General features: G+C 62.9%; 52 protein-coding genes and 1 pseudogene (1 of these 53 cut by a window edge). 26 read left to right on the plus strand and 27 right to left on the minus strand.

What is annotated here, in order from left to right; translation table 11 throughout:
* A protein-coding gene (locus tag METAC_RS24095) for a CDP-diacylglycerol diphosphatase (protein ID WP_156898253.1) crosses the window boundary here: on the plus strand, positions 1–333 show its 3' portion. 507 nt of this gene lie to the left of the window's left edge; 333 of the gene's 840 nt are visible here — the last part of the coding sequence; the start codon falls outside the window, past its left edge; the stop codon is at positions 331–333.
* Between the two features lie 44 nt (positions 334–377).
* Complete coding sequence (hglS, locus tag METAC_RS0116545; RefSeq protein ID WP_026607897.1) at positions 378–1,784, plus strand: 2-oxoadipate dioxygenase/decarboxylase HglS; 1,407 nt, start codon at positions 378–380, stop codon at positions 1,782–1,784.
* Between the two features lie 10 nt (positions 1,785–1,794).
* On the opposite strand, the gene METAC_RS24100 is transcribed toward hglS, so the two are convergent.
* Positions 1,795–2,949: a glycosyltransferase family 2 protein gene (locus METAC_RS24100; protein ID WP_051335638.1), complete on the minus strand. Its 1,155-nt coding sequence runs from the start codon at positions 2,947–2,949 to the stop codon at positions 1,795–1,797.
* Between the two features lie 211 nt (positions 2,950–3,160).
* Between METAC_RS24100 and METAC_RS24105 the strand changes: the two genes are divergently transcribed.
* Positions 3,161–4,675, plus strand: coding sequence for a class I SAM-dependent methyltransferase (locus tag METAC_RS24105; RefSeq protein ID WP_156898254.1), 1,515 nt, complete (start codon positions 3,161–3,163; stop codon positions 4,673–4,675).
* Positions 4,676–4,687: 12 nt separating this feature from the next.
* Here METAC_RS24105 and METAC_RS0116565 read toward each other — a convergent pair whose 3' ends face one another.
* From METAC_RS0116565 to METAC_RS24110, 3 genes are all read right to left on the minus strand, one after another.
* Positions 4,688–5,677, minus strand: coding sequence for an NAD(P)-dependent oxidoreductase (locus tag METAC_RS0116565; RefSeq protein ID WP_051335867.1), 990 nt, complete (start codon positions 5,675–5,677; stop codon positions 4,688–4,690).
* A 111-nt stretch (positions 5,678–5,788) separates the two neighbouring features.
* On the minus strand, positions 5,789–6,262 hold the full coding sequence (locus METAC_RS0116570; protein ID WP_198017239.1) for an Lrp/AsnC family transcriptional regulator: 474 nt from the start codon (positions 6,260–6,262) through the stop codon (positions 5,789–5,791).
* A 163-nt stretch (positions 6,263–6,425) separates the two neighbouring features.
* Complete coding sequence (locus METAC_RS24110) at positions 6,426–7,025, minus strand: YcgN family cysteine cluster protein (RefSeq protein WP_084144038.1); 600 nt, start codon at positions 7,023–7,025, stop codon at positions 6,426–6,428.
* A 199-nt stretch (positions 7,026–7,224) separates the two neighbouring features.
* Between METAC_RS24110 and METAC_RS24115 the strand changes: the two genes are divergently transcribed.
* The 3 genes from METAC_RS24115 (at position 7,225) to METAC_RS0116590 (ending at position 10,684) form a co-directional block, all read left to right on the plus strand.
* A complete protein-coding gene (locus METAC_RS24115; RefSeq protein ID WP_084143712.1) occupies positions 7,225–9,432 on the plus strand; it encodes a transglycosylase domain-containing protein in 2,208 nt (735 codons plus the stop codon).
* Positions 9,433–9,512: 80 nt separating this feature from the next.
* The gene (locus tag METAC_RS0116585) at positions 9,513–10,103 is read left to right on the plus strand and encodes a DUF1214 domain-containing protein (RefSeq protein ID WP_245257507.1); all 591 of its coding nucleotides are present in this window, start codon (positions 9,513–9,515) and stop codon (positions 10,101–10,103) included.
* Entirely contained in the window at positions 10,100–10,684 is a 585-nt protein-coding gene (locus METAC_RS0116590; RefSeq protein ID WP_051335640.1) for a DUF1254 domain-containing protein, read from the plus strand. Before METAC_RS0116585 ends, METAC_RS0116590 begins: the two co-directional genes overlap by 4 nt.
* Positions 10,685–10,723: 39 nt before the next feature.
* Here the strand turns inward: METAC_RS0116590 and METAC_RS0116595 are convergent, their stop codons facing one another.
* A complete protein-coding gene (locus METAC_RS0116595; RefSeq protein WP_026607902.1) occupies positions 10,724–10,927 on the minus strand; it encodes a hypothetical protein in 204 nt (67 codons plus the stop codon).
* 224 nt (positions 10,928–11,151) lie between these two features.
* Positions 11,152–11,508 carry a hypothetical protein gene (locus METAC_RS0116605; RefSeq protein WP_026607903.1) on the minus strand — a complete coding sequence of 119 codons (357 nt, stop codon included), beginning with the start codon at positions 11,506–11,508 and terminating at the stop codon, positions 11,152–11,154.
* A gap of 362 nt (positions 11,509–11,870) precedes the next feature.
* On the opposite strand from METAC_RS0116605, the gene METAC_RS0116610 reads away from it, so the two are divergent.
* Positions 11,871–13,490, plus strand: coding sequence for an inorganic phosphate transporter (locus METAC_RS0116610; protein WP_026607904.1), 1,620 nt, complete (start codon positions 11,871–11,873; stop codon positions 13,488–13,490).
* A gap of 271 nt (positions 13,491–13,761) precedes the next feature.
* Here METAC_RS0116610 and METAC_RS0116615 read toward each other — a convergent pair whose 3' ends face one another.
* The 3 genes from METAC_RS0116615 to METAC_RS24125 all read right to left on the minus strand — a co-directional run bounded on the left by METAC_RS0116615 (position 13,762) and on the right by METAC_RS24125 (position 17,877).
* Positions 13,762–15,195 carry an IS1182 family transposase gene (locus METAC_RS0116615; protein ID WP_026607209.1) on the minus strand — a complete coding sequence of 478 codons (1,434 nt, stop codon included), beginning with the start codon at positions 15,193–15,195 and terminating at the stop codon, positions 13,762–13,764.
* Between the two features lie 140 nt (positions 15,196–15,335).
* The gene (locus tag METAC_RS25320; RefSeq protein WP_026607905.1) at positions 15,336–16,037 is read right to left on the minus strand and encodes a peptidoglycan-binding domain-containing protein; all 702 of its coding nucleotides are present in this window, start codon (positions 16,035–16,037) and stop codon (positions 15,336–15,338) included.
* Positions 16,030–17,877, minus strand: coding sequence for a PAS domain-containing sensor histidine kinase (locus METAC_RS24125; RefSeq protein ID WP_051335641.1), 1,848 nt, complete (start codon positions 17,875–17,877; stop codon positions 16,030–16,032). The genes METAC_RS25320 and METAC_RS24125 overlap by 8 nt, the downstream gene beginning before the upstream one ends.
* 252 nt (positions 17,878–18,129) lie before the next feature.
* On the opposite strand from METAC_RS24125, the gene METAC_RS0116630 reads away from it, so the two are divergent.
* Together METAC_RS0116630 and METAC_RS0116635 are read left to right on the plus strand one after the other, a co-directional pair.
* Positions 18,130–18,405: a hypothetical protein gene (locus METAC_RS0116630; RefSeq protein ID WP_026607906.1), complete on the plus strand. Its 276-nt coding sequence runs from the start codon at positions 18,130–18,132 to the stop codon at positions 18,403–18,405.
* Positions 18,406–18,568: 163 nt separating this feature from the next.
* On the plus strand, positions 18,569–18,994 hold the full coding sequence (locus tag METAC_RS0116635; RefSeq protein WP_026607907.1) for a SufE family protein: 426 nt from the start codon (positions 18,569–18,571) through the stop codon (positions 18,992–18,994).
* 278 nt (positions 18,995–19,272) lie between these two features.
* Here METAC_RS0116635 and METAC_RS0116645 read toward each other — a convergent pair whose 3' ends face one another.
* Positions 19,273–19,689, minus strand: a complete 417-nt coding sequence (locus tag METAC_RS0116645; RefSeq protein ID WP_026607909.1) for a Ros/MucR family transcriptional regulator — start codon at positions 19,687–19,689, stop codon at positions 19,273–19,275.
* Positions 19,690–20,352: 663 nt separating this feature from the next.
* Between METAC_RS0116645 and METAC_RS24130 the strand changes: the two genes are divergently transcribed.
* Positions 20,353–22,488, plus strand: a complete 2,136-nt coding sequence (locus tag METAC_RS24130; RefSeq protein WP_036255683.1) for a S9 family peptidase — start codon at positions 20,353–20,355, stop codon at positions 22,486–22,488.
* Between the two features lie 80 nt (positions 22,489–22,568).
* On the plus strand, positions 22,569–23,624 hold the full coding sequence (locus METAC_RS0116660) for an NAD(P)-dependent alcohol dehydrogenase (protein WP_026607910.1): 1,056 nt from the start codon (positions 22,569–22,571) through the stop codon (positions 23,622–23,624).
* Positions 23,625–23,695: 71 nt separating this feature from the next.
* On the opposite strand, the gene METAC_RS0116665 is transcribed toward METAC_RS0116660, so the two are convergent.
* From METAC_RS0116665 to pyrH, 4 genes are all read right to left on the minus strand, one after another.
* Positions 23,696–24,568, minus strand: a complete 873-nt coding sequence (locus tag METAC_RS0116665; protein ID WP_026607911.1) for a phosphatidate cytidylyltransferase — start codon at positions 24,566–24,568, stop codon at positions 23,696–23,698.
* A 41-nt stretch (positions 24,569–24,609) separates the two neighbouring features.
* Complete coding sequence (locus METAC_RS24135) at positions 24,610–25,383, minus strand: isoprenyl transferase (protein WP_051335869.1); 774 nt, start codon at positions 25,381–25,383, stop codon at positions 24,610–24,612.
* A gap of 360 nt (positions 25,384–25,743) precedes the next feature.
* Positions 25,744–26,304 (minus strand): ribosome recycling factor, encoded by a 561-nt coding sequence (gene frr / locus METAC_RS0116680; protein ID WP_026607912.1) that lies wholly within the window; start codon positions 26,302–26,304, stop codon positions 25,744–25,746.
* Between the two features lie 338 nt (positions 26,305–26,642).
* A complete protein-coding gene (pyrH, locus tag METAC_RS0116690; protein ID WP_026607913.1) occupies positions 26,643–27,377 on the minus strand; it encodes a UMP kinase in 735 nt (244 codons plus the stop codon).
* 637 nt (positions 27,378–28,014) lie between these two features.
* Here pyrH and METAC_RS0116700 point away from each other — a divergent pair.
* A complete protein-coding gene (locus METAC_RS0116700) occupies positions 28,015–28,650 on the plus strand; it encodes a response regulator transcription factor (protein ID WP_026607915.1) in 636 nt (211 codons plus the stop codon).
* 82 nt (positions 28,651–28,732) lie between these two features.
* On the plus strand, positions 28,733–29,860 hold the full coding sequence (locus METAC_RS0116705) for a hypothetical protein (RefSeq protein ID WP_026607916.1): 1,128 nt from the start codon (positions 28,733–28,735) through the stop codon (positions 29,858–29,860).
* Positions 29,861–29,969: 109 nt separating this feature from the next.
* On the opposite strand, the gene METAC_RS0116710 is transcribed toward METAC_RS0116705, so the two are convergent.
* A complete protein-coding gene (locus METAC_RS0116710; protein ID WP_026607917.1) occupies positions 29,970–30,737 on the minus strand; it encodes an invasion associated locus B family protein in 768 nt (255 codons plus the stop codon).
* Positions 30,738–31,139: 402 nt separating this feature from the next.
* Between METAC_RS0116710 and METAC_RS0116720 the strand changes: the two genes are divergently transcribed.
* The 4 genes and pseudogenes from METAC_RS0116720 to METAC_RS26835 all read left to right on the plus strand — a co-directional run bounded on the left by METAC_RS0116720 (position 31,140) and on the right by METAC_RS26835 (position 35,361).
* Positions 31,140–32,960, plus strand: coding sequence for an extracellular solute-binding protein (locus METAC_RS0116720; RefSeq protein WP_036256705.1), 1,821 nt, complete (start codon positions 31,140–31,142; stop codon positions 32,958–32,960).
* On the plus strand, positions 32,939–34,417 hold the full coding sequence (locus METAC_RS0116725; RefSeq protein ID WP_084143714.1) for a short-chain fatty acid transporter: 1,479 nt from the start codon (positions 32,939–32,941) through the stop codon (positions 34,415–34,417). The genes METAC_RS0116720 and METAC_RS0116725 overlap by 22 nt, the downstream gene beginning before the upstream one ends.
* A 33-nt stretch (positions 34,418–34,450) precedes the next feature.
* Complete coding sequence (locus METAC_RS0116730; protein ID WP_026607920.1) at positions 34,451–34,756, plus strand: SPFH domain-containing protein; 306 nt, start codon at positions 34,451–34,453, stop codon at positions 34,754–34,756.
* A 180-nt stretch (positions 34,757–34,936) separates the two neighbouring features.
* Positions 34,937–35,361, plus strand: a pseudogene (locus METAC_RS26835) (IS6 family transposase).
* A 208-nt stretch (positions 35,362–35,569) separates the two neighbouring features.
* Here METAC_RS26835 and METAC_RS24145 read toward each other — a convergent pair.
* The 3 genes from METAC_RS24145 to METAC_RS0116755 form a co-directional block, all read right to left on the minus strand.
* A complete protein-coding gene (locus tag METAC_RS24145; protein ID WP_051335642.1) occupies positions 35,570–36,031 on the minus strand; it encodes a YybH family protein in 462 nt (153 codons plus the stop codon).
* A gap of 570 nt (positions 36,032–36,601) precedes the next feature.
* Positions 36,602–37,819 carry a serine hydrolase domain-containing protein gene (locus METAC_RS0116750; protein ID WP_026607921.1) on the minus strand — a complete coding sequence of 406 codons (1,218 nt, stop codon included), beginning with the start codon at positions 37,817–37,819 and terminating at the stop codon, positions 36,602–36,604.
* A gap of 655 nt (positions 37,820–38,474) precedes the next feature.
* Positions 38,475–39,401: an SHOCT domain-containing protein gene (locus METAC_RS0116755; RefSeq protein ID WP_342446952.1), complete on the minus strand. Its 927-nt coding sequence runs from the start codon at positions 39,399–39,401 to the stop codon at positions 38,475–38,477.
* Between the two features lie 20 nt (positions 39,402–39,421).
* Between METAC_RS0116755 and METAC_RS24150 the strand changes: the two genes are divergently transcribed.
* The 5 genes from METAC_RS24150 to METAC_RS0116785 all read left to right on the plus strand — a co-directional run bounded on the left by METAC_RS24150 (position 39,422) and on the right by METAC_RS0116785 (position 44,320).
* A complete protein-coding gene (locus METAC_RS24150) occupies positions 39,422–40,084 on the plus strand; it encodes a DsbA family oxidoreductase (protein ID WP_036255685.1) in 663 nt (220 codons plus the stop codon).
* 33 nt (positions 40,085–40,117) lie between these two features.
* On the plus strand, positions 40,118–40,768 hold the full coding sequence (locus tag METAC_RS0116765) for a DsbA family oxidoreductase (RefSeq protein WP_026607923.1): 651 nt from the start codon (positions 40,118–40,120) through the stop codon (positions 40,766–40,768).
* A 251-nt stretch (positions 40,769–41,019) separates the two neighbouring features.
* Complete coding sequence (locus tag METAC_RS0116775; RefSeq protein ID WP_026607924.1) at positions 41,020–41,739, plus strand: DUF1013 domain-containing protein; 720 nt, start codon at positions 41,020–41,022, stop codon at positions 41,737–41,739.
* A 109-nt stretch (positions 41,740–41,848) separates the two neighbouring features.
* Positions 41,849–42,160, plus strand: coding sequence for a hypothetical protein (locus METAC_RS0116780; protein ID WP_156898255.1), 312 nt, complete (start codon positions 41,849–41,851; stop codon positions 42,158–42,160).
* Between the two features lie 240 nt (positions 42,161–42,400).
* Positions 42,401–44,320, plus strand: a complete 1,920-nt coding sequence (locus tag METAC_RS0116785; protein ID WP_425338935.1) for a potassium transporter Kup — start codon at positions 42,401–42,403, stop codon at positions 44,318–44,320.
* A 34-nt stretch (positions 44,321–44,354) separates the two neighbouring features.
* Here the strand turns inward: METAC_RS0116785 and METAC_RS0116790 are convergent, their stop codons facing one another.
* Positions 44,355–45,110, minus strand: coding sequence for a cytochrome b/b6 domain-containing protein (locus METAC_RS0116790; protein WP_026607927.1), 756 nt, complete (start codon positions 45,108–45,110; stop codon positions 44,355–44,357).
* Between the two features lie 230 nt (positions 45,111–45,340).
* Between METAC_RS0116790 and mutS the strand changes: the two genes are divergently transcribed.
* Entirely contained in the window at positions 45,341–48,109 is a 2,769-nt protein-coding gene (mutS, locus tag METAC_RS0116800; RefSeq protein ID WP_425338918.1) for a DNA mismatch repair protein MutS, read from the plus strand.
* A 13-nt stretch (positions 48,110–48,122) separates the two neighbouring features.
* On the opposite strand, the gene epsC is transcribed toward mutS, so the two are convergent.
* Positions 48,123–49,079, minus strand: coding sequence for a serine O-acetyltransferase EpsC (gene epsC, locus METAC_RS0116805; RefSeq protein WP_026607929.1), 957 nt, complete (start codon positions 49,077–49,079; stop codon positions 48,123–48,125).
* Positions 49,080–49,626: 547 nt separating this feature from the next.
* Here epsC and METAC_RS0116815 point away from each other — a divergent pair.
* Positions 49,627–49,899, plus strand: coding sequence for a septal ring lytic transglycosylase RlpA family protein (locus METAC_RS0116815; RefSeq protein WP_245257508.1), 273 nt, complete (start codon positions 49,627–49,629; stop codon positions 49,897–49,899).
* Positions 49,900–50,043: 144 nt separating this feature from the next.
* Complete coding sequence (locus tag METAC_RS0116820) at positions 50,044–50,733, plus strand: Crp/Fnr family transcriptional regulator (RefSeq protein ID WP_026607932.1); 690 nt, start codon at positions 50,044–50,046, stop codon at positions 50,731–50,733.
* Positions 50,734–50,745: 12 nt separating this feature from the next.
* Here METAC_RS0116820 and METAC_RS0116825 read toward each other — a convergent pair whose 3' ends face one another.
* On the minus strand, positions 50,746–51,042 hold the full coding sequence (locus tag METAC_RS0116825; protein ID WP_026607933.1) for a hypothetical protein: 297 nt from the start codon (positions 51,040–51,042) through the stop codon (positions 50,746–50,748).
* 225 nt (positions 51,043–51,267) lie between these two features.
* Here METAC_RS0116825 and irrA point away from each other — a divergent pair, with 225 nt between their 5' ends.
* Positions 51,268–51,726 carry an iron response transcriptional regulator IrrA gene (gene irrA / locus METAC_RS0116830; RefSeq protein WP_051335643.1) on the plus strand — a complete coding sequence of 153 codons (459 nt, stop codon included), beginning with the start codon at positions 51,268–51,270 and terminating at the stop codon, positions 51,724–51,726.
* Between the two features lie 167 nt (positions 51,727–51,893).
* Here the strand turns inward: irrA and METAC_RS0116835 are convergent, their stop codons facing one another.
* The 6 genes from METAC_RS0116835 to rph all read right to left on the minus strand — a co-directional run bounded on the left by METAC_RS0116835 (position 51,894) and on the right by rph (position 55,553).
* Positions 51,894–52,403, minus strand: coding sequence for a hypothetical protein (locus tag METAC_RS0116835; RefSeq protein ID WP_026607935.1), 510 nt, complete (start codon positions 52,401–52,403; stop codon positions 51,894–51,896).
* 36 nt (positions 52,404–52,439) lie between these two features.
* Positions 52,440–52,604 (minus strand): hypothetical protein, encoded by a 165-nt coding sequence (locus METAC_RS26540; RefSeq protein ID WP_156898256.1) that lies wholly within the window; start codon positions 52,602–52,604, stop codon positions 52,440–52,442.
* Between the two features lie 279 nt (positions 52,605–52,883).
* Positions 52,884–53,768: an SDR family oxidoreductase gene (locus tag METAC_RS0116845; RefSeq protein WP_036255687.1), complete on the minus strand. Its 885-nt coding sequence runs from the start codon at positions 53,766–53,768 to the stop codon at positions 52,884–52,886.
* 45 nt (positions 53,769–53,813) lie between these two features.
* Positions 53,814–54,119, minus strand: a complete 306-nt coding sequence (locus METAC_RS0116850) for a hypothetical protein (protein WP_026607938.1) — start codon at positions 54,117–54,119, stop codon at positions 53,814–53,816.
* Between the two features lie 86 nt (positions 54,120–54,205).
* Positions 54,206–54,838, minus strand: coding sequence for an RdgB/HAM1 family non-canonical purine NTP pyrophosphatase (gene rdgB / locus METAC_RS0116855; RefSeq protein WP_026607939.1), 633 nt, complete (start codon positions 54,836–54,838; stop codon positions 54,206–54,208).
* Between the two features lies 1 nt (position 54,839).
* The gene (rph, locus tag METAC_RS0116860; RefSeq protein ID WP_026607940.1) at positions 54,840–55,553 is read right to left on the minus strand and encodes a ribonuclease PH; all 714 of its coding nucleotides are present in this window, start codon (positions 55,551–55,553) and stop codon (positions 54,840–54,842) included.
* Between the last annotated feature and the right edge of the window lie 89 nt (positions 55,554–55,642).

Below are 55,642 nucleotides of genomic sequence, written 5' to 3' on the forward strand. Positions count from 1 at the left end.
GATTGCGTTCGCGCCGACGTTCGCAACGCGCTCTGGGCTCGGCTGCCCGAAATCGGCGCAAGCTGGACCGATCTTCCGGTTGCTTTGGCGGGCCATGCGTATCGAGCGCGATGGATCGACGGCGCGTCGCCGGAGCCCGATCCGTTCATCCTACTTGCCGAGGACGCGCGCGCCTCGGGCGTCGCGATGGGCGAGGAAACTCTTGCTGTCGTCGGCGCTGAGCGGCAAGATGGCAAAGAAGGTTTTATTCTCCTCGCCCGCCACGCGAGAGAGGGCGGGCGCGCGCACGCCGAGGATCTGCTGGACCACGGTTGCGCGCTCGCCGCGAAATAGGCGCGGCTCGCCTCGCCGTCCAAAGGGAGACCAGGAGGGGAGACATGGCGGCATCCCGTCTCTTCGTTTCGGCCGACGCAGTCCGGGCGCGTTTTTCGGCCGTTTTGTCTCAGATCTATCGGCGGGAAGCGCCGCGCTATGCGGATTTGCGGGAGCTCGTCGAGTCCGTGAACGCCAACGCCCTCGCCCAAGGCGAGGCCCTCGCGGTGCGCTTGGGCGGAGCAGGCGAGCTCAACGGACTGAGCCTTGAACGCCACGGCGCCATAAGACTTGGAACGTCCGAGGAATTATCGATCATCCGCCGGCTCTTCGCCACCATGGGGCTGCATCCGGTCGGCTATTATGACCTTTCGGCCGCCGGCCTGCCGGTGCATTCGACTGCTTTCCGTCCGATAGGCGCCGAAGCGCTTCGCGCAAATCCGTTCCGGATGTTTGTTTCGCTGCTGCGGCTCGACCTGATCGAGGACGAGGAGGCGCGGCGCGAGGCGAGCGCATTGATCGCGCGACGCCGGATCTTCACGCCACGTCTGCTCGCCTTGCTCGACCGGTTCGAGACGAACAAAGAAATTGACGAGTCGGAAGTCGGTGAATTTGTCTTGCAGGCCGCTGAAATCTTCCGCTGGCGGAACGAGGCGACGGCGTCCGCGGAGCTCTACGATCGGCTCCGTCAGGTTCATCCGCTTCTCGCCGACATCGCTTGCTTTCAGGGGCCTCATGTCAACCATCTCACCTTGCGGACGCTCGACATAGACGCGGCGCAGGCGGCGATGCGCGCGCGCGGCATGAATCCGAAGGACGAGATCGAGGGGCCGCCGCGCCGAAAGCGCGACATTCTCTTGCGTCAGACGAGCTATAAGGCGATCGCGGAGCCGATCTTCTTCCCAAAGGCGAATGGCGCAGGGGCGGCCGGGACGCATGCCGCGCGATTCGGGGAGATCGAGCAGCGCGGCGTCGCGCTGACCGCAAAGGGGCGCGCGCTTTATGATCGCCTCCTTGCCGACGCCAGGGCGGCCGACCCCGCGGGAGGCGACGCCTATATGGACGCGCTTTTGCAGCGCTTCGAGGCCTTTCCCGATAATGACCAGGCGCTTTGCGCGGAGGGGCTCGCTTTCTATCATTATGCCCCGACCGAGGAGGGCTTGCGCCAAGCGGGCGATCTCCCGGCGTCACGCGAGGCCGCGGCGCTGCTGCGGGCCGGCTATTTGCGGATCGATCCAATCCTTTACGAAGATTTCCTGCCGGTGAGCGCGGCGGGGATTTTCCAATCGAATCTCGGCGAGTCGGGGCGACGGGTTCTTGCTGGAGAAGCGAATCGAAGGGCTTTTGAAGAGTCGCTTGGCGCGACCGTTCTCGACGAGCTCGCGCTTTATGCCGAGGAAGAGGCGCGTTCGCTCGCCGCGAGCCTCGCCGCCCTGGGACTCGCCCCGGAAGAGACCTTCGCGCGCGCTTGAAACAAAGTGCTCACCTCGGTCTCCGGAACTCGGCCAAAGGAACGCGCGCGAGCAGCATCAGGGCCTTGGCGTGCAAAGGCCCCATAACCCGCGCGAAAATCTTGAAATAGGCCACTAAGGCGGCGGCGAGACGCGACCGGCGCGCCCAGGGCGGGGCGTCGGCGTCAGGGTTTTCGCAGTCGAGCCGCAACAAAAGCTTAGCGTAGTCGAATTTGGTCCAGCCGAGGCCAACAAAACGCTCGGCGCGCTCGATCAGATGATCGATCAAAAAGGCCTTCGCCAGAGCGTTGCTATCGCCGGCGCCGCCGGGCTCGTAGCAAAGCACGTGATTCAACTGCGGCCGGCGTGAGTAAATATTGCCGCCATGAAGGCGATAGACGGCGACCGGCCGGTCGATCAGGACGCTGCCGCTGACCGCGTTGATCCCGAGGCAGAAATAAATATCGGTTCCGGTCCGCAGGTTCCGCAGGGACGGATGGTCGGCGAAAAGGGCGAGCGCGTCGCGCCGAAAGCAATTGGCCGAGGTCGGGGCCCAGACCCATTGATTTGCGGCCATCGGGACAAAGCGGATCGTGTCGAGAACCGTGCAGTCGAAGCTGGCCTCCGGCCAAGGCGCGCCGAGGACATGACGATAGGGCCGCGCCGTGTCGCGCTTAACGAAGCGCCGCTCTAGAATCGTGCGGTTGAAGGCGTGCTCGGTGCCGAGGACGACCTGATCGTCGACGGTCTGCAGCATGTCGCCGGAGGTGAAGCCGACATGGACGCGAAGCGAGAGATGCACGAACACATGGGTCTCGACGCAATGCGGCAACAACAGATCGTCGGCGTCGACAAAAATGACGTAATGCCCCTCGGAGGCCGCCAGCCCGTCGAGCGCGGCCGGCGTCTGGCCGTCGTTGGTCGCGCGGCGAATGATTCTTACATTCGGCCGCGTTTGCTCGATCTGGCGCAAGACTTCGCCGCTCTCATCGGTCGAGGCGTTGTCGACAATGATGCATTCGACGTTTGGATAGGTTTGCGCGAGGATCGACTCGGCGGCCGCCGCGACAAAGCGGCCATAGTTGAAATTGATGACGATGACGCTGACCAGCGGCAAGCGGAGGCGGCTCTTGTCCTCATCCGGTCCGGATGCGGAAAGACTCGTCGCGGCGCGCGAAGCCTCCATGTCTTGTCCTCGTCTCGAAAGCGGCGCCAGCGCCCGCCGCGCCCGCTCTAGGATAGAAATCCACCGCTGACAATGATCGCCACGGCGAGGACGCCGATCGAGGCCGCTTTCCAGCCCGCCGCCAGCTTGATCGCGCAGAAAGGGCGTCGCGCGGATCGCGCCGTCTCGATCATCGGCCTCGGCCGCATCTCTCGCTTTGGAAAATGCGCGCATGTCCGATTGGAGCGCCGGCTATGTCACCGAGGTCGGCTACGCCCATGGTTATTATCGCGAGCTCGCGCCGCAAAATCTCGCCTTGGCGGCTTCGGCGAAAGGGGTCCTCGCGCCCGGCCTCGACGGCGCACCGCTGCGCGTGCTGGAGCTCGGATGCGGGCAAGGCTACTCAGCTAATCTCATCGCGGCCGCCAATCCGCATGTCGATTACACGGCTATCGACTTTAATCCCGGCCATGTCGCCAGCGCGCGGGCGCTCGCGGAGGAAGCGCGCACGTCGAACGTTCATTTCAGCGAGGCCTCGTTCGCGGAATTCGCCGAGGATTGCGGCCGGGGTGAGTTCGACCTCGTCACGCTTCATGGCGTCTGGACCTGGGTTTCGGCGGAGAACCGCGCTCAAATCATTCGCATCGCGCGGGAAAAGTTGCGGCCGGGCGGATTGTTCTATCTGTCTTACAATTGCCATCCGGGCTGGGCGGCCTCCGTTCCCATCCATCGCCTCTTCACCGATGTCGCCGCCGGCGCGCCGCAAGAGCCCGTTGATTTCCGCATCGATCAATTCTTTAAAGTCTTCAAGCTCTTGCGTGACATTGGCGCGCGGGGTCTCGAGGCTAATCCGGGAGTCGTGGAGCGCTTCCTGCAAATGGAGGATCTCCCGCGCAATTGTCTGGCGCATGAATTTTTGAATGCGAATTGGACGATTTTTCATTCCGCCGACGTCGCCCGAGATCTCGCCGAAGCCAAGCTCAATTTCGTCGCCTCGGCCCATATCGCCGATCAGCTCGATCCGCTGAACCTTACTGACCGGCAGCAACATCTTTTGAATCAGGTGCGCGATCCGGTGCGCAAGGAATTGTTTCGCGACCTCATCACCAATCAGAGCTTCAGGCGTGATATTTTCATCAAGGGCGACGTGAGGCCCTGCCCGCGCTCGGAGGAACGCTGGCTCGACCTGCGTTTCGCGCTGACCGCGCGCGCCGCGGATATTCCCTTGCAGGTCAAGGGGATGCTCGCCGAGGCGGCGCTGACGCCCGAGACCTATGGAGTCTTGCTGGAGCGGCTCGACCGCGGCCCCGAGACCGTGCGCGAGCTTATCGCCGAGCCGAAGCTCCAAGCTCTCGGCCTCGCGAATTTGCGGCAGCATCTCTTGGTGCTGGTCGCGCAGAAGAACTGCCAGATCGCGCTTCCCGCGGGAGACGAGGAGACGCGCAAGAGCCGGACGGACGCCTTCAACCACGCCGTCATGGCGCGGGCGCGGGACGGATCGGATTACGGTTTTCTGGCCTCGCCGACGACGGGCGGCGGGATCGCCGTCGATCGGATCGGCCAACTCGCCCTGACAGCCTTGCGCGACGGCTCGCCCGACCCCTTTGGCTTCGTATGGAATGTCCTCAAGGACGAAGCTTCGTCGAGGCCGGAGGGGCCTGCCGGCACGCTTGAGGCTTCAAAGGGCAAGCTAGCGAATTTCATGACGAAAACCTTGCCGGTCCTGCAAAAACTCAAAGTCTCCTGAAATTCGCGTTTCTCAATAGCCGAGCGCCGGCTCGACGAGATCTTCGAGCGCCTCGCCGCGCGCATAATGATCGAGATTGGCGAGCGCTTTCGCCGCGGCGCGCTCCCCGGATTTGGCGTCGCCCCAGGAGATATGCGGCGTGAGCCAAATTTTGGGATGCGCGTAGAAAGGATGACCTTCCGGCGGCGGCTCTGGGTCGGTCACATCGAGGGTCGCGCCGGCGATTCTTCCTTCGTCCAGGGCCGCGAGCAGCGCCTCCTGATCGATGAGCTGGCCGCGCGCTACATTGACGACATGCAGATTGCTCTTGGCGCCCGCGAGCACGCTTGTGTTGAGCAGGCGATGCGTTTGCGTGGTCAGCGGCAGGGACAAAACGAGGTGGTCGGCCTCGGCCGTGAGGGTCGCGAAATCCGGCGCGCGGGCGACGTCCGGGTCGAGCGGTCCATCGCTGCGCCTCAGGGCGATAAGGCGCATTCCGAATGGGCGCCCGCGCGCCGCGATCGCGCGGCCGATGGCGCCGTAGCCGGCGATTGCGAGCGTTCGCCCGGCGAGGAGCCCGAGCGGACGGCTCTTCCACTGATCGCGCTGGCGGACCCGGAGTCCGGCGAAATCCTTCTCGAAATTGAGCATCGCGGCCATGACGAATTCCGCGATGGGGGTGGCTGCGACGCCGCGCGCGCAAGAAAGCGGCGGCCCCTCCAGCATCCAGCGCGGAAAGGAGTCCACTCCGGTCGAGAGCGCCTGAATGAAGCGAAGATTGAACGGCCAGCCGGGCGGGGCGCTTGCGGGCGCCCGCGCCGCGAGCCAGGGGCCGGGCTGGGTGACGAGCATATCGGCGTCCGGCGGGATGTCCCAGGGCGGCGCGCCTTTCGGAGGGGAGATCACGCGCGGCTTGGACCAATGCGCCTCGAGCCGCGCGGCGAGCTGCGCGCCGCCCTGGTTGACGATCACCGGCGAAGACGACGCCTCGAGGTCATGCGGGGCTTGACGCGGTTCGGACATGAAAGGCTCCCAAGCGGCGAATGGCGCCGGATCTTGAAGGCAAAACATGACCTTGCATGCAAAGTCGAGCCGATTTTTCGGCTTTGCGCCGTAGCCTTCGAAACGCCGTGGTCAGCCGGCGATCGGAAATGCGGTCTCGGACTTGATGTTCTCCAAAGCGAAGCGGGACGTCACGTTCTTCAGCGGAACGATCTCGATCAAGCGCTTGTAGAAGGCGTCGAAGGCGGAGGTGTCGTGCGCGACGACGCGCAGGACGTAATCGACGTCTCCGGCCAGACGATAGACGTCCATGACCTCTTCCATGGCGGCGAGATCGGAGGCGATGCGGGCGAGCGCCTTGCCCGAGTGATCATCGACCTGGATCGAGACGAAGACCGTGATTCCGAGCCCCAGCTTCGAAGGATCGAGGACGGCGATGCGCCGTCTGATCACGCCCGAAGCCTCGAGCCGCTGGAGCCGCTTCCAGCAGGGTGTCTGCGAGAGCCCGACCCGGTTGGCGATTTCGCTGATAGAGAGCGAAGCATCTTTCTGCACGATGCGCAGGATTCGTTTGTCGATCGCATCCAAGCCTTTTGCGTCATTCATATTCAAGCGGTCCGGCTCGTTTTAACTAAAGACTATAGTGTTTATAGACAATATATCTAAAGCGATTGCAAGCCCCGCTTTGACAGGGGGAAAGCGCAAGAGGGCTGCGGTCCTTGCGCCGAGGCGCGGGTCAAGGATCGAGACGGTTCAGATGAAAAGTGGACTATTTGGCCGCGCGTCGATCCGACGGGCGCGTCTCGGCTCGCCGCTTCTTCACCTTCGCCTGCGTCGGGCGAGGGTCCTTGCCGGGCCAGCTGACGATATAGTCCGGGTAGTCTTGGAGCTGGACATCGCTCTCCGACGCGGCGACGCGTCCTTGGACGGAGACGCCGGCCTCATGCACGCTCATCGGAGAACCGGATACGAGCGGATGCCACCATGGGAGGTCGCGGCCTTCGGCGACCAGCCGATAGGCACAGGTGGGCGGCAGCCAGGAGAGGCTGCGGACCGCATCGGGGGTCAGGCGGATGCAATCGCGCACCCGCCGACGGCGCTGGGCATAGTCGGCGCAGCGGCAGGTTTCGGCGTCGAAGAGCTTGCAGGCGATGTCGGTGAAATAGATTTCGCCGTTGTCCTCGTCCTCGAGCTTGACCAGGCAGCAGCGGCCGCATCCGTCGCAAAGGCTTTCCCATTCAGCGGCCGACAAGGCGTCGAGAGTCTTTTCCGTCCAAAACGGCTTTTCGTCCGCCGCGCGCGGCGCGGCCGGGTCGGCTGCGGCCAAGTCATTCGGAGCGACGAGCTTTCGCTTGGGGGGGCTGTGCATCGGTAATCCGAGGCCGATCGAGAAAAGCGCCGCCGCGCGCTTCGTTTTGGCAATTGTTGAGAGGCTTGATAAACTCGGGCCGAAGACGGCGCAACGCATCATCCGGCGGGGGACCTGACGCCGACGCGCCAAAGATCTATATAAATCCTAGCGCGTCCGGCGGGTCCGATCCGGTGGGCGCCGGACGGAGATCCGAAGCTTGTTCGATGGACCGCTGCTGTCGCGCCTTCGTCGCAAAATCGCGCGGAGCCTACTCGCCTTCGACGCTTTCGTCGATTCGACGCTCTATGACAGCTCGGAGCGCGCCAAGGAGAATTACGAAGCCTTCTCCGCCTTCATGGACCGGTTTCATATCGCCGGCTGGCGGCGCGTCCTCAACGAGCTCGCCTGCGAGACCTTGACGATCGGCGTCGGCGTCGGCGTGCTGGCGCTCGCCCTCGCGGTTCCGGCCTTTCAGGAAACCTCCGACGATTGGCTGAAGCAGCAGGATCTCGCCGTGACCTTTCTCGACCGCTATGGCGAGGAGGTCGGGCGGCGCGGGATCAAGCATGACGATTCGGTCTCGTTCGACCAATTGCCTCCCTATCTGATCCAGGCGGTCATCGCCACCGAGGACCGCCGGTTTTTCGAGCATTTCGGCATTGACGTGATCGGCACGCTGCGCGCCCTGACCGTCAACGCGCGTGCGAACACCGTCGTGCAGGGCGGCTCCTCGCTCACCCAGCAGCTTGCGAAGAACCTGTTTCTGTCCAACAAGCGGACATTGGAACGCAAGATCAAAGAGGCCTATCTCGCGATCTGGCTCGAGTTCCGGCTGCCGAAGCGCGAAATCTTGCGGCTTTACCTAGATCGCGCCTATCTCGGCGGCGGCGCTTTCGGCGTGCAGGCGGCGGCGGAATTTTATTTCGGCAAATCGGTGCGCGACCTCACCCTCTCCGAGGCCGCGATGATGGCCGGCCTGTTCAAGGCGCCGACCAAATATGCGCCGCATGTCAATCTGCCGGCGGCCCGCGCCCGCGCCAATGACGTTTTGAACAATATGGTCGAGGCCGGTTTCCTGACCGAGGGGCAGATCTACGCCGCGCTCCGCAACCCGGCGACTGCGGTCGACCGCAGTCGCGAGGCGAGCCCGGATTGGTATCTCGATTACGCCTATGACGAGGTCAAGAAGCTCGCCGAGACGAAGAAGCTCGGCGACGATCGGGTGCTTACCGTCCGCACCGCGCTAGACCTCGGCCTGCAGAGGCACGCCGACGCCACGATCGAGGATCAGTTGCGCCAATATGGCAAGAGCTATCACGCGAGCCAGAGCGCCATGGTGATCTTCGAGCCGCTCGGGGCGTTGCGCGCGATGGTCGGCGGGCGCGACTATGGCGCGAGCCAATTCAACCGGGCGACGGACGCGCTACGCCAGCCTGGCTCCTCGTTCAAGCCTTTCGTGTATTTGACCGCGTTGATGACGGGCAAGTTCAAGCCGACGACCATCGTCGTCGACGCGCCGATCTGCATCGGCAATTGGTGCCCGCATAATTACGGCGGCTCCTATGCGGGTTCTCTGCCTTTGGTGAACGCTTTGGCGCGTTCGCTGAACACGGTCGCGGTCAGATTGTCGATCGCGATCGGCGACGGCAGCCCGAAGGTCGGCCGCGCCAAGATCGTCGACACGGCGCGGCGCATGGGGCTCACGACCCCTCTGACCGACACAGTCTCGCTGCCGATCGGCGCGGCGGAAGTCACCGTCGTGGACATGGCCTCGGCCTATTGCACTTTCGCCAATGGCGGCCTGCGCGCTCCGCCCTATGCCGCGGTCGAGATCATGAACAGCCGCGGCGAGGTGATCTATCGGCATGACCGCGACGCGCCGCCGCCGCATCGGATCATCGAGGCGGAGACGATCGCGACAATGGATTCCATGCTGATGCAGGTCGTCCAGGCCGGCACGGGGACCAGGGCGAAGCTCGACAATATAGACGTCGCCGGCAAGACCGGGACGACCAACGGCTACAAGGACGCGTGGTTCATCGGCTTCACCGGCAATTATGTGGGCGCGATCTGGTTCGGCAATGACGACGACACGTCGATGAAGAACATGACCGGCGGCTCCTTGCCGGCGGGGACCTGGCATGAAGTGATGGCCTATGCGCATCAAGGCATAGACCTCAAGCCCTTGCCGGGCCGGCCCGCGCCGACGGTCGCTCATGCCGAGCCGTCCGCCCCGGCGCCCGGGGAGCCCCAGCGGCCTGCGAGCCTATCCGCGCGGTCCGCCGAGACGCTCGGCGCGCTCGAAGCCGCCATCAAGCAAGTTCAGCAACGCCGGGAGGACATGGGCCTTGCGGCGAGCGCCATTGACGGCGCGGTCAAGCCCCGCGACAACGGCGCGGGCAAAAGCAAGGCCGGCGGCGGCTGAGCTTCGCCGTCGCTGGACCCGCCCCGCGATTCATGGAATCGTGACAGCTGGAACCTATTTCTTGATGTTCTGGAGGCGCATTGCGTGCTGTCTTGGCGACCTTCGCCAAATTCCTTCTCGTCGCCTGCGCCGGCGCGGTTCTTGGGCTTTTCGTCGCCCATCTCGCGATTGAGCGAGGCGTCGGCTTCAACGCCGTCGAGGCGGGGCCCTGGACGGCGTTGCCGAGGAATGGGACGGACTCCATCGATCCCTACGCCCGCGCCGCGCTCGCCCATTCCGGCGAATTGCCTTTGGGCGCCTCGGAAGGCTTGAGCTTTGTCGCGCGCGGCGACAGCTCCGGCGCACGTTTCGACCCTCGCTGCGATTATCTCGTCAGCGGCGATGCTCCCCCCGCGCGCTACTGGACCCTGACCTTGCACTCTCCGTCAGGCCTCCTCGTCGCCAACAAGGCGATGCGCAACGGCTTCACCTCGGCCGAAATTCTCCGTGCGGCGGCCGGCGGCTTCGCCATAGCCGTCGCCCGCGAGGCGCGGCCGGGCAATTGGCTGCCCATCGGCGACGAGAGAAAATTCATCCTGATCCTGCGGCTTTACGACACTGAGATCGGCGCCGTCGCGACAGCGCTCGACGAATCGAAACTTCCGCGGATCGCCAAGGTTTCTTGCTCATGAATCGGCTCGACCGCCTGCTCGCGGGCTTTCTCTGGCTGCTTGGCTTGTTGTTCGTCGCGGGCGTCGCTCATATCATCGCCATTTTCGCTTTGCCCCGGCTCGAGGCTAAGGACGCCTACGGACGCCTCGCGGCGCTGGCGAAGCCCGGAGAACTGACCTTGCTGCCGCCGGCGCGGCCGGGTGCGGAGGTTGTTCCTTTCTCCGACCCCGCGCTCGCGCAGGGCGTCTGCCTTTTCGACCTGGCGCAAGGTCCCTTGCGCGTCCAGGGCAAGGCCGAGGGCGATCGTCTCCTGACTTTGTCGTTTCGCTCGCCTTCGGGGGAGGTGTTCTATTCGATGACCGATCGAGCGGCGCAGCATGGCAAGATCGACGTCTTGCTCTTGAGCCCCGACCAGCTCGAATCTCTGGAGACGGAGGCCGACGACGACGAAAACCCATCGCAGGAACTCAGGCTCGTGGCGCCGACTCGCCGTGGATTCGTCGTCGTGAATTCTCTGGCGTTGACGCCGAGCGACATGTCCGCCGCGTCGGAACGCGTCATGGCGATGTCATGCCATGTCGACGAGGCCTCGCAACAATAGACCGCCGCGCGAGGGCGTCCGCCCCTAAATCATCATGACTTAGGCGCGGTCGGCCGTCGGCTTGTCGCGCGGCTGCTTGGCTTGCGCGATTTTGCGCCGGCGCGCGCGTTTGGCTGGAATTGGCTCTTCGATCAAAGGCTCGCGGCGGATGCCGGTGAAAAGCAGTATTGTGCCGCTGCGACCCGGGCTCGGTGGCCCGCGCAAGTCGTCCTTCGGCGATCTGAATGCGATAAGTTCGCCCATGGGCGTCGCCTCCGAATTTCCGTTCGCCGGCGCAGCCGATTGGCCGTTGCGCCGAAGCCATTTCTTATCGCGCGGGGCTTTCTAAAGGCTCGCGCATGAGTTGAAATTTAAACGCGTCTTCGCAATGAACGCTTGATCGAGCCTTTCCGATCCGGGGATGCCGGTCCGTGCGTTTGCGCATGTTCGAGGACGCCGACGGTTCGATCGAACGTTTCCGTCGGATCCTAAAGAAATTGGCTAAGGCCGGGGATTGCGGCGACGACTTGGCCGACCCGTTCGTCGCCCGCCGCCTCGCGGGCGAAGGCGAACACCTGCCGCCCGATCGTCTGCATTTGGCCCATGCCGATGCCGAGATTGGACAGCCTGCCGGCGAGACCCATGAGGCCGCCGGGGCCGTCGCCGGGGGCGCTCCCGTTGAGGACCACCGCCTCGGCCGCGCCTGGAAACGCCGCGAACAGTTCGTCGACGTCGGCTTGCGGTCCTTCCTTGCGTAAGTAGCCGAGAATTAGGCCTATCGCCTGTTTCGCGACCTCCGGCTCGAGGCCGGCGGCGGCGGAAATGCGCGCGATCAATTCGTCCATGTGGTTCTCTTTCAGCTGCAAGCGCCGCTCGCACTTCTCACGCGGACGGCGGGGAAATCAAGGCGGCGTCCGCGCGGATCCGCCAGCCCCGCGCGCGATTGCACCGAGCCCCGGGAGATCTGCGTCCGGTCGCGTCATGTAGAAGTCATGGAATATGGCGCGAGTCGGCTTTCGAGGCTCCTATTCGCGCTACTTGCGCCAAATTTGCGACGCAATGCGGCAATCGGCGCGTGCATTGTCACGTTACTATCATATCCGCGCGTTACGGGAGGAAATCGCTGCTCGACCGCCGCACAACGGGAACGTGCGCCTCGCCGTGCGCCGTAGGTCGAGGGCGAATGAAACACTGGAAGGGCCGCCGCATGAGTTCCATTTCTTCGATCGACCTGTTACCTCCGCATAGCGAGACCGGACGGCCGAATCTCGATAAGCCGATGGGGCTCCGAACCATCCTCGTCTTCCTGGCCATTATGGCCCTCGGCCTCTTCTTCACCGCCTACAGCATTTATTCCGATCTCCAGGCGACCGGCGCGAGCTTCAGCAATTTATTGCCCTTCCTCCTGCTCGGCGTCGCCCTGCTCGTCGCGCTCGGCTTCGAGTTCGTGAACGGGTTTCACGACACGGCCAATGCGGTCGCGACCGTCATCTACACGCATTCGCTCGCGCCGCCGATCGCGGTGGTGTGGTCGGGCATGTTCAATTTCCTCGGCGTTCTGTTTTCGAGCGGCGCGGTCGCCTTCGGCATTATTTCGCTTCTGCCGGTCGAATTGATCCTCCAGGTCGGATCGCACGCAGGCTTCGCGATGGTCTTCGCGATGCTGATCGCCGCCATCATCTGGAATCTCGGCACCTGGTGGCTCGGCCTCCCGGCCTCGAGCTCCCATACGTTGATCGGCTCGATCATCGGCGTCGGCGTCGCCAATGCGCTGATGCACGGACGGGACGGGACCTCCGGCGTCGACTGGAGCAAGGCGACCGAGATCGGCTACGCCCTCCTGCTGTCGCCGCTCGTCGGCTTTTTCTGCGCGGCCGGCCTGCTTCTGATCATGAAGTTCCTGATCCGCAAGCCCGAGCTTTACGCAGAGCCCAAGGCCCGCTCCGCGCCGCCCTTGTGGATTCGTAGCCTTCTGATCTTCACCTCCGCCGGCGTCTCCTTCGCTCATGGCTCGAACGACGGGCAAAAGGGCATGGGCCTCATCATGCTCATCCTGATCGGCACGGTGCCGACGAGCTACGCCTTGAACCGCTCGCTGCCGGCGAATCAGCTCACAAACTTCGTTCAGGCCTCGCTCAACGCCTCGAAAGTCGTCGAAGCCAAGGCGGCCGGTTACAGCGTTCTCGGCGATCCTCGTCCGGCCGTGACCAATTACGTCAGCTCGCATGCGATCAACGAAGGGACCTATCCTTCGCTCGCCGTGCTGATCCGCGACATCGCCAAGCAAGTGCAGACCTATGGCTCGCTGGCCAAGATCCCAACCACGCTCGTCGGCAATACGCGCAACGACATGTATCTGACCTCGGAGGCGATCCGCTTCCTGCAAAAGGACAAGGCGAACGATCTCTCGAAAGAGGACGTCGCTTTTCTCGCCGCCTATAAAAAGACGCTCGACGAATCGACGAAATTCATCCCCACCTGGGTCAAGATCTCCGTTGCGCTCGCGCTTGGCCTCGGCACCATGATCGGCTGGAAGCGCATCGTCGTGACCGTGGGCGAGAAGATTGGCAAGCAGCATCTGACCTATGGCCAGGGCGCCGCCGCCGAGCTCGTCGCCATGGGAACAATCGCGGCCGCCGATACTTACGGTCTCCCGGTCTCGACGACCCATGTTCTGTCCTCGGGCGTCGCGGGGACGATGGCGGCGAACGGGTCCGGCGTTCAATATTCCACCTTGCGCAGCTTGGCGCTGGCTTGGGTCTTGACCCTGCCTTGCGCCATCGCTTTGTCGGCGGGCCTCTTCTTCGCTTTCGTTCACGTCTTCTGAACGCGCCAAAACAATTAAAAGAAAAGGCTGCGTTCGGTCGAGCGCAGCCTTTTTTATTGTTCGAACGGGCCCAAGAAGCGCCACGAGCGACGCAGCTCTGTCCCCCTCGAAGACCGTTTGAGAATGCTTGAATTGTTCAAAGTCGGCCAAAGCCGACTTTGAAGGAAAGGGCCGTCTCGACCGAGGTCGTGTAAAAACGCGGTGTGTTCGCCGGCGATTATGACGGGCCGGACTTTCCGGTAATTGAAGGCAGACCGATTGAACCGAGCGATTACGCCCGCATCGCCTCAAGCAGCGGTCCGACGCCGAAGATCCGGATCATTCTTTTTATGTTATACGCCAGAATGTGAAAGCTCATCTCAGTTCGCACCTTTTCGAGGGTCTTGGTGAGGAAGTGCGCGCTTCCCATCCATGATTTCAGGGTGCCGAAGGGGTGCTCGACGGTCTGCCTGCGGATCAGCATGGCGTCTGGCCGATGTTCAAGGCGGGCTTGCATTTTTTCGAGGACGCCTTCGTGACGCCAGCGCTTGAGCCTTTTGAGTTTGTCCGGCGTGCACTTCGGCTTGAGGGAGCAAGTGAAGCACGCGGTCAGATGACGGTAATGGTCGATGTCGTTCTTTCGATCTGATCGCACGATCCCCTTGGTCAGTGTTTGTCCTGCCGGGCAGATGTAGTGATCCTTCTCAGCATCGTAGGTGAAGACATGGCGGGAGAAGAAACCACCTTCGCTCGTCCACTCGGTCTTGGGAACGCAGGGGAGAACGCCAGTTCCCTCACACGCCAGAACCTGCTCGCCGTTGAAATAGCCGCGATCGGCCAGCGCCGTGACCTCCTCGCAGCCCATCGCTTCCTGCGCCTTGAGCGCCATGGGCGCGAGCTGGGTTCTGTCGTGGCCCAGGTTGATCACCTCGTGCGCGACGATCAGATGATGCTCCGCATCGACCGCGGTCTGCACGTTGTAGCCGACCACGCCTGTGCCCCGGCCGCTTGTAGCCATTGAACGGGCGTCGGGATCGGTCAGCGACACCTGTTTGTCAGGCGCATCCTGAACCTGTTGCTCCATCGCCTTGAGAGCCTGCATCTGCCGCCGCAGGCCGGCGATCTTGTCTTTGATGCGGCGGGTCTTGGCTTCGGCGATGTCGCTCTCTTCGCGGTCAGCTCGATCGAGGGTCGTCAGATAGCGTGCGATGCTGGCGTCCACCTGCTCCATGCGCTTGGCGACCTTCGTCAGCGTGAAGTTCTTGTCTCGGTTGTTGACCGCTTTGAACTTGCTGCCGTCGATCGCCACGATCGCCTTGGTGAACAGGTTAAGCCGGCGGCAAAGCTCGATGAACTGACCGCACGCCGCTCTGATGGCTGGACCATTGTCGCGACGGAAGTTGGCGATGGTCTTGAAGTCCGGCGCCAAGCGTCCGGTGAGCCACATCAGCTCGATATTGCGCCGGGCCTCCCGTTCAAGGCGGCGGCTGGACTGGATCCGATTGAGATAGCCGTAGAGGTAGATCTTCAACAGCGTCGACGGATGATAGGCGGGCCGACCCGTCGCCGCCGGGCGAACGCCCTCGAAGCCAATCGCCCCGAGATCAAGCTCTTCAATGAAGACTTCGACCACCCGAACAGGGTTGTCCTCGGTCACGTAATCGTCGAGGGTCTCCGGCAATAAAAACGACTGCCGTCGGTCTTCACCTTCGACGAAACGCCCCATGACCCGCCCTCCGATGTCGAGCCGATTCAAGCAAATTCGAAAGCCTTTTTACACAGTCTGGAACCATGACGGCGTCGGCCTGGCCGCTCATACGCGAAAGCGCCCTCTAAGGACGAAGGGGGCGCGGCTTCGACCGTCCTTCAGTGGATGGCGATCCCCGACTCGGCGGCCAAGCGCCGGATCAGCGCCGGGCTGAGCTCGCCATGCTGAGGAAGGCCCCGATCGCGCTCATAGCGCTCGATCGCTTGTCGCGTCGTCGCCCCGGCCACCCCGTCCGGCTTCAGGACGAAGCCCAATTTCACCAAAGCGCGCTGAGCGGCGAGCACGGTTTTGCTTTTGTCCGCCTGAGACGGCGCCTGTGCCTTGTCCTCATGCGCTGACGAGGGCGTCTTCAGCAATTGTGAGATGGGGTCCGGCGCAATCTCGGCGTTCTCGGTCGCCGCACGCATCCGGGTCCCTGTCGCTTTTTCGGCGGGCTTTTGATCGGCCTGGGGCTTTTCGGCTCTGTCGATAGCTGAAACGAGAGGCGCTGGCCGTGGGGCTTGGCGCGGAGCGACTTCGGCGATGGCGGGCTCCTTAGCGGGCGCCGGCGGCGCGGCGCGGGCGAAAAGGGGCGCTGGATGACGCGTCTTTTGCAGGCTCAGCGCATTGACGAGGATGCCTATGATGACCGCGGCGCAAATCGCGCTCGCCAAAAGGCCGATGGAACGACGCAGTCTTTGGCCAGGACGGCCCCCGCGCCGGCTTTTTGTGGGCGCTGAACCGCGCCGGGAGCGTTTCGCGTTTGAGGCGGGTTCGCTCAGGATAAAATCATGATCGGCGGCGGCGAGAGCTTCACGCAATTTTCATCCCCATTATTTTTTGAAAAATATCACGCTCTTCATCCCCGCGGCGAAAGCGCGGGATGGTTTCGATCTCGGCCCAGGGCCGTGATTTGCCGGCGGCGCGGCGGCAGTCGATCGGCAGCCGGATGGCGACGCAGGTTCCCTGGCCGGGTTCGCTCGCGACCGCGATCGCCCCGCCGTGAAGGCCGACAAGGCCGCGCACGATCGAAAGTCCGAGCCCGGTTCCCGTGAAGGGACGATCGAGTGAGCTCTTGACCTGGAAGAATGGATCGCCGAGTCGGCCGAGATCATGGGCGCTGATGCCGACGCCGGTGTCGGCCACCTGTATCACCACCGAAGCGACCTCCCGCCTCGCCACGACGCTGACATAGCCGGGCGCCGGCGTGAACTTGACCGCGTTGGAGAGCAGGTTGATCAGGATCTGCTTATAGGCCTGTCGGTCGCCTATGAACTCGCCGAGCTCTTCCGGATAGGCGCGGACGATCTCGATCCTGTTTTCCTGCGCGCTGAGCTTGACGAGGTCGCAACAGGAGTCGATCAGCGGCGCGATCGTAAAAGCTTCGGGAGTGACCTCGAACGCGCCGGATCGGATCTTCGACAAGTCGAGGATCGAATTGGCGACCCCGAGGAGATGTTGTCCGGCTTGCTGGATGATCGTCGCATATTCGCGTTGCTTGGAGGGATCGCGGGGCGCGAGCCGCGCGTCGCCGAGCATTTCAGAAAAGCCGATGATCGCATTCAGCGGCGTGCGCAGTTCATGGCTCATATTGGCGAGGAATTGATCCTTGGAGAGGCTGGCGGCCTCCGCCGCGGCGCGGGCCGCTTCGAGCTCGTCCTCGCGCTGCTTGGCTGCCGTGACGTCGCGAAAAACGGCGATGGCGCCGCCGCCCGAGCCAGCATCCTTTGCGCCATTGCCCGCGTCCCAGCGGCTGGCGCGCATTTCGAGCCAATGGAAGACCGGCGCGACATAGGCCCCGCGATCGACCTCGCCGCCGCCGCGCAGGCGCATAAGGGTCGCGGCGGGCGAGGCGCAGCGGCTCGCGTCGGCGACCGCCTTGAGAAAAGCCGGTCGGTCGGCGACATGGACGCGTTCGAAGAAGCCACGTCCGATGAGCGCGCTCGCCGGCAGGCCAAAGAGGCTTCGGCAATTGTCGCTGACATAGGTCGCAGCCCCGGCGCGATTATGCGTGACGACGAGCTCCCCGGCGGCCTCGATGAGGCTGCGGACGCGCTCGGCCTGGAGCCGCTCGGAAGCTGCCCCCGCGGCCCGACTGCGGGCCGAACATATCGCGGCGAGAGTTGCGAATCCAAGGGCCGGGACAATGAATAAGCCCACGTGCAAGAAGCCCGCTTGGGCCATTGCGCCGGGGAGTCCCGAAAATCCGAGCAGCTCGGCGGCGGCCAGTGCGACGATCAAGGCGGCTCCGAGACCGCCGGCCGCTGCGATGAGGCAGATATTCAAAGAGAACATGGCTTCGGCCGGCGCAAGCAGCAGCCAGGCGAGCGCCGCGGGGTTTTCGCTGGCGACCGCCGCCGTCGCGGCCGCGGCGATCAGGCAAAAGGCGGCGAAGGCCTCGGCGGCCAGCAATCGGCCGGTGGCGGATAGGAAGGCGACGGCGCCGAGGGGGATCACCAGCCAGAAAAAGACCAGCGCTTCGGCGAGCGTCGGAGCGCCTTCGATCGCGAGATAGATCGGCGCCGCCGCCGCGGCCGCGAGCGCGCTCGCCAGCCGGCGCAAGATGAAATTCTCCTGGCGCGCCCGCACGTCCGGATCGGCGTGCGCCGCCGGGTGAAGCAGATTGGCGACCCTGCGTCCGAGGATCCGACAATGATCCAAAATAATCTCCGCGCGGCGATCGGTCGTGATCGACCTTGGCTGATGCCGTGAGATTTGGGACCCCTCTTGTTAAGGTCGCCCTAAGGGGAGGCCGGCCGCGTCGCATTGAGGCGGCGCCGGCCATTCAAATTGGAGCTATGGTATAAAAGATGTTGCCGGAGCTTGGTTTGACGCTGGCGGCGTCGAAGAACATGCGAGATTTTAAGAAAACTCGTCTTTTATAGCGCCTCGCCGCAGCGTGAGGATGGCCACGTGTTCTTTTTGCTTCGCGTCGTTTTTTGGTTGGGGATCGTTTTCGCGTCGCTGCCCTGGCCGGAGGACTTTCGCCCGGCCCGCGCCGGCGTCGAGACCAAGGCGCGCGAAATGCTGGGCGCCGCGGTCGACGGGGCGCGCGCGGGGATCGGCAAGGTCTGTCTCGATGCGCCGGCGGCCTGCTTGGACGCGGCGGGCGGCCTTGGCCGGCTCGCCAGCGCGGCGGCTCGCGAGGGCAAGGCGCCTAAGCCTCAGGCCTCGGCGGCCCGGCCTTAAATATTCAGCCCGATGAAGCTTTCAGAAGCCCAATCTACTCTTGGCCGACGGGTGTGAGCGGAGCGACCAGAGCAAGCGCTTCGTCGCGCGTCGCTTTTTTATAGCTTCGCACGTGCGGCGCCGCTATAGAGAAGGGTCAATCATTTTGAGCTTTCGAACCGCCATGACCCTCGACGAAATCATTGAAAACTTCAACTATCTCGACGAATGGGAGGACCGTTACCGTTATCTGATCGAGCTTGGCCGCACGCTCGAGCCCTTGGACGAGGCCGCGCATAATGACGCGAACAAGGTGCTCGGATGCGCCAGCCAGGTTTGGCTCGTGACGCAAGTCACGAATGACGGTGGCACGCCCGTGCTGAAGCTGAAAGGCGATAGCGACGCCCATATCGTGCGGGGGCTCGTTGCGCTCGTCCTGGCGCTTTATTCGGATCAGACCGCGAGCAAGATCCTCGCAACCGATGCGCAGGAGCTGTTCAAGAGCCTCGGCCTGTCGGCGCATCTGACGCCGCAGAGATCCAACGGCGTGCGCTCCATGGTCGAGCGGATCAAGACGGACGCTCGCGCCGCTATGGCCGCCGCCGCCTGAAACGGCGGTTACGACCGGCGCAACGCGGCGCGATCCTGGCGACTTGACGACCGGGGCGGCGCTTTCCGGTCGAAGGGAGCCGCTCCGCCGGCAATCTCGGATGCGATGAATCTGAGATCGCTTTCGCGGCCATGACATATCGGAATAGGAACCGGGCGACGCTTTGCGCCCGAAGTAAATCGCATGTGCTGCTTGGCGCGCTTGCGATTCGGCGACGATCTCGTCGCTCTTTGAGCCGTGCGCCAAAGCAAAGCGAAAGGCGGCGGCGCGCTTTCGGTTCAGCGCATCCGCCGCCGTTGCTGTCCGAGTCCCATTTGCTTGGCCAGATTCGAGCGGGCCTTAGCGTAATTCGGCGCAACCATCGGATAATCGGGCGCGAGGCCCCATTTCTCGCGATATTCATCCGGCGACATATTGTATTGCGTCCGCAAATGGCGCTTCAAGGACTTGAACTTCCGTCCATCCTCGAGACAAACGAGAAAGTCATTGGTGACGGATTTCTTTGCTGGCACTGCGGGCTTGGGGACTTCGACGGGAGGAAGAACCGTCCCGGTGGTCACCCTTAGTAGAGCGGAATGAACCTCGTTGATCAGCGACGGAAGATCGCTCGCAGGCACGGAATTATTGCTGACATAGGCGGACACTATGTCTGCAGCCAGCTCTATGTAATTGTTAGAACTCGACGTTTCGCTCATGGCGCTCAATATCCCGAGTAGTAAGGCATCGCAGGCGGGGCCGTGGTCAAATAGCGATACCGTAGTTGCCGCATTTGGCGACAAGACCCTTCCAAACAAAAGTTCTCTTTGGCGACCTACCCGAATCGTCTTTTAAGAACATTTTTCGTTTCTAAGGCGAAAACTTCGTATCTGCAAGTAGCTTTTTAACTCACTTTATTGCGCTAAAGAAAAAAGTGCTGATTGGGCCCGGTTCCAATAAATGAATGCAGATCCGATAATGGCGCCGTTACAGATCCCCCCTCTCTATGGCGCAAACGGTTCGGCGTCTGCGGGAGCATCGTCGGCTGTCGGGACGCCGTTGCCGGCAAGTTATCTATCCGGCGTGTCGAGTGATCCAAGCGAAACGAACCAGATTATGCGATGTTGGCTTTGGTCGCCGACCTCGGTTTTCCATGCGTGGAAGAAGAGATAGCGGCTTGCCATTCGCGGCCTTTGGACTAGCTTGCCGCCGCGAAAGCACTTCCAGAAAGACGGGCGTCCCTTACGGTCGCGCCCGCCGATAAGCGAGCGCAGTGTGGCCTTGTTAAAGAACGAAACAGAGAAAAGCTGCTGGAATCGCTGCGTCGGAAATCCAAGGCGGCGTTGTTTCGAGCAAAGCTTTCACCTTCCGGAAAGCGCGCTGTGACCGGGCGGGCGGCCTCGGGGCGAACGGCGTCGCCGCCCTCGATCGAAGCGCGTCCGGCCGCAAGGATCGTGCAGGGCGCCGAACTACGCGACGAATATGCTTGGCTTCGAGCGGAAAATTGGCGCGAGGTCCTGCGCGATCCGGACGCGCTTCCCGCCGAGATTCGCGCCGTCGTCGAGGCCGAGAATCGTTTCGCGGCGGCTGTGCTCGCGCCCGAAGAGCGGGTGCGCAAGACTTTGGCCAAGGAGATGCGCGGGCGCATCAAGGAAGACGACGCCGATGTTCCTCTTAGGGATGGGCCGTGGCTTTACTATTCGCGTCATCGGCGCGGCGGCCAGCATCCGATCTTCTGCCGCGTCTCGGCGATGGGCGAGAGGGAAGAAATTCTCCTCGACGGCGATGCGCAGGCCCGAGGGAAGGAGTTCTTCGATCTCGGCGAGGTGCGTCACTCTCCCGATCACGCCAGGCTCGCCTGGAGCGTCGACGAGATGGGATCGGAACTCTATGCCATCGACGTGCGCGATCTTGCGTCCGGGAAGGATTTGGCGGAGACGATCGTCGAGACGAATGGAAGCTTCGTCTGGATGACGGATTCGCTTGGATTCTATTATGTGCGGGTCGACGAGAACCATCGTCCCGCGGCGATCTTCCGGCACAGGATCGGCGATGATCCGGCCAAAGACGCCCTTATCTTCGAGGAGCGCGATCCGGGAACTTTTATCTATATAAGGCGCAGCCAATCCGGGGCCTTTGCGATCATCAGCGTCAGCGATCACGATTCCTCCGAATGCCGCCTTCTCGACCTGCGCGATCCCGATGCGCGACCCCGCCTCGTCGAGCCGCGCGCGCCAGGTCTGCGCTATTGGATCGAGGATCGCGGCGCGCGTCTTTTCCTGCGCACGAATGCCGACGGGGCCGAGGATTTCAAGATCGTGAGCGCGCCGCTCGAGACTCCCGGCAAGGCGTTTTGGGTCGATGAAATTCCGTATGCGCCCGGCCGCATGATCGTCACGGCGGCGCTTTTTCCCGATCACCTCGTCCGGCTCGAGCGGGAGGCGGGCTTGCCGCAGATCGTGATCCGCCATTTCGACAGCGGCGCCGAGCACAAGATCGCCTTCGGAGAAGAAGCCTATTCGCTCGGCCTCGAAGAGCTTCTCGATTATTCGATCCCAACGTTGCGCTTCATCTATTCTTCCCTGACGACTCCCGAGGAGACCTATGATTACGATCTCAATACGGGCGCGCGAGTCCTCCGCAAGCGACAGGAAATCCCCTCCGGCCACGATCCCGCGCTTTATGTGACGCGGCGGCTTTTCGCGCCGGCGGCGGATGGCGAGCTTGTGCCGGTCTCGATCCTTTACCGGGCCGATCTGCGCCTGGACGGGGTCGCGCCGGTCCTGCTCTATGGCTACGGCGCCTATGGGTCGCAGACGCCGGCCTCGTTCGAGGCGGAGCGCCTCTCCCTCGTCGATCGCGGCTTCATCTATGCGATCGCCCATGTCCGGGGCGGCTCCGACAATGGCTGGCGCTGGTACACGGACGGCAAGCTCGCGAACAAGCCCAATACGTTCAGTGATTTCATCGCGGCGGCGCGGCATTTGATCGCCGAAGGCCTGACGAAGCCCGGGCGCATCGTCGCCGAAGGCGCGAGCGCCGGCGGCATGCTGATCGGCGCCGTCGTCAATCTCGCCCCCGAGCTTTTCGCCGGCGCGATCGCCGATGTTCCCTTCGTCGACGTCCTGAACACAATGCTCGATGGGGATTTGCCGCTGACGCCGCCGGAATGGCTCGAATGGGGCGATCCGATCACCGACGCGGCGGCTTTCGTGACAATCCGCTCGTATTCGCCCTATGACAATATCAAGCCGCAGCGCTATCCGCCGATCCTCGCGCTCGGCGGACTCGCCGATCCGCGCGTCACTTATTGGGAGCCGCTGAAATGGGTTGCGCGGCTTCGCGCGACCATGACGGGCGGCGGTCCCATTCTTCTATCGACCAATATGGGCGCGGGACATGCGGGCGCTTCGGGCCGGTTCGACCATCTCGATGAAATTGCGCAGCAATATGCCTTCGCTCTGGCCTGCGCCGAAGGTCGTTACGACGCGGAGGGGCGAGCTGACCCGTCGTCGTGAGTCCGCCACGGCGTTTCACGGAAAATTTGTTCGACTTTCGCCGTTCGATTGTCGTCTGTCTCCGCTTGGAGGGAAGAGCCATGTTCACATGCACCGGTTATGCGACCAATAGCGCGAAGGACCCGCTCGCGCCCTTTTCATTCAATCGGCGGGACCCTGGCCCGACCGACGTCCAAATCGACATAGAGTTTTGTGGCGTCTGCCACTCGGATCTGCATCAGGCGCGCAACGAATGGCGCAACACGATCTATCCTTGCCTACCCGGCCATGAGATCATCGGCCGCGTGACCAAGACCGGCGCTGCGGTTGCGCGCTTCAAGGTTGGCGATCGCGTCGGCGTCGGTTGCATGGTCGATTCCTGCCGCACATGCGCCTCCTGCGTCGCCGGCTTCGAGCAATATTGCGAGAAGGGCTTCAACCCGACTTATAACGGCCAGGACAAAACGATAGGAGGGCCGACCTTCGGCGGCTATTCCAACGTCATCGTTGTCGATGAATTCTTTGTGCTGCGCGTGTCCGACAAGCTCGACCCGGCCGCCGCCGCGCCATTGCTCTGCGCCGGGATCACCACCTATTCGCCGCTGCGCCATTGGAAGGTCGGCCCCGGGCAGAAGGTTGGCGTCGTCGGGCTCGGCGGCCTTGGCCATATGGGCGTCAAATTCGCCCGCGCCTTCGGCGCCCATACAGTTCTTTTCACGACGTCGCCAAGCAAGATCGCTGACGGGAAAAGGCTCGGCGCGCATGAGGTGGTTCTGTCCAAGGACGAAGGCCAAATGGCCGCGCAAGCCGACAGCTTCGATTTCATTCTCGACGCGGTCGCGGCCGATCATGACGTTAGCCAATATCTCGGTCTTTTGAAGCGCGACGGGACGCTGGTCCAGGTCGGCGCGCCGGAGAAGCCGCTCGCGGTTCCGGTCTTTAGCCTGATTTTCAAACGCCGCAATTTCGCGGGGTCGCTCATCGGCGGCATCGCCGAAACGCAGGAAATGCTCGATTTTTGCGCCGACCACGGCATCGCCTGCGACGTCGAGGTGATTCCGATCCAGAAGATCAACGAGGCCTATGAGCGCATGTTGCGCAGCGACGTGCGCTATCGCTTCTCGATCGACATGAGCAACTTGGGAGCGGTGGCATAAGCGCGCTCTAAATCAATAAGTTGGAGCATGTTCGGAGCGAAAAAGTCGAGCTGACTTTTTCCGAGCATGCTCTAAAACCATTCGAACAGGCCGGCCGCGATCGAGGCGTGGCCGCGCAGGACGCCGAACAGAGCCGCGAATGTGGCGGCGGCGATGAAGCCGTCGAGTCGGTCCATGAAGCCGCCATGGCCGGGGATCAAATGGCTCGAGTCCTTGGCGCCGAAGCGGCGCTTGACCGAGGATTCCAGCACGTCGCCGCCTTGCGAGACGATCGCCGTCGCGAGGCCCAGCGCAAAAATCGGCAGCGCGAGGAGCGGTTTGCCGAGGCCGCTCGCGCCGATCGCGGCGCCGAGAAGGGCGCCGGCGGAGATTCCGATAATGGTGCCCGCCCAAGTTTTCGACGGCGAGACTTTCGGCCAGACCTTGGGGCCGCCAATAAGCCGGCCGCCGAAATAAGCGAAAACATCCGTGCCCCAGACCACGGCGAAAAGCCAGACCATCGCTCTCGTCCCGTATGTCGGCGAGCCATAAAGGATGGTGACCGAGAGGATGAAGGCGCCGGCGTAGGCGATGCCTGCGAAGGCCCAACCCCGGCGCCCCGCGCCGGCGACGAGCGCCGCAAGCGCCCCGCCAATGGCGATGACGGCGCAAGCGGTCAAAGGCCCGCCTTTGCTAGCGAATTTCGCCGCGATAACCAGCGTCGGCGCGGCGAGGGCGATGCGCGCGTAGGGGCGCTCCGCTCCAATCAGCATCTGCCATTCGTAGCAGACGGCCGCGGCGGCGGCGAGCCAGGCGATCGCGAAAGCCTCGCCGCCGATCCAGACCGACGAGCCGGAAACCGCGATCAAGACGGCCGACGACAGGACGCGCGGCAGCAGGTCGGCCAAGCGCCGCGCGCCGGGAGCCGGGCCAGCCCCTTGCGTCGAATCAATGGAGCCATTCATGCCCGAAATGCCCGCGTCTGGAGCAGCATGGTCGTCATGGACTATCTCACCTTCTGCGCTTGCGCCGTCACCCTGCCGAAGCGCCGCTCGCGGGCGGAAAATTCGGCGAGCGCGGTTTCGAAGGCTTGGCGGTCGAAATCAGGCCAATGTATCGGAAGGAAGACGAATTCCGAATAAGCCGCTTGCCACATGAGGAAGTTCGACAGTCTTTGCTCGCCGGAGGTCCGGATGATGAGGTCTGGGTCCGGCACGCCCGCCGTGTCGAGCCGCTGAGCGAACATATTTTCATCGATCGCAGACGGCTCGAGCCGGCCCGCCGCGACATCCTCCGCCAGCGCCCGCGCGGCGGCGACGATTTCCTGCCTGCCGCCGTAATTGAAGGCGACGATCAAGGTCAAGCGCGTGTTGGATCTCGTCCGGTCTTCTGCCTCGGCCAGCAGGGCCCGGATGTCCGGCTTGAGATCGTTGCGACCGCCGATGACCTTGACCTTGACGCCCGATTTGTTGAGCGCTTTGAGATCATTGCGGATGAACCGCTTAAGCAGGCCCATGAGATCGGCGACTTCCTCGATCGGCCGGTTCCAGTTCTCCATGGAGAAGCTGTAGACCGTTAGATAATCGAGCCCGAAATCAATCGCCGCCCGGACCGTCGCGCGCAAGGCTTCGAGGCCCCGCCGATGCCCTTCGATGCGGGGCAATCCGCGTCTGGCGGCCCATCGGCCATTTCCGTCCATGATGATTCCGACATGGGTCGGCACGCAGGTCGCATGGCTAGGCGCTTCGAACGGCCTTTCGCCGGAGATTATGCTCGGCATCGTCATGTCCTGGCGCCCCGCCGATTGCGGCATCTCGTTCGGCTGCCTCTAGATTCAAACAATAGTCCCCGCCCCTGGAACGGTTCTCGGCTCGTTTAAGCCGTCTGATCGGAACCGGTCAGACGTGGAGAAATCGGAGCGTATCGCGGCGGAATGGAGGCCGGAGCGCCTGACCAAAAGCGATGCAGCGCCGACGCTACTCGCCGCCGCCCGCGCTCGCCATAGGAAAAAATGCGACACAGAAAAATGCAATTTCACACACGAGGCTTGATCGAGCATGAACTGTGAAACATCCTCGCGCCGCAGACCGCGTCCCAAGGAGCCGCGTCCGTCGCCCTGCTTATAGCAGACAGGTCGGTTTCACACCTGCATGATTTCTTTTTCTTTCGTCGCGAGAGCCTGGTCGATCTCGCCGACCAGTTGATCGGTGACCTTTTGGACCTCGCCTTCGTGGCGCTTTTCGTCGTCCTCGCTAATCGACTTGTCCTTGAGTAGTTTCTTCAGCGTATCGAGCCCGTCGCGGCGGACATGGCGAACGGCGACACGAGCCTCTTCGGCATATTTATGCGCGACCTTGGCCATTTCCTTGCGCCTTTGCTCGTTTAGCTCGGGAATTCGGATTCGCAAGACCTGCCCTTCCACGGTCGGAGACAGGCCGAGATTGGAATCGCGGATCGCCTTGTCGACGGCGTTGACCATGCCCTTGTCCCAAACCTGGACCGACAACATGCGCGGCTCCGGCACGCTGATCGTCGCAACCTGAACGAGCGGCATCGACTGGCCATAGGCCTCGACATGGACGGGCTCGAGCAGGCTCGCGGAGGCGCGGCCGGTGCGCAGGCCGCCCAATTCGTGCTTCAGGGTCGCAAGCGCGCCCTGCATGCGCCGTTTCAGGTCTGAAATGTCGAATTCTGCGCTCATCTTAAAAACCCTGACATGGTTTGAATGCGGTTCGGGCGCCGCGCCGCCCGGAGAACGAGGACACTCAGATCATGATGATTTCCAGGCGAAATCAATTCAAAACGATCATGATCAAACCATATGCGGCAGCGGGTGGCCGCCGAGAGACCGAGTTGCGACGCCGGCCGCTTCGCTAAGTCGGAAGCGTGATCGAGCCGAACCCGGCGCGGCGCAGATCGTTCCCGAGAGACGAATTCGGTTCGCCGCCATGCCGAAGCGTCAGGAAAGAAAGCCTCAGTAAAAGCGCCGGCCTCCGGCCGAGATCGCGACGGCGCGAAGCAACTCTAGAAAAAGCCCAATCATGGCGAAACGAACGTCGCCTTGCCTTTTCCTTCGAGGGCGGCGCAGATCGCGCCCTGTTCACGGATCGAGAACACAATTATCGGAATCCGGTTCTCTCGCGCAAGCGCGAATGCGGCTGTGTCCATGACCGCCAGATTTTTCGCTATGGCTTCGTCATGGGTGAGCTTTTCGTAGCGCGTCGCCGTGGGATCGCGCTTCGGGTCGGCTGAATAGACGCCGTCGACCTGGGTCGCTTTCATGATGAGATCGCAAGAGAGCTCCGCCCCGCGCAGAGCCGCGCCGGTGTCGGTCGTGAAGAACGGGTTGCCGGTGCCGCCAGCGAGAACGACGATTCGCCGCTTTGCGAGATGGTGCAGAGCGGCCTGCCGAGAGTAGGGCTCGCAGACCGAGGGCATGGGCACCGCCGAAAGCGCGCGCGCCGACTTGCCTTGTTTTTCTATGGCGTATTCGAGGGCGAGCGCATTCATGACGGTCGCGAGCATGCCGATCGAGTCCGCTCGGGCGCGCTCGATGCCCTTATCGGCGCCGGCGATCCCGCGAAAGAAATTGCCGCCGCCGACCACGACCGCGACCTCGACGCCGAGCGCCGCCGCATTGGCGAGATCCGCTGCTATGCGGCCCAAAGTCGGCGCGTCGAGTCCGTGGCTGAGCTCGCCCATCAGCGCCTCGCCGGATAATTTCACGACGACGCGCCGCCATTTGGGTCCACTAATCTGGCCGGAGTCGGTCATGGGCTCCCACTTTTTTCCTCGTCGGCGCCGGGCGCGGCGGACGTTTGTTGCGGTTTATGAAATCGACTTCGTTTGTCGAAGGCGGGCGCAGGCGGGACAAGCCTCGGGCTGTGAGACCGCCGCGGCCGATCGAGTTCGCCCACCGCCCTAAATGCGCATGCGAACTTCACAACCCGGCGACGATCCGAGCCATTTCATTCATCCAAAATGTTTAACGATCGAATGACCCGCCTCTGGGTCGACGAGGCCGCTCCGCCGCGGCCTACATGGGCCATGGGCCTCGCAAGCGTCAAGTCTCAACGCTTGAGCCGAAGCGATTGCGCGGCGGCGCCGCTCGCGTCAAAAAGCGACGAAGCGGCAAGGCGTCGCCAGACGCGCGGATCTCGCCCTCGTGCGGCAGCCTCGCTCATGTTCGCCACATTGCGGTTGCGTTTCGCGGGCGGGCGTCGGCGCAGGGACGGCGTTTTTCGCCTCTTCTTTCGCCCGAAGAGATCCTGCTCGCGATTTCGGATTGATTTGATCCGAAATCATCGCGATCAAGAGCTTCATATTGAAGGGCCGAGGGTTATCCGGATCGTGATGTTGGATCGAGACGAAGAGTTGAAAAGCATCGCCGGCTTCGGCGCATGGGGGAGCGGTGACTGAAACGACCAGGATCTTATTGATCGAGGATCATCCGATCGTGCGCGACGGCTGCCTACGCATTTTCGCCAGGCGGCCGGATCTCGAAGTCGTCGAGGCGGAGTCCGCCGAGGCCGGCCTCGCCGCCAATCGTCGCGTCGCGCCCCATGCGGTCGTCCTCGATCTGGAGCTGCCCGACGCCAGCGGCCTCGACGTCATCCAACCGCTGATCGCGGAGAATGCGGAGGCCCGGGTCGTCATCTTCAGCATGCACGGCGCCGCCGCCGTCGTCTCAAAAGCCCTCGCGAATGGGGCGCGCGGCTATGTGACCAAAAATGATCACCCGGACTCGATCCTGGAGGCTCTCGACGCGGTTTTGGCCGGAACGGTCTATCTCGGCCGTTCAGTGGCGCAAAACCTGGCCTTAGCCAATTTCGAGTCCAGGCCCGACCCTTTGCGAGAGTTGAGCGAGCGCGAAAGGCAGGTCGTCGCCCTGCTCGGCGACGGCAAGAGCCTGTCGGAAATCTCCACCACCTTGGCGATCGGATATAAGACCGCGGCGAATATCGTCTCGGGCCTGAAGCAGAAATTGCATATCTCGACGAGTTCCGCCCTCATCAAGTTCGCGGTGGAGTTGAGGGGCAAGGCGTAAGTCCGCCGAATGGAGGGCGCACTTCGCCCGGCGCGCGGCGGGCCGTCTTGCCGCCGCGCATGAAACATCAGATGGACATGGGATGACGAGCACCGAAAATTGCCTCGACGAGGTCCTGAAGAGCCTGGGCCTTGCGCGTTTCGAGCCGCCTCCGCCGAAGGCCGGCGGTTTTGCGCATGTCTTCCAGGTCCTGGACGAACGGGCGCGGGCGCGGCTCGTCGAACTCTCCGAGGCCTACGCCGATCCCGCCGCCGTTGAATTCGGCTTTGCCGAGCATCGCGAGTTCAACGCCTTCGCTCAACGCGGCGCGAAGGACGTAATCTGCCTCTATTCCGCCTCCGTCAGGGCCTTGTGGAGCTTCTTCAACGCGGTCATGACGATCCGAGAGATTTTTCCGTGGATCGACGACGTGGAGCGGCTCGGAGAGAGCGCGGCGCCTCCGGTCAAAGGGGAGTTGTTCTTCGTCCGGAACCAGGTCTCGGCGACCGGCGAATTCGAACCCGTTCGCTTGCGGCTGGCCCGCGCCATGTTCGACGTCGCGACGGATTTCGCCCTGATCCATGCGGTCGGCCATCTTCGGAACGGCCATGTCGCGTTTCTGCATCAGGAAGTCGGCCCCGGGCCGCATCAGGAAATGCATCCCGCCGGCGCGGCGGAACTCGGTTCGGTCGCGCTTCAGGCGCTCGAGTTCGACGCCGATTCCTTCGCCGCGCAGAAGGTCTTCGCGCGGGTCCATAGGGAAAATCCGTTCGCCGAGTTCGAGCCCGGCTTGCTGAAGGACCACAGGCTTCCGATCGATGGCGCTTTCACCGCGTCCTGGTATTTCGCCTGGTTCGCGATTTACGCCTATTTCCGCCTTTTCGACGAAGCGCGCGCGGCGGCCGGCGTCGAATCCGGGCCGCAGCCTCCGGCGGCCCTTCGACAGGCCTGTCTTTTGTCCACGGTCGCGGCTGTCGGCGCCAGGCAAGGCTGGTCGAGCCTCTCGATGCCGAATTGGGAGGTCATTGCCACCAATGCCGGGCTCGAGGCCGAAGGGGCGATCTGCCGGCTGCGTCGCGCGCCCATGGACGCCAAGAGCTACATCGCCGCCTGGGATGGTCGCGCCTTCGATCAGATCGAGGCCTATATGCGGGCCTGGGAGTCGTTGGGACCTCGGCTCGCGGCTTTCAGGAAGGGCGGCGCACCCGCTCAATCGGAGGCGCCGTCTTAAGGATGGGTGACGCGGCGCGGAGCGCTTGTGTCCGCTTTTTGTCATGCCACTCCGGACGATCGCGCGACGCCGTCGCGCGATCGTCCGATGGAGCAAAGATCCGGCCCTCTTACTTCGCCGGCGCGGGGGCTGCAGGCGCTGTGGCAGGAGCGGGCTGCGCGCCGGACTTGGCCGCCTCGAGCCGCTTGCGCTCGTCTTCGGCGCGCTTCTGCAATTCCTCTTGCAATTTCTTTTGCTGCTCCTCGAGCACTTTCGGATCGATGGCGGGACCGTCGAAGGCCTTGCCGAAACCGGTCAGCGGCACGCCGAACGTGACCAAATTATTGACCTGATTCTTCACGGCCACATTCAGGGTCGAGCCCTTCTTGAACTCGGCGAGCGCCGGTCCCTTGATCCTGGCCTCGGCGAAACAGCCATTGGGGAAGCAGATTTCGAAATTGCCTTCGATCGTCTCGCCCTTGTCCACGGCGAATCGGAAACCAGGCCGCAACATCAAGCCGACAGGCAGGAGCAGACGGACGATGCGGGAATCATCGCCGGCGACGTCATAGACCGCGAGCGCCAGGACCGGCGGCTGATCGGCCTGCGCGCTGAAGTCGCGGGTCGTGTAGCAGATTTCCTTGCCCGAGCCTTGATCCTTGCCGCAGACTTTGGTCCAGTCGTTTTGGGTCGGCGACAAATCGACCTTGATCGGACCTTGCGGCGCCTGACCCTGACCTTGGGCCTGCGGCGGCGCGCTTTGCGCCGGCTGCGCTGGAGCAGGCTGGGCCGCCGGCGGGGTCGCGGGCTTCTTCGCCTGCGCGAACGCCTCCGCGCCCGTCAGCAGGAACACGCCGGCCAGGCCAGCCGCACCGAGGCGTTTCAACGAGAACGGCATCAGATTTCCTTTCAAATGATCGGCCTTGCGGGAAATTCGACCGAGAAATTCATTCTAACGCAGAGCGCCAGCCGATCCGCGAAAGCCCTCTTGATCCTGCAGCTTTGGAAGCAGCCGGCGCGAGACAAAGCCGACATTATGGCTCGCCGTCAAGAAACGCCGACCGGCGCGGCCTTCAAATGTTAAAAAATCGACTTTAGCGCTTGGGTTAAGCATATTGCACCTCGGTTGCAAGCCCGCAGGCGGCTTTGGCTTCGGCTTCGGCCAACTATTTTCGGGGCATGGATCGCGGGCCTCGGCGAGCTGGGGCGACAGAGGGTTCGCGGGCGTCGCGAATGCGGCGGCTTCGGGAGCCATGCTAATCTCATGTCCTTGGTCTAAATTGCCGCGATGACGCATCAGATGTTTCGATTCCGTTCGACCGCCCTCGGCGCCTCATGCCTTCTCGTGCTTGCGCTCTTTCGCTGCGCGCCGGCTGCGGCGGAGCCTCCGGCGACGGCCATCGCCATGCACGGCGCGCCGGCGTTGCCGCCCGACTTCGCCTATTTGCCTTACGCCGAGCCGAAGGCTGCGAAAGGCGGACGCTTGGCGATCGGCTTCCAAGGCACGTTCGACAGCCTCAATCCTTTCAACCTGAAGGCGGGCTCGACGGCGCAAGGGCTCAACGGCAATGTTTTCGAGACCTTAATGACGCGCTCGCTCGACGAACCGTTCACGCTTTATGGATTGATCGCGCAAACGATCGAGACCGACGCCGAGCGGTCCTATGTCGTCTTCCGGCTCGATCCGCGCGCGCATTTCTCCGACGGAACGCCGATCACCTCCGCCGACGTCTTGTTCACCTTCGAGCTTCTCAAGTCGAGAGGGCGGCCGCAGCAGCGGGCGGCCTATTCGCTCGTCAAAGCGATCGAGGCGCAAGACCCGCTGACGATCCGCTACGACCTCACAGGCGTCGGCGATCGCGAGTTGCCCTTGACCCTTGCCTTGATGCCGGTGCTCCCGCGCCACAAGATCGATCCGGCGAAATTCGACGACGCGAGCCTCGAGATCCCGACCGGCTCCGGCCCCTATCGCATCGTCGACGTGAAGCCCGGCGAACATTTCCTGTTGCGGCGAGACCCGGATTATTGGGCGAAGGATCTACCCATCCGGCGCGGACTTTATAATTTCGACGAGATCGACATCGAATATTTCCGCGACGCCAACGCCCTTTTCGAAGCCTTCCGCGCTGGGCTTCTCGAATTTCGCACGGAGACGAACCCCAATCGCTGGACGGCGTCCTATGACTTTCCCGCCATGCGCGACCATAGGGTCATGCGCGAGAGCCTGCCCATCGGCGGCCCCAAGGGCATGGAGGGGTTCGTCTTCAATTTGCGCCGCCCGCTTTTCACCGACGTGCGGATTCGCGAGGCGCTCGGGCTCGTGTTCGATTTCGAGTGGATCAACGCCAATCTTTATGACGGGCTCTACACGCGGACGAAGAGCTTTTTCGACGAGTCGGAGCTCGCCTCGACGGGCCGGCCCGCGAGCCCGGAGGAACGCCGGCTGCTCGCGCCTTTTCCCGGCGCCGTGCGTGAGGACATACTCGAAGGTCGTTGGCGCCCGGCGGCGACGGATGGATCGGGGCAGGACCGCGCGGAGCCCAAGCGCGCGCTCGAGCTTCTGCGGCAGGCAGGCTGCCGGCTCGAGAATGGAAAGCTCGTCAAGGACGGCGCGCCGCTCGCCTTCGAGATCATGGTCAAGGACCGCAACCAGGAGCGGCTGGCGCTCAATTACGCCGATTCCCTCGCTCGGATCGGAGTCGCGGTCAAAGTCCGGCTCGTCGATGAGGTGCAATATCAGAGGCGGCGGCAGAAATTCGATTTCGACATGATGATCGGGACCTGGATCGCCTCGGCCTCGCCTGGCAATGAGCAGCGCTCGCGCTGGGGCTCGGCCAGCGCGGATCAGGAGGCCTCGTTCAATCTCGCCGGAGTGAGGTCGCCCGCCGTCGACGCGATGATCAACGCGCTTCTGTCCGCAAAGACGCGCGAGGAGTTCGTCGCGGCGGCGCGCGCCTATGATCGGCTGCTTCTCTCAGGCTTCTATATCGTGCCGCTATTCCATGCGCCGGATCTCTGGATCGCCGCCTCGACCAAGCTCGCGCGGCCTCAGGCGCTGCCGCGGGAAGGATCGCCGACGGGGGGCGCCACGCTCGACACATGGTGGAAGAAGGCGCCGTGACGCGGCGCTCGGCGGAGGCGCGCTTGGCTGACGATGCTTGTGACTCTGCGCGGGAGGAAAAACTCCTGGCGCGGATTGCGCTGCGTTTCGCCGCTTGGTCGGAGCGCTGGTTCCCTGACGCTTTTGCTTTCGCTGGCGTGGCCGTCGTCGTCGTCGCCATCGCCGCCATGTTGAACGGCGCGCCGCCGCTCGCCGTATCCAAAGCTTTCGGCGACGGATTCTGGAGCCTGACGACCTTCACCTTGCAACAGGTCATGGTCGCAATCAGCGGCTTCATCATTGCGGTTTCGCCGCCCGTGGCGCGGCTGATCGAGAAGATCGCCCTGCTGCCGCGCAGCGGACGCGGCGCGGTCGCCTTCATCGCCGCCCTCACCATGTTGGCCTCGCTGTTGAGCTGGGCGATCAGCCTGATCTTCAGCGGCTTGCTCGCCCGCGCCATCGCCCGGCGCTCCGAGCTTCGGATGGATTATCGCGCCGCCGGCGCCGCTTGCTATCTGGGCCTCGGCGGCACATGGGCCCTGGGGCTCAGCTCATCGGCGGCGCAATTGCAGGCGAATCCCGGCAGCATCCCGAAGCCGCTGCTTCAGATCACCGGGGTCATCCCCTTCACCGAGACGATCTTTCTCTGGCAATCCGGCGCGATCGTCCTCGCGCTCCTCCTCGTCTCCACCTTCGTCGCCTATTGGTCCGCGCCTTCCGAATCCCGCGCGACGACCGCCGAAGATCTCGGCGTCGACGTCAAGACGAAATTCGCGCAGCCCCGCCGGCGCGAGCGCCCCGGCGAGTTCATCGAGCACAGCCCGCTCCTCACCCTGGCGATCGCCATCCTCGGCGTCGGTTGGCTCGCCCAGGAGTTTTCCGGCCGCAATCCTTTCGTCACTCTGTCCAATCTCAACACGTATAATTTCGCGCTGTTGATGTTGGGCCTGTTGCTGCATTGGCGCCCGCGCGGCTTTCTCGACGCCGCGGCGAAAGCGGTCCCGACCACGGGCGGCATGTTGATTCAATATCCTTTCTACGGCGGGGTCGCCGCCATCATGACGAGCGCGGTCGCGGCGGGCGGAGCTTCGCTCGCCGCGCTCCTGGCCGAATTTTTCACCCACATCAGCGACAAGGACAGTTTCGCGATCGTCATGGGACTCTATTCCGCCGCGCTCGGTTTTTTCATCCCCTCGGGCGGCGGCAAATGGATTCTCGAGGCGCCCTATGTGATGCAGGCCGCGAATGATCTCAAGGTTCATCTCGGCTGGGCGGTGCAAATCTATAATTGCGCCGAGGCGCTGCCCAATCTCATCAACCCGTTCTTCATGTTGCCATTGCTCGGCGTGCTCGGGCTCAAGGCGCGCGACATCGTCGGGTTCACGGCATTGCAACTCATGGCCCATGCGCCGATCGTGTTGTTTCTCTTGTGGCTCTTCGCCCATACGCTGACCTATGCGCCGCCGGTCATGCCCTGAACGCTCGGCGCTTGAAGTCTGGAGATCGACCGGATGACCGAGGTTCAAATCGCGGCGACCATCGCCTTACTTATCCTCGTCCTGCTGAGCCTGCGCACCGCCAATCAATATCAAAGGGCGGTGGTGTTTCGCCTCGGTAGATATGTTCGCACGGCGGGGCCGGGGCTCTATTTTCTGATTCCGCTGATCGAATGGGCGTGGACCATCGACATGCGCACCATGACCACCGCCGTCGAGCAACAGGAAGCGATCACCAAGGACAATGTGCCGGTCAAGATCAACGCGGTCATCTGGCGGGCTCTGGTGCAAACGGCGCAAGCGAGGCATATTTGCCGCTAAGGGGCGGCACGAGGAAGGCTGATCAGCATGCTGAGCGTAGATGATCTGTTCAAAGGCCGCCATTTCGACCGGGAGATCATCATCCTCTGCGTCCGCTGACATCTTCGGTTCAAGCTCAGCTTTCGCGACCTCGTCGAGATGATGGCCGAGCGGGGCGTTGTGGTCGCTCATACGACGATCATGCGCTGGATCCAACGCTATGTTCCAGAATTCGAAAAGCGGTGGAGCCGCTTCGCTCGCGAAGCCGGCGGATCCTGGCGCGTCCATGAGACCTACGTCAAGATCAAGGGTCGTTGGACCTATCTCTACCGCGCCGTCGACAAGGCTGGAAAGAGGTCGATTTCCTGCTCCGCGCCAAGCGAGATGTCGCCGCCGCCAAAGCGTTTTTCTGTCGCGCGTTCAAGACCCAAGGTCAGTTACCGCAGAAGATCACGCTCGATGGCGATCAAGCTTCGCACCGAGCGGCGCGTGAATTCCTCGCGCAACACCAAGGCGGCTCGCGGACTAAAATTCGGTCGTGGAAATATTTGAATAACCTCATTGAACAGGATCATAGATTGATCAAACTTCGCTTGGGCCCAATGCTTGGTTTGGAGCGGTTCTGAAACGCCTCGATCACCATCGCTGGCGTCGAACTCGTGCGCCGGATCAGAAAAAGTCAGTTCGAACTCGGAAGGCTTGGCGTCAAAGACAACCGGGCGCCCGAAATCTGGGATGCATTGCTCGCTGCATGACCTGTGGCGCAGGTCATGCTCTTTCGTTGCTCCGGCCTAGAAAATTTGCACCGCAATCGTCTTCCGCGTGAAACGCCGATTAGTCGAGGAGCTTGTTCGGCCGAAATGGGAAGGCGGCCATTCGGGCGATCGACCAACGACCGTCCGGCTGGCGGCGGAAGATGTCTATGCCGCCTTCGGAGGTCGTATCCTTTTCAAAGCCTTTTTGAACGGTGAGCGCCCACATGATGCGAACGACGGCGATGTTTCCGGAGACTATAATTTCTCGGATATCCGGGTAGTCGTAGTGAAGGCGTAGATCTCGTCTAGCTAGCAGCCGGCTGAGATTGCCGCAGAGAGTCTCTCGATCGGCTTCCGAAGCGAGCGGGATTGTCGCGATCAGGTCTGGCGCGAAGATATCGCAAAGTCCGGCTTCGTCACGCGCATTGAACGCATCCGAAAAGCCGCGTAGCCGCCCGGTGATCGCAGCCTTGTCTGCCGCATCGTCGGCGAATGCGGGCGATGCGATCGTCACGATGGCAAGGAGGCAGAGGCAGGTCATTAAACCGCCATTTGTCATATGGTCCCCCCTCAGACGATCATCCCGACCACTCGTCAACACAGAAGCCGGCGACGCGCAAATCCCATGCCTCACGACAGCGGATAGGCTCCCTCCCGACCCGCGGCTTCATTCCCCGGGGTTTGCGAACGTCGGTTCCGTCTCAACGCTACAGCAGGTATCCATGAAGGCCGGCATCCGAAAGCCTTCGCACGAGTCGACGTTGCGCCTTATGTGAAAGCAAAACCACCGCGCGCCAAGCGTAAACTCGGAGTCGCCGTATTCCTCGATGCAGGAAGCCGTCTAATTCTTCGCGGTGAAAAGATCGCGCGAGACCTGCAAGGCGCTGTCGCGGAGCAGCGCGGTCGCTACGATTATTGTCCAGATCCAACCAGGACGGCTTGCGTCCCCAGTTTTTGTCGCCATTGAGGAGATCGAACTGGATCGCCCCCGGAACGATCGGCACGCGTCCTCTGCATCGCCGACCGCTACGCGAACGACCGTGAGCAGATTGAGGGGACCAGTCATGCGTCAGCGCTCTAGTCGCTAACCGAAGCGAAACGACGGGGATCTTCAAGTCGCTTTCGGCGCATGGCGCCGATAAAGCGCCTCGAACGTCTCATTGCTGGCGTCCTCGGCGGCTTGCCCGGGAAAATTCGTCATCACGACGACGCCAAGATCGTGGTCGGGATCGACGACGATCTTGGCGAAATTCATGCTGTTCGAGCCATTGTGGGTGAGCACTGGCCCGCTCATCCAATCGAATTTCACCACGCCCCAGCCGAACGCATATTGGCCCTCTTTCGGCATTCCCGGGCCAGAGCTGGCCAGTTTGGGGACGGTGATCTTCGGACGATAAATATTCGCAAGCGTTTCCGGCTTCACCAGCGCGGGGCCGCGTTTGCCGCTTCCCGCGTTCCAACCGGCCCAAGCGGCGAAATCAAGAACTGACATATGCGCCGAACCTGCGGGACCGATCACCGGCGGCAAATCGGCGGCGGGGCCCCAGGGCATCGGCGTGATCACGCCTTTGTCGCTGACGTCATGACCCACGGGCGCGTCGAGCTTGCCCGTGCTAGCCTGCGGGCCAAGCCCGGCCGAAGCGAGTCCCAGGGGCGCGTAGATACGCTTCGTGATTAGCTCCTCCCAGGAAATCCCGGCGACCTTTTCCAGCATCGCGCCGACGGTGAGATAGCCGAGATTGGCGTAATGGAAGGCCGACCCTGGCGGCGTCACCGGCGCATGGGATTTCCAGGCGGATAGCACGCGCAGGCGGAGCGCGGGCAAATTATAATGGAACGCGTCCGCGCTGTAATAGAGCTCGACGATAGGGTTCGTATCGGAAGGAATCCCGCTGGTATGCGACAGCAGCTGTTCCAGTGTGACGACGGCGAGATGGCGGTTGAGGCCGAGAAGCTCGGCGCCAAGCACATCGCCGATGGTCGAGCTCCACTGCAGCTTGCCTTCGTCGACCATCATTCCGGCGAGCGTCGCGGTCATCGCCTTGGTGTCGGAGCCGAGGTGAAAGCGGTCGCCGATCGTCACCTTCACGGCGCTTCCAAGCGCGCGCACGCCCACGGCTCCAGAGTCGACAATCTTCCCATCCTTCACCACGGCGGCGGCCAGGGCCGGGAGACCGTGCTTCGCGCGCGTCCGCTCGAGCTGGTCGTTCAAGCTGGGGGCCGGCTCCAACGCGAAGGCGGGAGCGGGCGTGAAAGCGAGCAGAAAAGACGCGAGGCAAGACCGGCGATGGATCACGATGCGCTCCTTGACCCATGCGGAGACGGGCATTCGCTGACGGCAAACGTCGCCTGATGGCGTAGTCCAAACTATGACGGCGAAAAGCAGAGTGTCAACACGTCCGGCTTGGCTCGATCCGCCACTCTAGGTCACAGAACTCAACCGCTTCCGTAACGGTCCATTTTCTGTCAACCTCTTGCGCCTTTCCCTCGCCGGTTCTCTCTCAGCCCAACAGGAGCTCCCTCCAGCCAGGGAAATAATTCTTCTTCGATGAACTGTGCGAATGGAGAATAGCATGGGCACTCTACCCACCGGGATGCTGCGCTTTCCATTGAGACAAAGACAAAAAGTGAACTGTCAATGTCACCGTTGGAATCTAGGGCGTCGATGATTGATATCGCGCCAACACAGTCTCGGTAAAGCTCCGCATCCAGAAATACCGTCACGTTCGTGGCCCTATGCTCCGGCTCACGCACCCATACCGCCCGCTCATTCGCAAGGTGGATGCTCTTTAAAGTGTGCTGTGTCTCTTTCATTTTTTGCCCGACTTTGTATTAGCCAATATTAATGTTGGTTCAATTCGCTGAGGTCGGGGCATTTTCCGTCTATGACTGCCTTGCAACAGTATTGCGAAGGGCTGCTTTTGGTGTAATCCGGCTTAAACGTCCTCAACCCCGTCCGCGCGCGGCCGCTTGAAAATGACGCCTCACAACCTTCCCAACAGCTCGGCTTTCTTCTGCGTAAATTCCTCTTCGGTCAGAATGTTCTTTTGGCGTAGATCCGCGAGGCGTTCGATCATTGTGAAAATATCTTCGCCGGATGCGCGCAGGGGCGTGGGCGGCGGCCTTGGAGCTTCTGCGCCGCTTGGCTGTTCGCTTTTCCCTGCATCGGGATGCGCGTAAAAAGCCTCTGCTTGGTTCGAGGGGGCTCCTGGCGTAACCACAGGCAGGTCGGCGACGCGAACGCGCCCGTGTTGGCTCGTGAAGGTTAAAGATTGGTCGCCGCTCTGCTGTTGCGAGAAGCCGGCAATGTCGTGATCGCCCGAGTCGTAGACGCGCAGCTCGCCGCCATGTTGAATCGCGAGGCGCCGCCGCGCGGGGAAATAGGCGTAGCGCAGATCATTCTGGGCGCCGGTCGAAGCCGGGACGCCGAGCTCCGCCGGCCACCAGGCGCCGGAGGACGCGCCGGAAACGAACAGGCTCACACCGCCCTGCGCTTGCGATTGGCTGCTGGCCGGCGCGGCAAACAAGGGCTGGCCGCGCAAAAGCTCGGCGAGCTCGCGGCAAAGCTGGTCGATCCGCGCCTTGAGGCCTTGGTTGAACATGTCGCCGATCATGATCATCCCGCCTTGCGACCATTGGCCCATGCCGCCGAGATCCGGGTGATTGAATTGGGCCTGGAGGCCATTGCCGTGGGCGAGGGCGCGAAGCAGCGTCGCTGCGGCCTCGGCGCTGACGCCATGGCGCCGCGCGGCCTCCTCGACGATCTTGCGCCCTTCGGGGCTTAAGTCCTGCATGGCGGTCATCTCCGGGGCGTCGGCGTGAATGGGCGCTTCTCCATCGTGAGGACTAGGCAGCCAAGCGGCGCGAAAAGACAAGCCGCGCGCGCGCGTGATCCGGCCCTTTCTGGCCACGTTCTTGCTTCGCCGCGCGCATGAGCCTTTCCAGAGCCGAAAACATCCTCTCCATCGACGTCATCGCGGACGTCGTCTGTCCCTGGTGCTATATCGCCAAGCGGCGGCTCGAGGCCGCAATCGCGGCGCAAGAGGCGAAGGTCCATCTGCGCTGGCGGCCGTTCCAGATCGACCGCGGAATTCCAGAGGGCGGATTAGCCTGGCGGACCTATCTCGCTAAGAAATATGGCGACGATCTCGCCGACGACGCGCTGGAAGCGCTCGCCGCGGCGGGGCGCGACGCCGGATTGTCCTTCGCCTTCGACAAGATCGAGCGCATGCCGAATTCGCTCGACGCCCATCGGCTCGTGCGCTTCGCCAAATTCGCGGCGCTCGAAAGCCGCATGGTCGAGCGCCTGTTCAAGGCCTTTTTCACCGAGGGCCGCGACATTGGCGATCGGCGGCTCCTCATCGAACTGGGCGTGGAGACGGGGCTCGATCGCGAAATTCTCGAGGAATCCTTCGCCGACGGCCAGGACGCCCAATCGGTCAAGGATGAAATGACGACGACGCGGCGGCTGGCGCTCGCCGGAGCGCCCATGGTGATTTTCGGCGAGGACGTGGTCGTTCCCGGCGCGCAATCGAAAGAAGTCTACGCCGCCGCGCTCGTCAAGGCGCGCGAGGCGCATCCGCGCGTGGGGTGAGCCTGCCGCCAGCCGATAAGAAGGGAACTGTAGATGAGCGACGAAGAGCCGGGTCCGATCCCCATCGACATTGTCGGCGACGTTGCTTGCCCGTTTTGCTTCGTTGGCCTCCGCCTCGTCCATGCGGTCGTCGGCTCGGTGCCGGGCCTCGCGGTCGACATTCGCTGGTATCCGTTTCAGCTCGATCCCGATATCCCGCCGCAGGGCCAGGATCGGCGCGCCTATCTTGAGGCGAAATATGGCGCGGAAGGCGTTGAGGAGGCGTTGGCGCGTCCGGCAGCTCTTGCGCGCGAATTCGGGCTCGAGCTCGCCTTCGATAGAATCTCCCGCCAGCCGAATACTTTCGACGCGCATCGGCTGATCCGGTTTTCCTATGGATTCGGCGTGCAGGCGCAAGTCGTGGAGCGCCTGTTCCAGGCGTTTTTCCTGCATGGGCAGGACATTGGCGATCGCGGCGTTCTTTGCGCGATCGCGGCGAAGGCCAGGCTCGATCCCGCCGAGGTCGAGCGCTTTCTCGCCGGGGAGGAGGACAAGGCGGCGCTGGCGCAGGAGATCGCCAAGATCCGCGCCTCGGGCGTCGCGGAGGTTCCGCGCTTCACCTTCGCCGGCAAGCAGGACATTGTCGGGATCGCAAGCGCCGATGTCTTCGCCGACGCTTTGTTCAACGCGATCGAGGAGGGCTGAGCGCGCGGTCCGAAGGCGTCGCCCGAACGCGGAACGCTCATCGAGCCCGGCGCATTCTCCCCTGTGGAGAGAGGGCGCGCTGGCGCGAGGCTCATTGCCTTCGCGCGCGGCCTCGCCTATATGTGCGCCATATTCCCGTCATGGCCGGAAAATTTGAGCCTGGCTCGCGCGCTTTACCCGGCGCGGCGGGGGCCGGGCGCGATATTGCGCGTCTGCGAGATTTTCTGGATTTGAGCGCCTAGGAGAAAAAAATGAGCAATGCGCCGTTGATGCCCAAGGCGACGGCCGTCTGGCTGGTCGAGAACACGTCGCTGACCTTCGAGCAGATCGCCAATTTCTGCAAGCTTCATCCGCTCGAGGTGAAAGGCATCGCCGACGGGGAGGTCGCGGCCGGAATCAAAGGCAATGACCCGATCAGCTCTGGCCAGTTGACGCGGGAGGAAATCGCCGCGGCGGAGAAGAATGAAAACCATCAGCTCCAGCTCGCCGTCTCCAAGGTGCGCCTGCCCGAGCCGCCCCGCCGGCGCGGCGCGCGCTACACGCCTTTGTCGCGTCGCCAGGATCGGCCGAACGCGATTCTGTGGCTTGTCCGCAATCATCCCGAGCTGAAGGACGCGCAGATCATGCGCCTCGCCGGGACCACCAAGACGACCCTGCAAGCGATCCGCAACCGGACGCATTGGAATTCGGCGGCTTTGACTCCGGTGGATCCGGTCTCCCTCGGCTTGTGCTCGCAAATGGACCTCGATTTCGAGGTCAATCGCGCCGCGAAGGATAGGCCCTTGGTTGAGGCGGATCACGGTCAGACCCTGGTTCCGGCCGAGGTCACGACGCGACCGCATTATGATGAGCCTTCGACGGAAGCCGAAGTCTTCGGCTCGGCGTCCGTCAAGAAGCCGGAGGAAGAGGCCGATTTCGACGTCGATTCGGTTTTCGCCAAGCTCAAGGATCTCAAGGTCAAGGAGGACTGAATCGCCTGACCGTCCCGCGTTGGCGCATTGTTAGGCCGAATCAGCGCATTGAAGATGTCGTTCCCGCGCGGCGATGGGCTCGCGCGGACCGAGAGCGCTGGAGATGACGATGACGACAGGACGCGCCGCGCGCGCTTTTTTGCCGAGCCTGGCGATTTTGGCCGGCTTTTGCTTCAACCCGGCGCAGGCGGCCGATCTCAATGGGTCTTATGGCGGCTACGCTCCCCCGCCGCCTCCGCCGCCGCCGCAATTTCTCGTCGGCGTCGACGCCAGATGCCGGATCGTTCCCATGCCGCAATTGGATCTCGTCGGCGACACCGCGCGTTTCCGTCCGACGGCGGTTTGCCAGTCGCGGGGCGTGTATTCGGATTCGCTCGAATTTCCTGCGGCCCCGGTCTTCTATCCGACCTATCCCTATTGAATCGCAATGGTCTCAAATCGGCGCGATCCGATTTCATGAATTTGATCAATTTCGATGGTTTAGAATGGGACTCGGCTGGAATGCGGCTTTCCACGCATTCTCGCCCGGCTCTTGATCACAGCGCCCGCGCCCCTTCTCTCTGGCGCGGGAAGCCGCTATACCGCCGCCCGCGTGGGCGTTTTCAGTCGCGATGCGCGACCGGGGCCCGGCCGCTGGAAGGACGCCATCATGGGGCAACAGATCGCGCAAGAGACGGCGGCGGCCCCGAATGTGGGGCCGGGCTGCGAGCAGCCCATTGCGCCGAAGAAGTCCAGCGGCTTTTCCGCCCTCGCGCTCGGGTCGCTGGGAGTCGTCTATGGCGATATTGGCACGAGTCCGCTTTATGCGCTGCGCGAATCGTTTCTTCACGTCAAGGCCAGCGGGGTGACCGATGCGGGCGTGATCGGGACCGTCTCCCTCTTGCTCTGGGCGTTGTTCTTCACCGTCACGGCCAAATATGTTTTGTTTCTGATGCGCGCCGACAACAAGGGCGAGGGCGGCACATTGTCCTTGATGGCGCTTGCCCAATCGGCGGTCGGCCACGGCGTCGCTCCGGTCTTCTTTCTCGGCGTCGCGGGGGCGTCTTTATTCTCGGGCGACGCGATCATCACGCCGGCGATCTCTGTCCTATCGGCCATTGAGGGGCTCGAGCTCGTCACGCCTGTTTTCACCCCCTATATCCTCCCCTTCTCCATTGTGATCCTGATCTCGATCTTCTGGGTGCAAAGCCATGGAACCGCGCGGGTGGCGGCCTTTTTCGGCCCGATCATGGCGGTCTTCTTCCTGATCATAGGGGTTCTCGGCGCGACAGGAATTGGCGCGGCTCCGCGAATCCTCCTCGCCTTCGATCCGATCTATGGCTTGAGCTTTCTTTTCGGCCATGGCCTTCTCGGCTTCGTCGTGCTGGGCTCGGTCTTTCTCGCCGTCACCGGCGCGGAAGCGCTTTATGCCGACATGGGTCATTTCGGCCGCGCGCCGATCCAGACCGCCTGGATGATTTTCGTGCTTCCGGCCCTTACCCTGAACTATCTCGGCCAGGGCGCGCTGGTCCTGTCGAACCCAGGGGCGGTGGAAAATCCATTCTTCCTGCTCGCGCCGAAATGGGCCTTGCTGCCGCTTGTTCTTCTCGCGACGGTCGCAACCGTCATCGCGAGCCAGGCGGTCATCACCGGCGCCTTCTCGCTCGCGCGCCAAGCCATTCAGCTCGGACTCTTGCCGCGCATGATGGTCTTGCACACGTCGGAGACGCAGGAAGGCCAGATCTTCATACCCAAGGTCAATAGGCTGCTCCTGCTCGGCGTTTTACTGCTCGTTCTCTTGTTCAAGTCGTCGAGCGCCTTGGCCTCCGCCTATGGCATAGCCGTCACCGGCACGATGGTCGTCACCACCTCGCTCGCCTTCGTCGTCGTCTGGAAGCTATGGCGCTGGCCGGTCTGGCTCGCGGCGCTGTTCGTCTCCGGCTTTCTCGCGATCGATCTCGCCTTTCTCGCCGCCAATCTCATGAAGATCGTCGACGGCGGCTGGGTCCCCTTGCTGCTCGGCGGCTGCGCAATGGTCGTGATGTGGACCTGGGTCCGCGGCGCGGCCTTGCTCGCGCAGAAAACGCGCCGCGACTCGATCTCGATGCAGGATCTCATCCGCATGCTCGAGCGCTCCAAGCCGATCCGCGTCGCCGGCACGGCTGTCTTCCTGACCAACGCCCCGGAAGTCGCGCCCTCCGCCTTCATGCATAATCTGAAGCACAATAAGGTCATGCACGAGCGGGTCTGGATTATGTCCGTCGTGACCGAGGACACGCCGCGCGTGCCGCTCAACCGACGCTTCGAGATCCGCAAGCTGTCCGACGATTTCACCAGCGTCATCTTGCATTACGGCTATATGGAGAGCCCGCGCATTCCCACCGCGCTTGCGACCTTGCGCAAGGCCGGCTTGAAATTTGACATCATGACGACCTCGTTCTTTCTCGGTCGGCGGACGGTCAAGGCGGCGCAGAGCTCCGGCATGCCGGTCTGGCAGGACAAGCTTTTCATCGTCTTGTACAGGCAGGCGGCCAACGCCACGGACTTTTTCTCCATTCCGTCCGATCGGGTCGTCGAACTCGGCGAGCAGGTCACCGTCTGAGCCGGTTCTCGTCCCCGGCGATCGGGCGAGCTCGTCACGGCGAGTCGGTCGGCTTGCGCGAAAGTATCTTGCGGCCGGTGAACATGGCCGAAGTAATGTCGCCGCCCTCATGCAGCTCGGTCACGACAACCGCCGCCAAGTGAAACAGGACGGTGACCGCCAAGGCATAGAAGGTAAATTCATGGACGGCGACGAAGGGCTTGCGAAGAGCGCGCATTGCTTGAAAAGAGGCCTTGTCGATCAGGTCCGACGCGCCAGGTAAAACCATCGTCGGATCGACTCCCGTCGCTGCAACCCATTGCGCGAACCAGCGTCCGAACGGCGGCCAGTACAAATCGGTTCCGGCAATGACGAGGCCGGTCGCCAGCTGAACGAATAGCAGCAGCAGAAGCAGCGAGACCCCGATGCGCGCCGCCGGATTATGTCCGACGAATTGCTGCGGCTCCCCGGAAAGGAAGGATGTCGCATAGGCGCGCAAAGCGGCGAGATAGCCGCGTCCGCCGGGCAGGATCGCCGCCCAGCGGGCGTAACGGTTGCCGTAGAACGCCCACATGAATCGCCAGACGAGATTGAGCCCCATGACATAGCCGATCGCCGCATGGATGCTTTTCAGCAATATCTTGCCCGCGGCGGAGAGTCCCAGCGCGTCGTCATAGAGGAGCGCGAGTCCGGTCGCGATAAGCGCCAGGACGCAGATCGCATTGATCCAATGAAACAGGCGGGTCGGCGTATCCCATACGCGATAGCTCCTGTACTCGAAATCGTCGTTACCTTGAGTTTGTCGCGCCATGGGTCAAACCTCCCGGAGCCGCCGAAGCCAGAATGCTGGTGCATCGCGCCGCGCTTTCCGGAGCCTGACACTTTTTATCAGTGTTGAGCCGGCGCGCTTTGAGGGGCGTCAATAATTGGTCCGGCGCCGGCAAACATAGCAGCGTCGACTCGTTTGCTTGAGCCGCATCTTAAAAGTCATTGCGGCTTGGCGGGTGACCGGCGCGGTCAAAAATGCTTTAGGCTGCGGCCATGCCAAAACGCGCAACTGGCCAGACGCCATTCCCCAATTCCGCGAATCCCTCCCCGGACGAGAGCGGAAGCGACATGTCCTCCGCTCAGGAAGGCGGCGCCAATATCTCGCCGATGATGGCGCAATATCTGGCGATCAAAGCCGCCAATCCGGGATCGCTGTTGTTTTACCGGATGGGCGATTTCTACGAGCTTTTCTTCGGGGACGCCGAGATCGCGGCGAAGGCGCTGGGCATTGTTCTGACGCGGCGCGGCAAGCACGCGGGCAGGGATATTCCGATGTGCGGCGTCCCGGTCGAGCGCGCCGAGGATTATCTCAACCGTCTGATCGGACAGGGCCATCGGGTCGCCGTCTGCGAGCAGACCGAGGACCCGGCCGAGGCGCGCAAGCGCGGCGGCAAATCGGTCGTGCGCCGCGAGGTCAAGCGGCTGGTGACGCCGGGCACGATCACCGAGGATCTGCTGCTCGATCCGGCCCGCGCCAATTGCCTACTCGCCATCGCGCGGGCGCCCCGCTCCGACGGAGAGTTCAGCTATGGCCTCGCCGCCGTGGATATTTCGACCGGCGCCTTCGCCGTCTGCGAGGCCGCCGAGATGGCGCTCGAGGCCGAGATCGCGCGCATAGATCCGGCCGAGATCGTCGCGCCGGAGGCGCTTGCGGCGTCTCCGCTCCTCGCCCGCATATCGGCCGAGGCTAAGCGGCCGCTCACGCCGCTCGGCCGCGACGCCGGCGAGGGCGCGAGCGCGGAATTACGGATCAAGGATTATTTCGGCCTCGCCACGCTTGACGGCCTCGGGGCATTGTCCCGCGCGGAGATCGCCGCCGCCGCCGTCGCGCTCTTCTACATCGAGCGCACGCAATTCGGCGCGCGCCCCGCGCTCAGCCCGCCGTCGCGCCTCGCGCGCGAGGCGCATATGTCCATTGACGCAGCGACCCGCGCAAATCTCGAGCTGACGCGGAGCGCATCGGGCGGGCGCGAAGGGTCCTTGCTTGCGACAATTGACAAGACGGTCACGCCGGCGGGCGGGCGCCTGCTCGCCGAGCGCATCGCCGCGCCTTTAAGCGATCCGGCGGCGATCATGCGTCGCCTCGACGCCGTGGCGCGCCTTCTCGACGATCCAGATCTTCGCAAGAACATTCGACGCCAGCTCGCGGCGGCGCCGGATCTCGTCCGCGCCCTGTCGCGTCTCGCGCTCGGGCGGGGCGGCCCGCGCGATCTCGCGGCGCTGCGCGATGGTCTCGCGGCCGCTCGCGCCGTCGCGGAGACGCTTCTCCGCTCCAATGCGCCGTCGGAAGAGCTGGCCGAGGCCGCCGAGGCCGCGCGTGCTTGTGATCCTAGGCTCGCCGCCGGGCTCGGGGAGGCGCTCGCCTCGCCCCTGCCGCTTCACTGCCGGGACGGGGATTTTGTTCGCGCAGGCTATGACTTGGGCCTCGACGAGCTTCGCGCCTTGCGCGACGAAAGCCGGCAAGTGATCGCGGCCCTTCAGGCGCACTATTGCGAGATCGCCGAGACGAAGCAGCTCAAGCTCAAGCACAATAATTTTCTCGGCTATTTTATCGAGGTCCCGCAGGCGCAAGGCGAAAGGCTGCTCAAGCCGCCTCATGACGCAGTTTTCGTGCATCGCCAGACGATGGCTGGGGCGATGCGCTTCTCGACCCGGGAACTCGCCGAGCTCGAGGCGAAAATGTCTTCCGCGGCCGAGGAGGCGCTGGCGCGGGAGCAAGCGATCTTCGAGGAGCTCGCCGCCCAGGCCATCGCGAGCGAGGCCGAGATCAAGCGGGCCGCTGGGGCGCTCGCCGTCGTCGACGTCGCCGCCGCGCTCGCCGAATTGGCGGCGGCCAGCGATTGGACGCGGCCCTTGGTCGAGTCCTCCCTCGCTTTCGAGATCGAGTCTGGGCGCCATCCGGTCGTCGAGGCCGCTTTGCGCAAGGACGGCCAGGCTTTCGTCGGCAATGATTGTCGCCTGTCGGGCGTCGTCGGCGAGGGCGGCCGGATCGCGGTCCTGACCGGGCCGAACATGGCCGGGAAATCGACTTATTTGCGTCAGAACGCGCTCATCGCCGTTCTCGCGCAGATGGGCTCGTTCGTTCCGGCCGCGAAGGCCCATATCGGCGTTGTCGACAGGCTATTCTCGCGCGTCGGCGCCTCCGACGATCTGGCGCGCGGCCGCTCGACTTTCATGGTTGAGATGGTCGAGACCGCCGCCATCCTCAATCAGGCCACGGAGCGCTCGCTCGTCATTCTCGACGAAATCGGGCGCGGCACGGCGACATTCGACGGGCTCTCCATCGCTTGGGCCGTCATGGAGCATTTGCACGACAAAAATCGCGGGCGGGCGCTTTTCGCCACGCATTTCCACGAGCTGACTCAGCTCGCCAAGCGCCTTGACCGGCTCGACAATCTCACCGTCCGCGTCACCGATTGGAACGGCGACGTCGTGTTCCTGCATGAAATCGCGCCGGGCGCCGCCGATCGCTCCTATGGCATCCAGGTCGCGAAGCTGGCTGGCCTTCCAGGTCCCGTGGTCGAACGGGCGCGAATTCTTCTGGCTGAATTCGAGGCCGCGGACAGGCGAACCCACGCCGACCGTCTCGTCGCTGATTTGCCTTTGTTCAACGCGTCGGTCCCCGCCGCGCCGCGCCCGACCCGAATGCAAGATCAGGTTCTCGCCGACGCGATCGACGCCATCGATCCTGACGATCTTTCTCCCCGCGCGGCCATTGAGGCGCTTTATCGCCTGAAGCAATTACGCGCGAAGCGGCCTTGATCAGCGCCGATGTTCAGATTCCGCCGCCGTCGACGAAGACGTCGTTGCGGGTTTGCGCCTGGGTGATGTTGCTGCCCGGCGGCACGCCGCGCGTCAGCCATACATTGCCGCCGATCGTCGATCCATGCCCGATCGTGACGCGGCCGAGGATCGTCGCGCCTGCATAGATCACGACATCATCCTCGATGATCGGATGGCGCGCGCCGCCCTTCAGCAAGGCTCCGCTTTCGTCGACCGCGAAGCGCTTGGCTCCGAGGGTGACGGCTTGGTAGAGCCGGACGCGCTTGCCGATGACGGCGGTTTCGCCGATGACGACGCCTGTCCCGTGATCGATGAAGAAGCTCTCGTCGATCTGCGCTCCGGGATGGATGTCGATGCCGGTCGTGGAATGGGCGATCTCGGCGATGATGCGGGCGAGCAGCGGCGCCTCCAGGCGATAAAGCTCATGTGCGAGCCTATGTCGGATGACGGCGACGACGCCCGGATAGCAAAATAGCACCTCATCGACCGAATGGGCGGCCGGATCGCCGCGATAGGCGGCTTGAATGTCGCTTTCGAGAAGCGCGCGGACCTTCGGCAGGCGGGCGGCGAATTCGCGCACGATCCGCTGGGCGCGGGTTTCGCGTTCTTCGTCGGTTTCGTCCCGCGCCTTGGCGGTCAGACGCAACTCGCGGCGGACCTGCTCAAGAAGCAGTTGAAGCGCGCGGCCGAGCGCGTTCCCGACGGCGTAATCGACGCCTTCCTCGGTGAGGCCAGGTCGGCCGAAATGCCGCGGAAAGAGTGCGACCGATAGGTCGACGACAATATCGGACAGGGTCTTTTGCGACGGCAGTTCATAGAGGACGCCATCGGGCTTGGTCGCTCCCCGCCACTCGGCGCGCAAGGCGCGCAGCTCAGCGACGACTCCAACAATGTTCCAGTTCGACGCCGTCTGCGTGGGGCCGTCGCTTTCAACGAGTTGAATTTCCATATCGCGCTCCACTCCGCATCAAAAATTCAAGCAAGGACTAGGCCGCCGCCGCCTCCAGATCTACTCTGGGCGCGCCGCCCCGCGGAGCCTGGCCGAGTTTACAACGGAATGGCCAACGCCCTGCAAGACATTCCGCATCGCCTTCCGCCATCAGGGTTTCGGGTCGGCGAAACGGCGTCAATCCCAAGCCTCTGGCCGCGCGCCGGCAAAGCTCTGAAATCGAGTCGGATCGCTTCCGCAGCCAATGGCCAATCGATTGATGCGAATATAGGAAGTGACGTCGAGATCACCATGCGAGCGGATAAATACAGCAAAGCTTAAATAAGGGAATCGTCCTAATCTCTCTCGGCGAGATGACCGATTGATACGAGTATATAGATACAGATGCGACAATAAATCTTTTTATGAACACAATTGATTCCTATTCGAGCCGATCCGAAACGACTGAATAGGTGAAATGTTGAAGTTTATCAGCGTATATATCGTAGCATTCGTGTTTATGATCTTATTTCCAATTTCTTCTCACGCTGGCTCTTCCCGCGGCCCTTTGATTAAAGCTTCGTTCTACGAATCCGGACATCGGACGGCGTCGGGGGAGGCCTTTGATCCAAACGGATTTACTGCCGCGAGCCGTACCTTGCCTTTCGGCGCCCGGCTTCATCTCAAGAACCCGAAGACGGGGCAGTCCGTGACCGTTCGCGTCAATGATCGCGGCCCGTTTGTTCGCGGCCGCAGCTTGGATCTAGCCCGGGGCGCGGCGGCCGCGCTCGGCATGATCGGGCGAGGCGTCGCCACGCTCGAGGTCGCGCGGCTCGACTGAGGCTGCTCGCGTTTCGCTTTGATTTCGCCCTCGCCGGGCTCGTCCGGCGAGGGCGCCCCAAATTGCGTCAGCTTGTGCTAAAGTGACATGATCGAATCGTCGCCGACGCCGCGACGGTTATTCACGTCAGCTTAGCCGGCAGCCATGCAGACCCTCGCGCGCCTTCCCTTTTTCAAGGACGTCGTCGATCTCGACTTCGATCGCTTCGACCGGCTTTGCCTTTGGCGGCGTTTCGACGAGGGCGAACTCGTCGTCGATTACGAGGACGAATCCTCCGACGTCTATTTCATCGTCTCGGGCGAAGTGCGCATCCTGATTAGGACTGCCTCAGGCAAGGAAATCATCCTCGGCGAGAGCAAAGCCGGACAATTTTTTGGCGAGATGACGGCGATCGACGGAGCCAAGCGCTCGGCCAATGTGACCGCCCTGACCAAATCCGAGCTCTGCATCATGCCGGCGCATGTCTTTCGCGAGATGATCTTCACATCAAGCTCGACCTGCGAGCGTATTTTGCGGCTGCTGACCGGGCGGGTGCGCGAGCTGAACGCGCGGCTCACCGAACACTCGATTTTCGATCTCAAGCATAGGCTTTATTCGGAGCTGTTGCGTCTGGCGCAGCCGCGCGCCGGCAAGCCTGGCGAGAAGGCGGTAACCCCGCCGCCCTTCCATCATGTCCTTGCGGCGCGGATCGGCTGCCGGCGCGAGCAGGTGACGCGCGAGCTTTCGACCATGGCCCAGGAGGGCCTGATCGAAAAGACCAGAGGCGCACTGGTTCTCCTCAAGCCGCAGGTGCTGCAATCGCGGCTCGACGAGGCGATGCGCGAGGGCGGCTGAGCATCGCGGTCCCTACCGGCAATGCGTCGCGCCGGCCATGAGGAGGATCGGCGGAAAGAACTCGATCGCTGCGCCGGGGTCGCTGCACCACCGGCGCGGCAGGCTCGCGTCGGCTTTCGGGTCATAGTCGAAAATCGAGCAATTCTGGTTCGCGTCTCCCGTCGCAACGCGAAAATGGGTTTTTCCGAGATCGGCCGCCCCGCCGTCCCATAAGGCGACATAGGTCTCGTCGTCCCAACAAGAGACCCGAAACAAATAAGTGCGCGCTTGCGCCGAGGGAACGGCCAAGACTAAGAGCGCGATAGACATTATGCAGAGTTTTCGCATGGCGATTTCCGGCGAGACAGATGGATTTTCGAGCAGTTGATCACTCGGGCGTGATCATGGCGTCGATCGGCCAAGCTCTGCTTGGCGACCGTAGCTTTTTCGTGCGGCCGCGGCCGATTTATTCTAGACTAATTCTAAAGTTGCTTTCTTTATTGCGGACGGCACAAAAATTGTTTTAGTTTCTCCAGAGTTCGCTTGGGGGACGTTATGTTCAAGTTTACCGAAGATTTCCGAATCGGGGAAGCGAAGCCGGCGGGCTTGCCCGGCCGTTCGCTTCTGGAAAAATATGGCCTTCGCGCCACGCGGCAGCGTCTCGGCCTCGCCAAGCTTCTGTTCAGCAAGGGCGATCGGCATTTGACCGCCGACGCGCTGGCCGTCGAGGCCCATGCGGCGCGCATCCCCGCCTCCTTGGCGACGGTCTATAATGTGCTTAATCTTTTTGCAGAGGTCGGCTTGGTTCGCAGTCTTCCAATCGAGGGGGCGAAGACGGTCTTCGACACCAATACGAGCGACCACAGCCATTTTTTCTTCGAGGATACGGGAGACGTCAGCGATATCCCGACCCACGAGATCAAGCTCGCCGGCGACATCGAGCCGCCCGAGGGCTATGAGATCGTCCGGATCGACGTCGTGGTCCGACTGCGTCCGAAGGCGGGTTCGCGGTAGGCCCGAGATCTCCTGATTGCCGCCTGCGACTAAGGCTGCGCGGGCAATGGCCGACGTTCGGCCCGCGATCTCTGGTCGTTGCGTTTCCCCCTGACGCACCGCTTATTCCGGCCCGTGATCGCTCGCTCGCAACGTCGTGCCCTGGCAAAATTCGACAGCCGCAAAAACTAATGCAACTGCCGCGTATGGCTCGCGCGCGGCTCGGTTCCCCACTCCGATGCGTGGTTGCCTGGCGCCAGTAGAAACCGTCTGACCAAGAGCGCTTGGGCGAGCGAGCGGCTGGCCATCAATAGGACATGGACCTGATCGGTCGCGAGGAGCTCGGCGGCGGCGGAAAATTCTCTCGCGCGTTCATTGCGCTGGGAGGCCGATACGAGACAAAGCGCAAGATATTCGTCACGAAGAAGACAACGGCAAACGTCCGGCCGCCACCTGATTGGTCTTTCAGATTGGCTCTTCAGGGCGCGCGTGAAGAGATGGAACTCGCTGTAAAGCGTCTTGGCGGCGTCCTCTGCGACGAAACGCAAGAGCGAATCCCAGGCCGAGTCCCAACAAGAAATGTCCCGCAGGCTATAGCCCGCCATCCAATAACGAAATTGCGCGAAAAAGAGATGTTCTGCTGGCGTGTCCGCGTGAACGGCGGCGATCTGCGCACGGGGTCTGGCGTCGAAGGTCATGTTGATTTCCGGAGTTTCGAGGACGGGCGGCGCCGCTCATGCGGCGATGGGAGCGCCCTGCGGCGAGAGCCGGCCGCTGTCGCGCCGGGCGATGAACCGGGCGGCGAAATCGCGCGCGGCGGTCTCCACACATTCCTCGACGCAGGCCCCATGATATTCCGCTTGAAGCGCGAGCGAGCAAAGCTGGGTCAGCTCTTCCATCGTCGCTCGATTTGAACCTGCATTCTGGCTTATCGTCTCGCTCAATATTTTATCTATTCTAATTCTTTCATTGAGAATGTCGCACATTATCGCCTCCGTCGGTTTTATTGGCGGAAGAATAAGCCGATATACTTGAATCGCAAGAAGTATGTTTTTGATTTGTTCTAGTTCTGCAAAAGCATATATTCGATTTACAGATTAAATAGCAACGACGGGCCGTCCCGGCGCGCACGCCCGCGCCGGGGCTTGCGCCGATGGCCCGCAGAATCGCGCTTGGCTTCAGAGGGGGGAGGATGTCTGCCGCGTCGGCGGCCAGCTCAGGCCTGCCTGGGCGAGGCTGACGTCCCAGAGACGCTCCTGCAGGCTCTGGTCATAGGTCAGCGGCGAGGAGGAAGCCGGCTTGCATTTCACGAAATATTTGCCGCTCACGCCGGCGGCCTCCGGCGATGCGGCGACAAAGATTGAGGTCGCGGCGCCCTGCGTCGGGGTCGTCAAGAAGGGCTTGACCGCCCTGAAGGCCAGCCGGAACAGGCCGTTCATGTCCCGCGCTATGCCGGTCGCCACGACGCCGGGATGTAGGCAATTGACGGAAATGGACGAGCCCTCGAGTCGGCGCGCGAGCGCATAGGTGAACAAAACATTCGCGAGCTTCGAGCGGCAATAGGTCTCGAAGTCCGAATATTTCCGCGCACTCTGAAGATCGTTGAAATCGAGCTTGGCTTTCGCATGGGCCGTCGAGGCGACATTTACAATGCGGGACGGCGCGCCGCTTTGAAGCCGATCCAGCAATTCGAAGGTCAAAAGCACATAAGCGAGATGATTGAGCGCCCAGGTCTTCTCAAAGCCTTCGCGGGTGACTTCCCGCTTGCCGAAGATCGCGCCGGCGTTATTGACGAGAATGTCGAGCCGCTCGCGCGCCTGCTTGAATTCATCCGCAACGCGGCGCACCTCGGACTGCAAGGAAAGGTCGGCGACGAGAAAGTCGATCCAATCATTGCCGGACTGCTGGCGGATCGAGCGCGCGGCTTCCTCTGTTCGGGCGGGGTCGCGTCCGACGATCACGAGGCGGGCGCCGCGACGGGCGAGGCCGAGGGCCGTCTCGCGGCCAATGCCGAAACTGGCGCCGGTTATAAGGGCGGTCTTGCCGCGCAAATCATCCGCCATGAGATGTCCTCGCGCTCGCGGCGCCGTGGGCTTATGGCCCGATGCTTAGCCCCGCGCGAGCTTCGCGCCGGCGGCGACGCGGCGGCTGACTTTGCGTTCGACGACGACAGTACGCACGGTCTTCTCGCGTCCGGAGGAGGTCACGATCTGCTCGGCCTTGCGCGAGGGGGCCGATTTCAACAATTCGGCCCGAACCTCCTCGACCGGCAGGTCCATGAGCGCGGCGGCGATTTCGACCTGCTGAAGCAGCTGATCGGTCAGCCCCTGCGCGGCGATGATCGCCTCCTTAAGGGTCGGGGGATCGCGCCGCACGCGCCGCGAGCCGAATTTCGTATTCCAGACGGCAGACATGTTCCGCTTTCCTTCGCGCAACCGGCGCAGCACTAGTGCGCTGCAACATAATATTGTGCGAAGCACGCGGAATCAAGCGGAACCGTTCAGGATTTGTCGAGGCAGGCGCGGGCGAAAGCCTGGAAGGCGCGCGCGCGATGCGAAAGGCCAAGCGATCCGTCGCTCGGGATCGCGTGCTTTTCCTCGAGCGTCATCTCGCCAAAGGTCTTCGTCAGGTTTTCCGGCAGGAAGATCGGATCGTAGCCGAAAACAAGCGAGCCGCGCGGCGGAAACACGAGTTCGCCGTCGACGCGGCCTTCAAAGCCTTGGGTCTCGCCATCGGGAAAGGCGAGGCTGAGGCAGCAGATGAAATGCGCCTTGAAGGGCGGCGACGCGCCCGCCTCTTCTAGAGCTTGCTGGACTTTGCTGCGCGCGATCGCGAAATCGCGCGTCGGACCGGCCCAGCGGGCCGAATAAATGCCCGGCGCGCCGCTGAGCGCCTCGACGCAAAGGCCGGAGTCGTCTGCGAGCGCCGGCAAGTTGGCGCCGGTTGAAGCGGCGCGCGCCTTGAGCTCGGCATTGGCGGCGAAACTGTCCCCGGTTTCCTCCGGCTCCGGCAGGCCGAGCTCCCCCGAAGAGACGCCCTCGACGCCGAAATAGGACAAAAGCTCGCGCATCTCGGCGAGCTTGCCGAGATTATGCGTGGCGAGCACGAGCCTGCCCTCCAGCCGTTGAGCCATATCAGGCGACCGCGCTTTTCTGCAGCTCCACGAGCTTGGAAATGCCCGCTTTGGCGAGCGTGATCATCGCCAGAAGCTGAACGTCGGAGAACACGGCGGCCTCGGCCGTGGCCTGGATCTCGACCAGGGCGCCGGCGCCGGTCATGACGAAATTGGCGTCGGTCTCGGCCGCCGAATCCTCGGCGTAATCGAGGTCGAGCACCGCTTCGCCATTGGAAATGCCGCAGGAGATCGCCGCGACATGGTCGCGCAGCGGGTGCTCCTTAATGATCGAGCGGCCGTACATCCATTTGAGGCAGTCGTGCAAAGCAACCCAGGCGCCCGTGATCGAGGCGGTTCGCGTCCCGCCATCGGCCTGGATCACGTCGCAATCGAGGGTGATCTGGCGCTCGCCGAGGGCCTGAAGATTGGTGACGGCGCGCAGGCTGCGGCCGATCAGGCGCTGGATTTCCTGCGTCCGCCCGGATTGCTTGCCCGAGGTCGATTCCCGCTTGGTGCGCGTATGCGTGGCGCGCGGCAGCATGGCGTATTCGGCAGTGACCCAGCCGCGGCCCTGGCCGCGCAGCCACGGCGGCGGTTTGTCCTCGAGGGAGGCGGTGCAGAGGACATGGGTGCCGCCGAACTTGATGAGGCAGGAGCCTTCGGCGTAGCGCGCCACATTGCGCTCGATCGTGACGGGGCGCAATTCATCGGCGGAGCGATGGGATGGACGCATGAAGATCCTCTTCTTGAGTGAGGCGCATCTCTAGTGCGCCGCCGCCCGCGACGCAACTCTCGCCCTGTTCAAGCGCCGCGCGCTTCTGT

The organism is Methylocapsa acidiphila B2 (genome assembly GCF_000427445.1).
GTDB classification, from domain to species: Bacteria; Pseudomonadota; Alphaproteobacteria; order Rhizobiales; family Beijerinckiaceae; genus Methylocapsa; species Methylocapsa acidiphila.

Excerpts from the sequence above, each read along its gene's own strand:
- rdgB (WP_026607939.1), bottom strand. The coding sequence starts at position 54,838 with ATGGCTCAACGGCTGGAGGGCAGGCTCGTGCTCGCCACGCATAATCTC.
- METAC_RS0116730 (WP_026607920.1), top strand. The coding sequence starts at position 34,451 with ATGACCGAGGTTCAAATCGCGGCGACCATCGCCTTACTTATCCTCGTC.
- METAC_RS0116775 (WP_026607924.1), top strand. The coding sequence starts at position 41,020 with ATGAGCAATGCGCCGTTGATGCCCAAGGCGACGGCCGTCTGGCTGGTC.
- METAC_RS0116765 (WP_026607923.1), top strand. The coding sequence starts at position 40,118 with ATGAGCGACGAAGAGCCGGGTCCGATCCCCATCGACATTGTCGGCGAC.
- METAC_RS0116820 (WP_026607932.1), top strand. The coding sequence starts at position 50,044 with ATGCAGACCCTCGCGCGCCTTCCCTTTTTCAAGGACGTCGTCGATCTC.
- METAC_RS0116645 (WP_026607909.1), bottom strand. The coding sequence starts at position 19,689 with ATGAGCGAAACGTCGAGTTCTAACAATTACATAGAGCTGGCTGCAGAC.
- METAC_RS0116665 (WP_026607911.1), bottom strand. The coding sequence starts at position 24,568 with ATGAATGGCTCCATTGATTCGACGCAAGGGGCTGGCCCGGCTCCCGGC.
- METAC_RS0116570 (WP_198017239.1), bottom strand. The coding sequence starts at position 6,262 with ATGAATGACGCAAAAGGCTTGGATGCGATCGACAAACGAATCCTGCGC.
- METAC_RS0116845 (WP_036255687.1), bottom strand. The coding sequence starts at position 53,768 with ATGGCGGATGATTTGCGCGGCAAGACCGCCCTTATAACCGGCGCCAGT.
- METAC_RS24105 (WP_156898254.1), top strand. The coding sequence starts at position 3,161 with ATGTCCGATTGGAGCGCCGGCTATGTCACCGAGGTCGGCTACGCCCAT.
- METAC_RS26540 (WP_156898256.1), bottom strand. The coding sequence starts at position 52,604 with ATGGAAGAGCTGACCCAGCTTTGCTCGCTCGCGCTTCAAGCGGAATAT.
- METAC_RS0116565 (WP_051335867.1), bottom strand. The coding sequence starts at position 5,677 with ATGTCCGAACCGCGTCAAGCCCCGCATGACCTCGAGGCGTCGTCTTCG.
- pyrH (WP_026607913.1), bottom strand. The coding sequence starts at position 27,377 with ATGACCGACTCCGGCCAGATTAGTGGACCCAAATGGCGGCGCGTCGTC.
- METAC_RS0116790 (WP_026607927.1), bottom strand. The coding sequence starts at position 45,110 with ATGGCGCGACAAACTCAAGGTAACGACGATTTCGAGTACAGGAGCTAT.
- epsC (WP_026607929.1), bottom strand. The coding sequence starts at position 49,079 with ATGGAAATTCAACTCGTTGAAAGCGACGGCCCCACGCAGACGGCGTCG.
- METAC_RS24135 (WP_051335869.1), bottom strand. The coding sequence starts at position 25,383 with ATGCCGAGCATAATCTCCGGCGAAAGGCCGTTCGAAGCGCCTAGCCAT.
- rph (WP_026607940.1), bottom strand. The coding sequence starts at position 55,553 with ATGCGTCCATCCCATCGCTCCGCCGATGAATTGCGCCCCGTCACGATC.
- irrA (WP_051335643.1), top strand. The coding sequence starts at position 51,268 with ATGTTCAAGTTTACCGAAGATTTCCGAATCGGGGAAGCGAAGCCGGCG.
- METAC_RS0116850 (WP_026607938.1), bottom strand. The coding sequence starts at position 54,119 with ATGTCTGCCGTCTGGAATACGAAATTCGGCTCGCGGCGCGTGCGGCGC.
- METAC_RS0116750 (WP_026607921.1), bottom strand. The coding sequence starts at position 37,819 with ATGCCCGTCTCCGCATGGGTCAAGGAGCGCATCGTGATCCATCGCCGG.
- METAC_RS0116660 (WP_026607910.1), top strand. The coding sequence starts at position 22,569 with ATGTTCACATGCACCGGTTATGCGACCAATAGCGCGAAGGACCCGCTC.
- mutS (WP_425338918.1), top strand. The coding sequence starts at position 45,341 with ATGCCAAAACGCGCAACTGGCCAGACGCCATTCCCCAATTCCGCGAAT.
- METAC_RS0116610 (WP_026607904.1), top strand. The coding sequence starts at position 11,871 with ATGAGTTCCATTTCTTCGATCGACCTGTTACCTCCGCATAGCGAGACC.
- METAC_RS0116595 (WP_026607902.1), bottom strand. The coding sequence starts at position 10,927 with ATGGGCGAACTTATCGCATTCAGATCGCCGAAGGACGACTTGCGCGGG.
- frr (WP_026607912.1), bottom strand. The coding sequence starts at position 26,304 with ATGAGCGCAGAATTCGACATTTCAGACCTGAAACGGCGCATGCAGGGC.
- METAC_RS0116725 (WP_084143714.1), top strand. The coding sequence starts at position 32,939 with ATGGTGGAAGAAGGCGCCGTGACGCGGCGCTCGGCGGAGGCGCGCTTG.
- hglS (WP_026607897.1), top strand. The coding sequence starts at position 378 with ATGGCGGCATCCCGTCTCTTCGTTTCGGCCGACGCAGTCCGGGCGCGT.
- METAC_RS24110 (WP_084144038.1), bottom strand. The coding sequence starts at position 7,025 with ATGCACAGCCCCCCCAAGCGAAAGCTCGTCGCTCCGAATGACTTGGCC.
- METAC_RS0116605 (WP_026607903.1), bottom strand. The coding sequence starts at position 11,508 with ATGGACGAATTGATCGCGCGCATTTCCGCCGCCGCCGGCCTCGAGCCG.
- METAC_RS0116825 (WP_026607933.1), bottom strand. The coding sequence starts at position 51,042 with ATGTCTATCGCGCTCTTAGTCTTGGCCGTTCCCTCGGCGCAAGCGCGC.
- METAC_RS0116705 (WP_026607916.1), top strand. The coding sequence starts at position 28,733 with ATGACGAGCACCGAAAATTGCCTCGACGAGGTCCTGAAGAGCCTGGGC.
- METAC_RS0116780 (WP_156898255.1), top strand. The coding sequence starts at position 41,849 with ATGACGACAGGACGCGCCGCGCGCGCTTTTTTGCCGAGCCTGGCGATT.
- METAC_RS0116835 (WP_026607935.1), bottom strand. The coding sequence starts at position 52,403 with ATGACCTTCGACGCCAGACCCCGTGCGCAGATCGCCGCCGTTCACGCG.
- METAC_RS0116635 (WP_026607907.1), top strand. The coding sequence starts at position 18,569 with ATGACCCTCGACGAAATCATTGAAAACTTCAACTATCTCGACGAATGG.
- METAC_RS0116710 (WP_026607917.1), bottom strand. The coding sequence starts at position 30,737 with ATGCCGTTCTCGTTGAAACGCCTCGGTGCGGCTGGCCTGGCCGGCGTG.
- METAC_RS0116590 (WP_051335640.1), top strand. The coding sequence starts at position 10,100 with ATGAATCGGCTCGACCGCCTGCTCGCGGGCTTTCTCTGGCTGCTTGGC.
- METAC_RS0116720 (WP_036256705.1), top strand. The coding sequence starts at position 31,140 with ATGTTTCGATTCCGTTCGACCGCCCTCGGCGCCTCATGCCTTCTCGTG.
- METAC_RS0116615 (WP_026607209.1), bottom strand. The coding sequence starts at position 15,195 with ATGGGGCGTTTCGTCGAAGGTGAAGACCGACGGCAGTCGTTTTTATTG.
- METAC_RS24150 (WP_036255685.1), top strand. The coding sequence starts at position 39,422 with ATGAGCCTTTCCAGAGCCGAAAACATCCTCTCCATCGACGTCATCGCG.
- METAC_RS24100 (WP_051335638.1), bottom strand. The coding sequence starts at position 2,949 with ATGGAGGCTTCGCGCGCCGCGACGAGTCTTTCCGCATCCGGACCGGAT.
- METAC_RS24145 (WP_051335642.1), bottom strand. The coding sequence starts at position 36,031 with ATGACCTGCCTCTGCCTCCTTGCCATCGTGACGATCGCATCGCCCGCA.